Annotated in this window: 59 protein-coding genes and 1 pseudogene (2 of these 60 cut by a window edge); 39 read left to right on the top strand and 21 right to left on the bottom strand. The window is 53.6% G+C overall.

From position 1 onward, the window contains the following. The 5 genes from FD744_RS01030 to FD744_RS01010 form a co-directional block, all read left to right on the top strand. Positions 1-591, top strand: partial view of a methionine ABC transporter ATP-binding protein gene (locus FD744_RS01030; RefSeq protein WP_160866950.1) — the 3' portion only. 429 nt of this gene lie to the left of the window's left edge; 591 of the gene's 1,020 nt are visible here — the last part of the coding sequence; its start codon lies off the left edge, out of view; it ends in the stop codon at positions 589-591. Beyond that, complete coding sequence (locus FD744_RS01025) at positions 588-1,286, top strand: methionine ABC transporter permease (RefSeq protein WP_097117643.1); 699 nt, start codon at positions 588-590, stop codon at positions 1,284-1,286. Before FD744_RS01030 ends, FD744_RS01025 begins: the two co-directional genes overlap by 4 nt. Further along, the gene (locus FD744_RS01020) at positions 1,283-2,158 is read left to right on the top strand and encodes a MetQ/NlpA family ABC transporter substrate-binding protein (RefSeq protein WP_034822354.1); all 876 of its coding nucleotides are present in this window, start codon (positions 1,283-1,285) and stop codon (positions 2,156-2,158) included. Before FD744_RS01025 ends, FD744_RS01020 begins: the two co-directional genes overlap by 4 nt. Before the next feature lie 175 nt (positions 2,159-2,333). Beyond that, positions 2,334-3,767 (top strand): MFS transporter, encoded by a 1,434-nt coding sequence (locus FD744_RS01015; RefSeq protein ID WP_160866949.1) that lies wholly within the window; start codon positions 2,334-2,336, stop codon positions 3,765-3,767. Positions 3,768-3,769: 2 nt separating this feature from the next. Further along, complete coding sequence (locus FD744_RS01010) at positions 3,770-4,984, top strand: acyl-CoA dehydrogenase family protein (protein ID WP_160866948.1); 1,215 nt, start codon at positions 3,770-3,772, stop codon at positions 4,982-4,984. 35 nt (positions 4,985-5,019) lie between these two features. Here the strand turns inward: FD744_RS01010 and FD744_RS01005 are convergent, their stop codons facing one another. Further along, complete coding sequence (locus FD744_RS01005) at positions 5,020-5,874, bottom strand: LysR family transcriptional regulator (protein ID WP_160866947.1); 855 nt, start codon at positions 5,872-5,874, stop codon at positions 5,020-5,022. Between the two features lie 108 nt (positions 5,875-5,982). Here FD744_RS01005 and FD744_RS01000 point away from each other — a divergent pair, with 108 nt between their 5' ends. After that, positions 5,983-6,942: a zinc-binding alcohol dehydrogenase family protein gene (locus FD744_RS01000; RefSeq protein WP_160866946.1), complete on the top strand. Its 960-nt coding sequence runs from the start codon at positions 5,983-5,985 to the stop codon at positions 6,940-6,942. 33 nt (positions 6,943-6,975) lie between these two features. Here the strand turns inward: FD744_RS01000 and FD744_RS00995 are convergent, their stop codons facing one another. Continuing rightward, positions 6,976-7,923 carry a sulfonate ABC transporter substrate-binding protein gene (locus tag FD744_RS00995; RefSeq protein ID WP_160866945.1) on the bottom strand — a complete coding sequence of 316 codons (948 nt, stop codon included), beginning with the start codon at positions 7,921-7,923 and terminating at the stop codon, positions 6,976-6,978. Positions 7,924-8,175: 252 nt separating this feature from the next. Here FD744_RS00995 and FD744_RS00990 point away from each other — a divergent pair, with 252 nt between their 5' ends. Both FD744_RS00990 and FD744_RS00985 read left to right on the top strand, forming a co-directional pair. Beyond that, entirely contained in the window at positions 8,176-10,233 is a 2,058-nt protein-coding gene (locus FD744_RS00990; RefSeq protein ID WP_160866944.1) for an FUSC family protein, read from the top strand. Positions 10,234-10,326: 93 nt separating this feature from the next. Further along, positions 10,327-11,022 carry an aspartate/glutamate racemase family protein gene (locus FD744_RS00985; RefSeq protein WP_160866943.1) on the top strand — a complete coding sequence of 232 codons (696 nt, stop codon included), beginning with the start codon at positions 10,327-10,329 and terminating at the stop codon, positions 11,020-11,022. A gap of 122 nt (positions 11,023-11,144) precedes the next feature. Here FD744_RS00985 and FD744_RS00980 read toward each other — a convergent pair whose 3' ends face one another. The 6 genes from FD744_RS00980 to FD744_RS00955 all read right to left on the bottom strand — a co-directional run bounded on the left by FD744_RS00980 (position 11,145) and on the right by FD744_RS00955 (position 15,947). Then, a complete protein-coding gene (locus tag FD744_RS00980) occupies positions 11,145-12,416 on the bottom strand; it encodes an alanine racemase (protein ID WP_160866942.1) in 1,272 nt (423 codons plus the stop codon). An 11-nt stretch (positions 12,417-12,427) separates the two neighbouring features. Beyond that, entirely contained in the window at positions 12,428-13,165 is a 738-nt protein-coding gene (locus FD744_RS00975) for an amino acid ABC transporter ATP-binding protein (RefSeq protein ID WP_034822369.1), read from the bottom strand. After that, entirely contained in the window at positions 13,162-13,806 is a 645-nt protein-coding gene (locus FD744_RS00970) for an amino acid ABC transporter permease (protein WP_045815500.1), read from the bottom strand. Before FD744_RS00970 ends, FD744_RS00975 begins: the two co-directional genes overlap by 4 nt. Beyond that, complete coding sequence (locus tag FD744_RS00965; protein ID WP_045833600.1) at positions 13,803-14,540, bottom strand: amino acid ABC transporter permease; 738 nt, start codon at positions 14,538-14,540, stop codon at positions 13,803-13,805. Before FD744_RS00965 ends, FD744_RS00970 begins: the two co-directional genes overlap by 4 nt. Before the next feature lie 50 nt (positions 14,541-14,590). Then, a complete protein-coding gene (locus tag FD744_RS00960) occupies positions 14,591-15,415 on the bottom strand; it encodes a transporter substrate-binding domain-containing protein (protein WP_160866941.1) in 825 nt (274 codons plus the stop codon). A gap of 139 nt (positions 15,416-15,554) precedes the next feature. Further along, on the bottom strand, positions 15,555-15,947 hold the full coding sequence (locus tag FD744_RS00955) for a RidA family protein (RefSeq protein WP_058960439.1): 393 nt from the start codon (positions 15,945-15,947) through the stop codon (positions 15,555-15,557). A gap of 382 nt (positions 15,948-16,329) precedes the next feature. Between FD744_RS00955 and FD744_RS00950 the strand changes: the two genes are divergently transcribed. From FD744_RS00950 to FD744_RS00935, 4 genes are all read left to right on the top strand, one after another. Further along, positions 16,330-17,085, top strand: a complete 756-nt coding sequence (locus tag FD744_RS00950; protein ID WP_160866940.1) for an IclR family transcriptional regulator — start codon at positions 16,330-16,332, stop codon at positions 17,083-17,085. A 218-nt stretch (positions 17,086-17,303) separates the two neighbouring features. Continuing rightward, positions 17,304-18,410, top strand: coding sequence for an ABC transporter substrate-binding protein (locus tag FD744_RS00945; protein WP_160866939.1), 1,107 nt, complete (start codon positions 17,304-17,306; stop codon positions 18,408-18,410). Positions 18,411-18,567: 157 nt separating this feature from the next. Continuing rightward, complete coding sequence (gene zigA / locus FD744_RS00940) at positions 18,568-19,779, top strand: zinc metallochaperone GTPase ZigA (RefSeq protein ID WP_160866938.1); 1,212 nt, start codon at positions 18,568-18,570, stop codon at positions 19,777-19,779. 186 nt (positions 19,780-19,965) lie between these two features. Further along, on the top strand, positions 19,966-21,156 hold the full coding sequence (locus tag FD744_RS00935) for a GTP-binding protein (RefSeq protein WP_160867182.1): 1,191 nt from the start codon (positions 19,966-19,968) through the stop codon (positions 21,154-21,156). Between the two features lies 1 nt (position 21,157). On the opposite strand, the gene FD744_RS00930 is transcribed toward FD744_RS00935, so the two are convergent. Beyond that, positions 21,158-21,385 carry a hypothetical protein gene (locus tag FD744_RS00930; protein WP_034822387.1) on the bottom strand — a complete coding sequence of 76 codons (228 nt, stop codon included), beginning with the start codon at positions 21,383-21,385 and terminating at the stop codon, positions 21,158-21,160. Between the two features lie 72 nt (positions 21,386-21,457). Between FD744_RS00930 and dksA the strand changes: the two genes are divergently transcribed. Next, positions 21,458-21,877 (top strand): RNA polymerase-binding protein DksA, encoded by a 420-nt coding sequence (gene dksA / locus FD744_RS00925; RefSeq protein WP_160866937.1) that lies wholly within the window; start codon positions 21,458-21,460, stop codon positions 21,875-21,877. A gap of 32 nt (positions 21,878-21,909) precedes the next feature. On the opposite strand, the gene FD744_RS00920 is transcribed toward dksA, so the two are convergent. Continuing rightward, entirely contained in the window at positions 21,910-22,581 is a 672-nt protein-coding gene (locus FD744_RS00920; protein ID WP_160866936.1) for an O-methyltransferase, read from the bottom strand. 81 nt (positions 22,582-22,662) lie between these two features. Between FD744_RS00920 and FD744_RS00915 the strand changes: the two genes are divergently transcribed. Continuing rightward, positions 22,663-23,301, top strand: coding sequence for a TetR family transcriptional regulator (locus tag FD744_RS00915; protein WP_160866935.1), 639 nt, complete (start codon positions 22,663-22,665; stop codon positions 23,299-23,301). A 137-nt stretch (positions 23,302-23,438) separates the two neighbouring features. Next, on the top strand, positions 23,439-24,260 hold the full coding sequence (locus FD744_RS00910) for a Cof-type HAD-IIB family hydrolase (RefSeq protein WP_045815508.1): 822 nt from the start codon (positions 23,439-23,441) through the stop codon (positions 24,258-24,260). A gap of 76 nt (positions 24,261-24,336) precedes the next feature. On the opposite strand, the gene FD744_RS00905 is transcribed toward FD744_RS00910, so the two are convergent. After that, the gene (locus FD744_RS00905) at positions 24,337-25,512 is read right to left on the bottom strand and encodes an MFS transporter (protein ID WP_160866934.1); all 1,176 of its coding nucleotides are present in this window, start codon (positions 25,510-25,512) and stop codon (positions 24,337-24,339) included. A 102-nt stretch (positions 25,513-25,614) separates the two neighbouring features. Here FD744_RS00905 and FD744_RS00900 point away from each other — a divergent pair, with 102 nt between their 5' ends. Then, on the top strand, positions 25,615-26,529 hold the full coding sequence (locus FD744_RS00900) for a LysR family transcriptional regulator (protein WP_160866933.1): 915 nt from the start codon (positions 25,615-25,617) through the stop codon (positions 26,527-26,529). Here the strand turns inward: FD744_RS00900 and FD744_RS00895 are convergent. After that, on the bottom strand, positions 26,514-27,404 hold the full coding sequence (locus tag FD744_RS00895) for an SDR family oxidoreductase (protein WP_160866932.1): 891 nt from the start codon (positions 27,402-27,404) through the stop codon (positions 26,514-26,516). The two genes, FD744_RS00900 and FD744_RS00895, sit on opposite strands and share 16 nt — an antisense overlap. A gap of 103 nt (positions 27,405-27,507) precedes the next feature. Between FD744_RS00895 and FD744_RS00890 the strand changes: the two genes are divergently transcribed. After that, entirely contained in the window at positions 27,508-28,332 is an 825-nt protein-coding gene (locus tag FD744_RS00890) for a helix-turn-helix transcriptional regulator (protein WP_160866931.1), read from the top strand. Here the strand turns inward: FD744_RS00890 and FD744_RS00885 are convergent. Beyond that, the gene (locus FD744_RS00885) at positions 28,274-28,705 is read right to left on the bottom strand and encodes a helix-turn-helix domain-containing protein (RefSeq protein ID WP_160866930.1); all 432 of its coding nucleotides are present in this window, start codon (positions 28,703-28,705) and stop codon (positions 28,274-28,276) included. The two genes, FD744_RS00890 and FD744_RS00885, sit on opposite strands and share 59 nt — an antisense overlap. A gap of 109 nt (positions 28,706-28,814) precedes the next feature. On the opposite strand from FD744_RS00885, the gene FD744_RS00880 reads away from it, so the two are divergent. Then, on the top strand, positions 28,815-29,864 hold the full coding sequence (locus FD744_RS00880) for an NAD(P)-dependent alcohol dehydrogenase (RefSeq protein ID WP_160866929.1): 1,050 nt from the start codon (positions 28,815-28,817) through the stop codon (positions 29,862-29,864). Between the two features lie 34 nt (positions 29,865-29,898). Here FD744_RS00880 and FD744_RS00875 read toward each other — a convergent pair whose 3' ends face one another. After that, complete coding sequence (locus FD744_RS00875; RefSeq protein WP_160866928.1) at positions 29,899-30,822, bottom strand: formyltransferase family protein; 924 nt, start codon at positions 30,820-30,822, stop codon at positions 29,899-29,901. A 196-nt stretch (positions 30,823-31,018) separates the two neighbouring features. After that, positions 31,019-31,459, bottom strand: coding sequence for an ester cyclase (locus FD744_RS00870; protein ID WP_097117666.1), 441 nt, complete (start codon positions 31,457-31,459; stop codon positions 31,019-31,021). A gap of 111 nt (positions 31,460-31,570) precedes the next feature. Between FD744_RS00870 and FD744_RS00865 the strand changes: the two genes are divergently transcribed. The 3 genes from FD744_RS00865 to FD744_RS00855 all read left to right on the top strand — a co-directional run bounded on the left by FD744_RS00865 (position 31,571) and on the right by FD744_RS00855 (position 35,215). Beyond that, the gene (locus tag FD744_RS00865) at positions 31,571-32,482 is read left to right on the top strand and encodes a LysR family transcriptional regulator (protein WP_160866927.1); all 912 of its coding nucleotides are present in this window, start codon (positions 31,571-31,573) and stop codon (positions 32,480-32,482) included. A gap of 118 nt (positions 32,483-32,600) precedes the next feature. After that, positions 32,601-33,242, top strand: a complete 642-nt coding sequence (locus FD744_RS00860) for an aspartate/glutamate racemase family protein (protein WP_160866926.1) — start codon at positions 32,601-32,603, stop codon at positions 33,240-33,242. A 137-nt stretch (positions 33,243-33,379) separates the two neighbouring features. After that, positions 33,380-35,215 carry a methyl-accepting chemotaxis protein gene (locus FD744_RS00855; protein ID WP_160866925.1) on the top strand — a complete coding sequence of 612 codons (1,836 nt, stop codon included), beginning with the start codon at positions 33,380-33,382 and terminating at the stop codon, positions 35,213-35,215. Between the two features lie 40 nt (positions 35,216-35,255). Here the strand turns inward: FD744_RS00855 and FD744_RS00850 are convergent, their stop codons facing one another. Both FD744_RS00850 and FD744_RS00845 read right to left on the bottom strand, forming a co-directional pair. After that, entirely contained in the window at positions 35,256-36,518 is a 1,263-nt protein-coding gene (locus tag FD744_RS00850) for an MFS transporter (RefSeq protein WP_160866924.1), read from the bottom strand. Positions 36,519-36,659: 141 nt separating this feature from the next. Beyond that, entirely contained in the window at positions 36,660-37,994 is a 1,335-nt protein-coding gene (locus FD744_RS00845) for a PLP-dependent aminotransferase family protein (RefSeq protein WP_160866923.1), read from the bottom strand. A 97-nt stretch (positions 37,995-38,091) separates the two neighbouring features. On the opposite strand from FD744_RS00845, the gene FD744_RS00840 reads away from it, so the two are divergent. Further along, positions 38,092-38,991: a DMT family transporter gene (locus tag FD744_RS00840; RefSeq protein WP_160866922.1), complete on the top strand. Its 900-nt coding sequence runs from the start codon at positions 38,092-38,094 to the stop codon at positions 38,989-38,991. 126 nt (positions 38,992-39,117) lie between these two features. Continuing rightward, entirely contained in the window at positions 39,118-40,203 is a 1,086-nt protein-coding gene (locus tag FD744_RS00835; RefSeq protein WP_160866921.1) for a diguanylate cyclase, read from the top strand. On the opposite strand, the gene FD744_RS00830 is transcribed toward FD744_RS00835, so the two are convergent. Continuing rightward, the gene (locus FD744_RS00830; protein WP_034822428.1) at positions 40,204-40,662 is read right to left on the bottom strand and encodes an OsmC family protein; all 459 of its coding nucleotides are present in this window, start codon (positions 40,660-40,662) and stop codon (positions 40,204-40,206) included. 72 nt (positions 40,663-40,734) lie between these two features. After that, positions 40,735-41,394 (bottom strand): helix-turn-helix domain-containing protein, encoded by a 660-nt coding sequence (locus FD744_RS00825; RefSeq protein ID WP_160866920.1) that lies wholly within the window; start codon positions 41,392-41,394, stop codon positions 40,735-40,737. A gap of 133 nt (positions 41,395-41,527) precedes the next feature. Between FD744_RS00825 and FD744_RS00820 the strand changes: the two genes are divergently transcribed. From FD744_RS00820 to FD744_RS00780, 9 genes are all read left to right on the top strand, one after another. After that, the gene (locus FD744_RS00820; RefSeq protein WP_160866919.1) at positions 41,528-42,445 is read left to right on the top strand and encodes a carbon-nitrogen hydrolase family protein; all 918 of its coding nucleotides are present in this window, start codon (positions 41,528-41,530) and stop codon (positions 42,443-42,445) included. Then, a complete protein-coding gene (locus FD744_RS00815) occupies positions 42,438-43,220 on the top strand; it encodes an ABC transporter ATP-binding protein (RefSeq protein WP_160866918.1) in 783 nt (260 codons plus the stop codon). The genes FD744_RS00820 and FD744_RS00815 overlap by 8 nt, the downstream gene beginning before the upstream one ends. A gap of 12 nt (positions 43,221-43,232) precedes the next feature. Further along, a complete protein-coding gene (locus tag FD744_RS00810) occupies positions 43,233-44,075 on the top strand; it encodes an ABC transporter permease (RefSeq protein WP_034822437.1) in 843 nt (280 codons plus the stop codon). A 2-nt stretch (positions 44,076-44,077) separates the two neighbouring features. Further along, complete coding sequence (locus FD744_RS00805) at positions 44,078-45,085, top strand: ABC transporter substrate-binding protein (protein WP_034822438.1); 1,008 nt, start codon at positions 44,078-44,080, stop codon at positions 45,083-45,085. A 66-nt stretch (positions 45,086-45,151) separates the two neighbouring features. Next, a complete protein-coding gene (locus FD744_RS00800; protein ID WP_160866917.1) occupies positions 45,152-45,355 on the top strand; it encodes a hypothetical protein in 204 nt (67 codons plus the stop codon). Next, positions 45,348-46,718, top strand: coding sequence for an amidase (locus tag FD744_RS00795; protein ID WP_160866916.1), 1,371 nt, complete (start codon positions 45,348-45,350; stop codon positions 46,716-46,718). Before FD744_RS00800 ends, FD744_RS00795 begins: the two co-directional genes overlap by 8 nt. A gap of 5 nt (positions 46,719-46,723) precedes the next feature. Further along, entirely contained in the window at positions 46,724-47,590 is an 867-nt protein-coding gene (locus tag FD744_RS00790; protein ID WP_176505746.1) for a DMT family transporter, read from the top strand. A 446-nt stretch (positions 47,591-48,036) separates the two neighbouring features. Beyond that, positions 48,037-49,272 (top strand): polysaccharide biosynthesis C-terminal domain-containing protein, encoded by a 1,236-nt coding sequence (locus tag FD744_RS00785; protein WP_160866915.1) that lies wholly within the window; start codon positions 48,037-48,039, stop codon positions 49,270-49,272. Positions 49,273-49,277: 5 nt separating this feature from the next. Continuing rightward, positions 49,278-50,147 carry an ATP-grasp fold amidoligase family protein gene (locus FD744_RS00780; protein ID WP_160866914.1) on the top strand — a complete coding sequence of 290 codons (870 nt, stop codon included), beginning with the start codon at positions 49,278-49,280 and terminating at the stop codon, positions 50,145-50,147. A 107-nt stretch (positions 50,148-50,254) separates the two neighbouring features. Here FD744_RS00780 and FD744_RS00775 read toward each other — a convergent pair. Next, a pseudogene (locus tag FD744_RS00775) lies at positions 50,255-50,380 on the bottom strand (Fic family protein); the annotation flags it as partial. A gap of 410 nt (positions 50,381-50,790) precedes the next feature. Between FD744_RS00775 and FD744_RS00770 the strand changes: the two are divergent. From FD744_RS00770 to FD744_RS00745, 6 genes are all read left to right on the top strand, one after another. Beyond that, entirely contained in the window at positions 50,791-51,510 is a 720-nt protein-coding gene (locus FD744_RS00770; protein WP_306439516.1) for a response regulator transcription factor, read from the top strand. A 118-nt stretch (positions 51,511-51,628) separates the two neighbouring features. Continuing rightward, positions 51,629-52,204, top strand: a complete 576-nt coding sequence (locus tag FD744_RS25900; RefSeq protein WP_160866913.1) for an autotransporter outer membrane beta-barrel domain-containing protein — start codon at positions 51,629-51,631, stop codon at positions 52,202-52,204. 175 nt (positions 52,205-52,379) lie between these two features. After that, a complete protein-coding gene (locus FD744_RS00760) occupies positions 52,380-52,739 on the top strand; it encodes a hypothetical protein (protein WP_160866912.1) in 360 nt (119 codons plus the stop codon). Between the two features lie 79 nt (positions 52,740-52,818). Next, positions 52,819-52,944, top strand: coding sequence for a LuxR C-terminal-related transcriptional regulator (locus FD744_RS25935; RefSeq protein ID WP_160867180.1), 126 nt, complete (start codon positions 52,819-52,821; stop codon positions 52,942-52,944). Between the two features lie 226 nt (positions 52,945-53,170). Further along, positions 53,171-53,392, top strand: a complete 222-nt coding sequence (locus tag FD744_RS00750; RefSeq protein ID WP_097117682.1) for a hypothetical protein — start codon at positions 53,171-53,173, stop codon at positions 53,390-53,392. 95 nt (positions 53,393-53,487) lie between these two features. Then, complete coding sequence (locus FD744_RS00745; RefSeq protein ID WP_058960780.1) at positions 53,488-53,937, top strand: GNAT family N-acetyltransferase; 450 nt, start codon at positions 53,488-53,490, stop codon at positions 53,935-53,937. Between the two features lie 7 nt (positions 53,938-53,944). Here FD744_RS00745 and FD744_RS00740 read toward each other — a convergent pair whose 3' ends face one another. Next, positions 53,945-54,553, bottom strand: coding sequence for a TetR/AcrR family transcriptional regulator (locus FD744_RS00740; protein WP_160866911.1), 609 nt, complete (start codon positions 54,551-54,553; stop codon positions 53,945-53,947). Positions 54,554-54,743: 190 nt separating this feature from the next. Here FD744_RS00740 and FD744_RS00735 point away from each other — a divergent pair, with 190 nt between their 5' ends. Then, a protein-coding gene (locus FD744_RS00735) for an MFS transporter (protein WP_160866910.1) crosses the window boundary here: on the top strand, positions 54,744-55,325 show its 5' end (the start). The gene runs 624 nt beyond the window's last position; the window shows 582 of its 1,206 coding nt (coding positions 1-582); its start codon is at positions 54,744-54,746; its stop codon lies beyond the right edge, outside the window.

Raw genomic sequence — 55,325 nt, 5'->3', positions numbered from 1 at the left:
GGGGGACAGCGTCAACGGATTGGCATCGCGCGAGCCCTGGCACTAAAGCCTTCCGTGCTGCTGGCCGACGAGGCGACGTCAGGACTGGATCCTGAAGCCACGGTGGCGGTGCTGGATTTGCTAAAGAAACTGCGTGACGACTATAAGCTGGCAATCGTGCTGATCACCCACGAGATGGATGCAGTGCGTCAGGCGGCGGATGCGGTTGCCGAAATTCGCGATGGGCAGATTGTGCAGTATGGCGTGCTGAAGCAGTTACTGGCGCAGCCCGATTCGTCATTGGGGCAACGTTTGTTCCCACTGGTGGCGCAACCTGGCGTGGCGGAATTGATTCTGCAACTGAGTTATCGCACAGATGTACCGGTCATCAGCGACTGGATCTCGCGTCTAAGTGTGCAGTTCAACCTGCGCATCGATCTGCTCGGCGCGCATGTTGAGCAGGTCAATGGTATTCAGGCCGGACGCTTGCAGGTAGGCATTCATTTCCAGCAGGAGCGTGTGCCACTGGTGCGATTGCTGGCGCAGCTCGAACAGTTTGGACTGGTTGCCAGCGTCTCGGGCAGCGTACATCAGCTGCGGGAGGCGGTATGAGCGTTTCCGTGATAAGTCAGGACACGCCGTGGCTGGAAATTCCGGCATTGATGTTACCTGCGATAGGTGAGACCGCGCTGATGGTCGGCATCGTGATGCTGTTCGTGGTGAGCCTCGGCGGTATCGTTGGCGTGGTGTTGTTTAACACCTCAGCACGTGGACTGTTTCCCCATCGCGGCGTGCATCGGGTGCTGAGCTGGATAGTGAATATGGGACGCTCGTTGCCGTTTCTGGTGTTAATGGCGGCGATCATCCCGTTCACCTTCTGGCTGACCGGCACCACCATCGGCATCCCTGCGGCGGTGGTGCCGATGATTGCGGCGGGCATTCCGTTCTTTGGTCGTCTGGTGGATAACGCGTTGCGTGAACTGCCAGGCGAAGTGACCTCGGTGGGTTTGGTATGCGGCGGGTCGCGCTGGCAGATCATCCGTTCGGCGCAGCTCAGTGAAGCCTTACCTGCTGTTGTTGCCGCCATCACCCTCAACCTGATTTCCATGATCGAGTACTCCGCCATCGCCGGCACCATCGGCGCGGGCGGTATCGGCTATTTAGCCGTGGTGTACGGCTATCAGCGCTTCGACAACCACATCATGATCGCCACCATTGTGGTGCTGATCGCTTTGATACAAACCATTCAATTTATCGGTGACCGTTTAGTCGCAATTCTACGCCATCCTCAGGGGATATCACGATGACAACACAAGAATTTGAGTTACGTAAGACGCGCCGCTGGCCGTGGCTGCTACTGATTATAGTGGTCATTGCATTGGCCGCCGCCGCAGGGTTCTGGCGCAGTCAGCAACCGCAAGCGGTGGTCTTTGGCACCACGCTACAAATCCACTTTGAACCGGCAATGGCGGGAGAACAGAAGTTGATTGAGTATGTTGGCGAGCACATCGCGCCGGATTATGGTCTGAAGCTGGAAGCGGTGGGCGTGCAGGATCCGGTGCAGGCGGATCGCGCCGTGGCGCAAGGACAATATGCGGCAACCGTCTATCAGCACCAGTGGTGGTTGAAGCAGGTGGTGGATGCCAACGGTTTCCAGCTCACCTCTGCCTTACCGCTGTTCCAGTGGGCATTTGGCGTATACTCCGATCGCTATAAATCCATAGCCGACCTGCCGCAGGGTGCCACCATTGTGGTGCCGGATGATGGCGCCAACCAGGGCCAGGCCTTGTGGCTGCTGGCGCGTCAGGGTTTGATCACACTCGATCCCAACGTTGAACCGCGTACCGCCAAATTAAAAAACATTATCGGTAATCCGCATGGCTTCGTCTTCAAAGAACTCGATTTGCTAACCATGCCACGCGCGTTGAATTCGGTGGACGCGGCGATTGGCTATGTTTCTCAGTTTGATGCCGGAAAAGTGCCGCGTGATAAAGGCATTCTGTTCCCTCCGGCACCGCGTACTTTTGCCTCGCAGTTGGTGATTGGTACGCCCTATCTGGAGCAGGAGAACATCGTAAAGCTAAAACAGGCGTTCTCCGATCCTCGCGTTCAGCAGTGGCTGAAAACGACGGATGATCCGTTAGTTAAAGGCGTATTAGTGCCGGTCTCTGCAGACTAATTTCCTGGTGTTATCCTTCACCCGGGCTCGCGATGCGCGTCCGGGATTTTGTGTTTGAAAGTTTTTTATATTATTGATTTTAAACAATTTAATATCACTATTTGTTGCTTTGGACCTGAAGGGGAAGCGCTTATAACAACCTCACCTGCACAACTAAAAAACAACGTGAGGCATTATGAGTACCGTTTCTTTCGAAAACACCTTACCGGCGTCTGAGCCGGTTCGTTCGGTCAGTGATGTGGCAAGGCTGATCAACACTCGCAGTGACAAAAATAATTATGCGCGCATGATTGTGTTCCTCGCGCTCGGCGGCGTCTTCCTCGATGCCTACGATCTCACCACGCTCTCTTATGGAATTGACGATGTGGTACGCGAATTCCAGCTTTCTCCTCTTCTCACCGGATTGGTGACGTCCTCAATCATGGTCGGCACCATCGTCGGTAATCTCATTGGTGGCTGGCTGACCGACAAATATGGCCGTTACTCGGTGTTTATGGCCGATATGCTGTTCTTCGTGGTCTCGGCCATCGCAGCGGGATTAGCGCCCAATGTCTGGGTACTGATTGGCGCACGTTTCCTGATGGGGATTGGCGTGGGTATCGATTTACCCGTGGCGATGTCCTACCTGGCGGAATTTTCTAAATTCGCAGGCAAAGGCAACAAAGCCGCGCGACTCGCCGCCTGGTGCCCGATGTGGTACGCCGCGTCAACGGTGTGTTTCCTGCTGATCTTCGCGCTCTACTTCCTGTTACCGAAAGAGCATCTTGACTGGTTGTGGCGCGCATCGCTGCTGTTCGGGGCCGTTCCTGCGTTGTTGATCATCGCGGTACGCAGCAAATTTATGAACGAATCACCGCTGTGGGCAGCCAATCAGGGCGATCTGAAGTCTGCGGTGCGCATTTTGCGTGACTCTTACGGTATTCATGCGCATGAAGCGGAACCCGAAGCACCACCAGCAGAAGCGGCACCCAAAGTAAGTTTCCGCGTGCTGTTCCAGAAACCCTGGCGTGAACGCACTATCGTGGCAGGCGTGATGAACATCTGCATCTCGTTTGAATACACCGCGATCGCCTTCTTCCTGCCTTCGATCCTCGCGCAGTTCCTCGGCGCGGGCGTGTTTGAAACGATCTCCGCATCGCTCGGCCTGAACGCGCTGTTTGCTTTCACCGGCGGTCTGCTGGGCATGCGTCTGGCCTGGAAATATCCGTCTCGCCATGTGGCAATGGCCGGATTTGCACTGCAATTCTTCGCACTGATTGCATTGGCACTGATTGGCCACCCTGAAGCGATTACGGGGATTGTGTTTGCGGTGCTGATGCTTGGCTTGTGGTTGTTTGCTGAAGGCTTTGGTCCGGGTGCGCAGCTGATGGTCTATCCGGCGCTCTCTTATCCAACTTCCATTCGCGCTACTGGCGTGGGCTTCAGTCGTGCGCTGTCAGGGATTGGCAGCGCGCTGGCGCTGTTTATTCTGCCGATTCTGCAAGCGGCGCTGGGCACCAATATGTTCTGGGTGGTGTCGCTTGCCGCCATCATCCCGATCTTTTTCCTGCTCGCGGTGCGCCACGAACCGACGCGCCACGACATCGACGATCTTTCTCATCAGGAGTGATTATGAGCCAACTTTCTACAGGCACCGATTACGCTGCGCTGGCGGCGCATTTCCGTCCACTGTTTGATCGTATTGCTGAAGGCGCAGTGGAGCGCGAACGCAGCCGCACCTTGCCCCATGAAGCAATCACCTGGTTAAAAGAGGCGGGCTTCGGCACGGTACGCATCCCGAAAGAGCAGGGCGGGTGGGGCGCATCGCTACCGCAGCTGTTCCAATTGCTCACCGAACTGGCGGAAGCGGATTCCAATCTGCCGCAGGCATTACGTGCGCACTTTGCATTTGTCGAGGACCGCCTCAACCAGCCCAACAGCGCTGAGCGCGATCGCTGGTTCCGCCGTTTTATCGACGGCGAGCTGGTGGGCAGCGGCTGGACTGAAATTGGCGCGGTGAAACTCGGCGATGTGATTACCCGTCTCACGCCCGTCGCAAATGGCTGGACGCTCAACGGCGAGAAGTTTTACAGCACGGGCACTTTGTTTGCGGACTGGATTGATGTGTATGCACGACGCAACGATAACCAGGGTGATGTCATCGCTCTGGTAAGCACTCACCAACCTGGTATAACGCGTGAAGACGATTGGGATGGTTTCGGCCAGCGCTTGACCGGCAGCGGAACCACACGCTTTGACAACGCTCACGTCGAGCAGGAACACGTCTTCGATTTCGCCACGCGCTTCCGCTATCAAACCGCGTTCTATCAACATGTGCTATTGGCAACACTAGCCGGGATCGGGAGGGCAGTCGCACGCGATGGTGCAAAAGCGGTGGCCGCTCGCAATCGTATTTACAGCCACAGCAACGGCGATTCATCACGTCAGGATGTGCAGGTGCTACAGGTCATCGGTGAGATCACCAGCCTGGCGTTTGCCGTCGAAGCGACGGTGATCCGCGCCGCACATTCACTGCAATCAGCGTATGAAGCGCACTTAAGCAGCGATGAAGCGCAACTTCTGGCAGTGAATGCGCTGGCAGAAGCTGAAGCGGGTCAGGCACAGGTGATCGCCAGTGAGCTGGTACCACGCGCAGCAACTGAGTTGTTTAACGCGATCGGCGCGTCGGATACGCGTATCAGCAAAGCGCTAGACCGCCACTGGCGTAATGCGCGTACCGTCTCGTCACACAATCCGGTGATCTATAAAGCACGTGACATCGGTGGCTGGAAGGTTAACGGGACGCCGCCGACAGGGATCTGGCAAATTGGGCGCGGGGAAGGGTAAAACATTTCATGCCGGGCGGCTTGAGCCGCCCACTTCTAATACAACGTTTTTAAACTGTCCTGAATCACATTCAGCGCCGTAGTGACATTGGAATTCGGCCGCCGCGTGACAAACAAACCATATGTCACTTTTACCGGAGCCTGCGCGACATTCACCAGACGCATACTGTCATGACGAATGAGTTCCGCTGGCAGCATGGCCACACCCAATCCGCCTTCAACAGCGGGGATGATCGCACCCAGGTTGGAGCTGGTTACCGCGATCCTAAACTCCTTGCCTGCTTCAATCAGCGCATCAAACATCAAGCGTCGCCATGAACAAGGTTCACCGCAAACAATAGCATCGACTGTCAGCGCGCTATCCCAGGGGTAGTCAATTCCGCACACCCAATGCAGGTCGATCTCCCAACTGATTAACGGGTCTTCACTGAAACCGGCGGTCAGACCCAAGACCATATCAAACGCGCTCTCCTGCCAACGTCTGGCGAGGATGTGATCGCTCTCAATGGAAAGCTCGATGTGCAGACCCGGACACAATCTTCTCAGCCTGCCAAGTGCAAAGGGGAGCAAACTCGATGCCACATCTTCGGACATGCCGATGCGAAGCGTGCCGGCGGGCGTACTTTCACTCAGTTGCGCGACCGCCATTTCCCCCAACGCGAGAATTCGCACCGCAAAACTGAGCAGCACTTCTCCCTCTTTGGTGGGGACGACGCCGCGTCCTGTACGACGCAGCAAACGCTGGCCTGTATGTTCCTCTAGTCGACGAATCTGTGCACTGAGTGCGGATTGGGCGCGTCCGGCCTGTTCGGCGGCGCGTGTCAGGCTGCGGTGATGACAAACGGCAACGAAAGTACGAAGCAGCGCGGGTTCAAAATTGTCCGATATCATGATGGGGTTATGTCTGATACATGTGAATGCAGCCTACCAACATATCATCAGCTTCGCTACGCTTTATCTACCGATCATTATTTGTATTCAGCAGTGTGGAGAGCAGAGATGAAAGCAGTCACTTACCCCCAACCAGGAGGTCCAGAGGTTTTACAACTGGTGGATGTCGTTGAACCTTCGATTACTCAGGATGAGCTGCTGGTGGCGGTGGAAGCCATCAGTGTTGAGGGTGGCGATATCATTTCGCGCAATAGTCAGCACTTACAAGCGGGCGAGTCACTTGGCTATGCGGCGGCAGGAACCATTCTTGCCATCGGTTCAAACGTGACGGGATTTAAGATCGGTCAGAAAGTGGCAACGTTTAACTGGCGAGGTGCCTATGCAGAACGTCGCGCTGTCGCTGCCTATAACTGTTTTCCTGTTCCAGATGGCCTGGATGCGCGCATTGCTGCCGCCATTCCGGTGGGGCCAGGCACCGCTGCATGGGCGTTTCATTTAGGTCAGCTGCAGCCAGGCCAAACCGTACTCATTCTCGGCGCGGCGGGCGGGGTGGGCATGGCTGCCGTCCAACTGGCATCCCGCATGGGTGCCCGGGTGATCGGAACCGGTACGCGTCCCGAATCACTGGAAAAATTACGTGAATTTGGCCTCAATGACGCCATTGTGGTGGGTGACAAGCAGGCTGGCGAGCAGGTGCGGGAATTGCTGGGCGGCAATAAAGTGGATTTGCTGATCGATACCATCGGCGGCGCAGCATTGTCAGATGGCATTGAAGTATTAAAAGACGGCGGGTCGGCGGTTCTGATCGGCATTCTCGCTGGACGTAATCAGATGGTCGATGCGGAATATCTGCTGTTGCACCGTATTACGTTGATCGGATGCTTGCTGGGACCAGAATGGGCTGAAAAACAGATTGCCCGCGATTTGGTGAATGAACTGATGGTGATGGCGGCGAAAGGCGAACTGATCGTGCCTATCGATAGTACTTTCCCGCTGGAAAAGGTGGTTGAAGCGCATCAACGAGCAGAAACGCGTGGTCGTTTGGGCAGAGTGTTTATCACTGTTTAACAGTGTGCGGCCGCAAGGCCGCACACTATCTGGTCACTGCTTATCCAGTGACCAGGTCGCACTGCGCACATCCACTTTCACCGGCAACAATCCAACACGGGTGAAGGTATCCGCTAGCGCCTGCTGTTCATCGAACACCTGCGGCGTCATACGCGTAGCGCCATACGGCAGGCGTTTCAACGTCGTCTGCCAGATTGCCTTATCTAACCCGGTCGATTTGGACAGAATCGCGGCAGCCTCATCCTGATTGGCGTTCGCCCAGTCACTCAATTTGCTCAATTCATCCACCACCTGTTTCGCGGTGTCAGGATGGCCTTCGGCAAACGGACGGCTGGCGAGATAGAAGGTGTAGTGCGGCACCAAACCTTCCGCATTGCGGATTTCACGCGCATCGGCATTCGCTTCCACTTCGGCGAGGAACGGATCCCAAATCACCCACGCATCAATCGCGCCTTTCTGGAAGGCGGCGCGCGCATCAGCTGGTGGCAGGTAAACGGGTTTCACGTCCTTATAATTCAGTCCGGCATCTTCCAGCGCTTTCACCAGCAAATAATTCACGTCAGAACCCTTGTTCAATCCAACGCGCTTACCTTTCAAATCCGCCACGCTTTTGATCGGCGAATCTTTAGGTACCACGATGGCTTCGGTTTTGGGGTTAGCAGGGGAGTGACCGAGGTAAATCAAATCCGCTTTGGCAGCCTGCGCAAAAGCGGGTGGGGCATCGCCGGTGGCGGCTAAATCGATACTGCCCACGTTTAACCCTTCCAGCATTTGCGGCCCGGCCGGGAATTCCACCCAACGGACATTGATGCCTTCCTTTTTGAAGGTTTCATCCAGCGTGCCGCGATACTTTAGTAGCGCAAAAATGTTGGCTTTCTGATAGCCAATGGTCACGGTTTCTGGGTTAGCAGCAAAAGCGTGCGCAGAAAGCAGGCCAAAGCTAAGCGCCAACGCGCTCAGAACAGGAATTTTTGTTTGCATGATGAGTCTCTCGTGGATTTTTTCTCACCATAGCAAAGCGCTTATATAACCAATAAATAACTAATTTCGATCGCTTATAACTTAATTTTTTGTGATCAAGATCATTCACTGTAATCAGCATGTCATCTCAATTTGCATAGATGCCCAGATAATTAGCACGGTAATAATTTGTATAACAAATCAAAATGTCATATCGATATGCTTCTGTCAGGATAGGCACTTACGTTGCCTGCTATGGGTTTCTTTCGCTCTATGAAGTGGTTTTCACAAAGCGCAGTGCTGTTTTCTGCCAAAACTTGTCTTGCCGCCTTTCTGGCTTTTTACATTGCTCTGGAACTCAATCTCGATAAACCGGCCTGGTCACTGACTACAGTGTACGTTGCCTCCCAACTCTATTCGGGTTCGACCGTATCGAAATCGGTGTTTCGCTTTTTCGGCACCTTGCTGGGTGGGCTGTTTACGCTGCTAATCTATCCCACTACGGTAGAGTCACCGATGCTGTTCAGCCTGTGCATCTCTTTATGGGTGGCGGTATGTCTCTATCTGTCACTGCATGACCGCACGCCAAAAAGCTATGTGTTTATGCTCGCCGGTTACAGTGCGGCGATCATGGGCTTTCCCGACGTCACGTCACCCTCGGCCATCACCTACACGATGATTTCGCGTATTGAAGAGATCACGGTGGCGATCATCTGCAGCAGCCTGGTGCACCGCTTAATCATGCCGGTGTCGATGCGCAGTCTGTTGGAGCAAAGCGTCAGCCTGTGGTACCAGAATGCGCGCAAGCTGTGCAGCGAGTTAGTCACGGTGATGCCAGCTGATAAATCGGTGGAACGAGAAGATATTCTGGTGCAGATGGCGAACTATCCTCTCAACGTCGAAACCCTGATTACACACTGTGTATATGAAGGCGATGCCGCGCGACGTCTGGTGCGGTTGGTCAGCGTGCAGTATCAACATCTCTCCTATTTGATTCCAACGCTGACAGCGATTGAGTCGCGGCTTAATTTGCTGGCGCAGCAGGAAATCCGTTTTCCGAACTATGTTGCAGAGGCGTTCCAGCAGTTTTTGTTATGGCTGAACGGCGATGATCAGGTTCAGATTCACGATGTTTTGACCGTTGCACAGGCGCAGTTGAAGCAGGCCTGGCAGGAAGGGCGGCTCAACAGTGAAGAGAGTATTTTACTAATTGGATTGCTGGAGCGCCTGCTGAATTTTGTGCGTATCGCTAATGCCTATCACAGCGTCAGCGAGCGCGTGAGTGAGTGGACACCGACCGTCAAGCCGGGAAAAACCGTGCGTGCGCATAAGCATGTTGATAAAGGTTTGCTGTTGCTTTCCTGCTTTACTGCGTTTCTGGCCACTTTCGCCACCTGCTTGTTCTGGATCGGCAGCGGCTGGAAAGATGGCTCGACTGCGCCGATGATGGCGGCGGTACTCTGCTCATTCTTTGCCGGGCTGGACAGTCCTATCGCGCCGATGAAGCTATTCCTGAAGGGCGTATTGATCTCAATGGCGATCAGTCTGCTCTACGTCACCGTGTTGATACCACAAGCGGTAACGTTTGAAGCGATGATCATCTGCCTTGCGCCCGGATTATTTGCGCTGGGATTGGTGATTGCCAACCCGGCAACCAATTTGATTGGCCTGATTGTCGCCACGCAGATTCCGGGGCTGATTGGCATGAGCCACCATTTCAAGCCTGATCTTCTGCTTATAGTGAACGCCATGATTTCGACGCTGGTGGGCATTGTCATCGCCCTGGTGCTGACATTGCTTATTCGCAACAAGCGTCCATCGTGGACGGCGAAACGCGCGGTGCGTAAAGGGATTCGCGATTTGCTGCAGTTTATCGCTGCGCTGCGTCTCAACACGGTAACGATGACGGCGCGCCAGCAATTTGTGGCGCGTACGCTGGATAAGGTCAACATTATCTTGCCACGTAAGCGCGTCGATCCCTCGCCCGATCTGGTTTCCGGCGGCAATCTGATTGCCGAGGCCTGGCTTGGTGCCAACTGTTACGACTATTACACGCGGCACAAAGCGCTGCTGACCGAGAATGGCATTGAGAGTGCGGCGATGTTCCATGAGCTGAGTGTGTTCCTCAAACGCAGGCTGAAATCCCTGCAGACACAGCCCCATTCGGCGTTGTTGCATGAACTTAATCGCCTGCTGCTGGGTTTAGAAGCGCGAACATTACAGGAACAGGCGTTGTTTTCCCCGATGTTCCATCTGTTCAATATCCGCTTATCGCTGTTTCCCTCAGCGCGCTGGCCGGAAAACGCGTCACTTGAGGTTGATCGCGCATAAGTGTGCCGCAAACCCTGTATTTAAGCTGGGGGCATGCACCAGACTGACAAATCCCGTACAGTGCTGAACAGGCTTGATAAAGGAAAATCGCAGATGAAGATGATCGGTTTGATCGGTGGAATGAGTTGGGAATCGACGGCGCTCTACTACCGCATCATCAATGAACAGGTGAAGCAGCAACTTGGCGGATTGCACTCAGCTCGCAGCCTGATGTACAGCGTCGACTTTCAGGAAATTGAGAAGCTGCAAGTGGCGGGTGAATGGCAGCGAGCCGGCGAGATTCTGGCAGAAGCCGCGCGCAGTCTGGAAAAGGGCGGGGCGGATTTTATCATGCTCTGTACCAACACCATGCACAAAGTCGCAGATCAGATCACCGATGCGGTGGATATCCCGCTGCTGCATATCGCCGACGCGACTGCGCAGCGTATTCAGGCTGCGGGCGTAAAACGCGTGGGCCTTCTGGCTACGGCGTTCACCATGGAGCAGGAATTCTACAAAGGTCGCCTGGCGCAGTCTGGCATTGATGTGCTGGTGCCGGATGCGCCGGGTCGGAAAACGGTACACGACATCATTTATCAGGAGTTGTGCCTTGGCATTATTCGTGAAGAGTCGCGAGCGCGTTATCGCGAAGTGATTGCTGAACTGGTGGAACAGGGTGCCGAAGCGATTATTCTCGGCTGCACTGAAATTACCTTGTTGGTGAAGCCTGAAGACGCCAGCGTACCGCTGTTTGATACCACATTAATTCACGCAGAAGACGCGGTGCAACTGGCTTTGGCAGTAAAATAACTAGCCTGCTAATTATAATTTGTGTTATTATCTATGCATTGAAGGCACAACGTCTGACCCCACATGGTCGTACAGGGATGTGCCAGAACTGGCTGCCAATACGTTGGCAGCCTTTTTTGTGGTCAGAATGCTGTTTCCAGTGAATCTGTGACGCAATAATCGTCGTCCACCAGTGGCAGATAGCGCCATTTATCAAAAGCGGTGCAGGGATGAGAGATACCGCATCCTACCCAATCACCCGGCTGCAACGTTTCATCATCGGGCAGCAGCAGATACGCATGTTGATCGTTGACGTCACTGATACGCAGATGGGTTGCCGCGCGCGGTTCACTGCCATCTGCGTTGCGGATCCACAATGGATTGGGCAGATCCTGGTCGAACGGCACATCACGCCGACCAAAATCGACAAAAGCCAATCCTGGCTCAGGACGAGACAATACCCGCCCCCAAATCTCCAGCGCTGCATCGAAGTGATGGCTCGAACCCGGTTGCGCGAAGGGTGCAATGCGCGCATACAAGCCGCTATCATGCGCCATATAGGCACCGGATCGAATCAAGGGTGTCATCGGCAGCGGTAACGTCGCGGCAGTAAAGCATTCGGTCACCACGTCAAACCAGGCGCCACCGCCAGCGCTGAGGATGATGTGATCGCTGCTGAAGAGTTGATGATCTGCCAGCAGTGCAGCGGTGCTGATCATCATCTGACAATACGCTTTCACGCGCTGAATACCGGCTTCATCGCGACCCGCCCCCAGCGCACCTTCATAACCGGCCACGCCCACCAGCTGCAGTGAAGGGCTGTCTTTAATCGCTTCGGCAATCTTGATTGCTTCCGGTTGTGAACGGCAGCCAGTGCGACCGCCACTCACCGACATCTCCAGCAGCACAGAAATCTGTGTATCGCCGAGATGCTGCTCCAGCAATTTTACGCCCTGCAGTGAATCCACATAGCAGAGGAAACCGTGGTCGGGATGCTGCTGCTGCCATTGGCCAATCCAGCGAATGCCCGCCGGATCGACCAGCTGATTGGCGAGAAACACATTGCGGATGCCAAACTGACGCAGCGCACGCACCTGTGCAGGCGTGGCGGCACCTAATCCCCACGCGCCACCTTCGCTGATAGCGCGGCGCAAGATCGCGGGCGACATAGAGGTCTTACCGTGTGCCGCCAGCATGATGCCATTTTCCCGGCAGAAAGCGGCAAGCTGGTGGAGGTTGTTCTCCAGCGCTGACTGCTTCATCACCATCAACGGTGAGAACACTTCATCACTGGTAAACACATTGCTGCCAGGCGTTAACGGTTGATCGCCAGCTCCCGCTACCGATTTAAACCGTGGCGCAGGTTGTTGGGCATCCAGCAAACCGTCTGCCTGCAGTGGAAAACGAATCGACATAGTGGCTCCTGTTAGTGCTCAAGCACGCGCGATAAGAATTGTTGAGTGCGCGGGTTCTGCGGATTAACAAAGATTTGCTCCGGCGAACCCTGCTCAGCGATAACGCCTTGATCCATAAACACCACGCGATCGGCCGTTTTACGGGCAAAGCCCATTTCGTGCGTCACCACCACCATGGTCATGCCTTCACGTGCCAGGCTGCGCATCACTTCCATCACCTCGCCAACCAGCTCCGGGTCAAGTGCGGAGGTGGCTTCATCAAAGAACATGATCTTCGGTTCCACCGCCAGCGCGCGCGCAATGGCGACGCGCTGCTGCTGACCACCGGAAAGCTGTGCCGGATAGTGATGCGCGCGTTCCGCCAGCCCAACGCGAGTCAGCGCTGCCATACCGCGTTTGTTGGCTTCCGCTTCCGACAGTTTTTGCGCTTTAATCAGCGCCAGGGTGACGTTACCCAGCGCGGTTTTGTGCGGGAACAGGTTGAACTGCTGGAACACCATGCCGACATGGCCGCAAATTTCGCTGCTGCGCTTACGGTCGTGCAATGGCACTTTGTTGACCCATATTTCGCCGCCATCAGCGGTTTCTAAGCCGCTCATGATGCGCAGCACAGTGCTTTTTCCTGAGCCGGATGCACCAATTAACACCAGCACTTCGCCGGGTGAAACATCCAGGCTGATCTCTTTCAGCACCTGAGTGGAGCCAAAGGATTTAGTAATGCGGCTCAGCGTAATCGCAGATTGGCTCATGATATCTGGCTCCTGGTTTGATGATGTTGAACCCAACGTGAAAGCGGGAAGCAAATGGCGAAGTAGAGCAGGGCAACCAGGCCGTAAATCACCACCGGTTGGCCGATGCGATCGACAATCGCCTGGCCCTGATGCATCAGTTCGGACATGCCGATCATGCTGACGATCGAGGTGTCTTTAATCAGCGAAAGATACTGACCGGCCAGCGGCGGCAACACGATGCCACGGGTTTGGGGCAATACCACGCTCATGAAGGTTTGACGTTTGGAAAGCCCGAGAATCCAGGACACTTCCCACTGTCCTTTCGGTACCGCTTCAATCCCGGCGCGGAACACTTCGGCGATATAGGCACCTTGATAGATGCTCAAACCGAGGATCCCGGCGGCAAACAGATTGATCTCATAACCGAAGTAGGCCACGCCGAAGTAGATGAACATCAGCGTGATCAGCACCGGCGTACCGCGAAACAGCTCGGTATAGAGTACGGCGATCTGTTTGGCGACCGGCAATCGGCTGGTGCGCAACACGGCCGCCAGTAAGCCCAGTAACGTGCTGCCGATAATGGCGGCGATGGACAGCAACAGCGTGATACCCAGTCCTTTCAGCAGGATGGGGAAAGAGCTGATGATAAGCTCGCTCATAGCGCATTCTCCTGTTTCACTGGATTAGTCAGCCATTTTTTTGCCCACCACCAGGCGGACTTTTTTACCGGGGTCACCAGCGGCGGGTGGAACATGCGCCGTCCTGCCACCGTGCCCAGCCAGGAGAACAGATTGCTCAGCACCAGATAGACCAGCGCGACCACGCTAAAGGTCTGGATATACAGCAGAGTGCGGGCGTTGATCACCGTGGCGGTGCCGGTCAGTTCTGGCAGGGCAATCGCAGAAAGCAGCGAAGTACCGAGCAGCAACTGAATCAGGTTGTTGATGATCGCCGGCCATACGGCGCGTGCCGCCTGCGGCAGCACCACGCTGAGAAAGATTTGCCTACGCGGGATGCCGAGAATATAAGCGGCTTCGAGCTGACCTTTTGGCACCGATTGAATCCCGGCACGAAAGGTTTCAGACAAGTAAGCGCCAACGTTGATGCCCAGCGCCAGCACCCCGGCGGTAAAGGCACTCATGGTGATGCCCAGCGAGGGCAGGCCAAAGAAGATGATGAAAATTTGCAGCAGCACCGGCGTGTTGCGAATAAACTCGACGTAGCAGTGACTGATCCAGCGCAGGGGAGCAACAGGCGATGATTTCGCTAATGCCGACAATAAACCCAATGCTACCGCCAGCACGAAGGCCAGCAATGTCACCTGCAGTGTCAGCCATGCGGCCTCAAGAAAGGTGTCGGCATAGCGCCAGAGGGTTAGCCATTGATAACTCATGGTTTGACTCCTTCGAACGGCGCGGCATCAACTGCCGCGCCGCACATCAATCAATATTGCGGATTCAGCGGGTAACGTGGCTTGCTACCGAACCATTTCTGATACAGCTGGGCGTTTTCACCCGATGCATTAATCTCAAACAGGAATTCATTCAGATAGTTGGTCCACACCTGATCCCCCTGTTTCACACCGAAGGCGTTATATTCCAGTGGTACCAGCGCTTCGTTGGTCACGGTTAACGTCGGATCGAGCTTGGCCTGATAGGCGAGGAAGTTGTTGTCTTCGATCATCGCATCGGCCTGACCTTGCTTCACGGCGAGGATCGCGGCTTGCGATGAGTCGTATTCCTGAATTTTCACATCAATACCGAGGTTACGGACTTCATCCCCATTGGTTGAACCCTTCACCGTGGCGATGGTTTTGCCTGCCATATCATGCGCAGATTGAATGCCACTGTTTTTGCGCACCAGCATTGCCTCACTGGCCACCACATACGGGTTGGTGAAGCCGATCTCTTTGGCGCGTTCAAGATTGCGTGTGAAGTTACAGAACACCACATCGACTTTATTGGTTTGCAGGTTAGGAATACGGTTGGCGCTGGTGGTATTCACCATCTCCAGTTTCACGCCCATCTCCTTGGCCAGTGCTTTAGCCAAATCAACGTCATAACCATCCGGGTTGCCGTCTTTGTCATAAAAACCAAAGGGGGCAAAGCTCAGGCAGTCACCGACACGCAGCGTGCCGCGTTGCAGTACGTTCTGCAGGGCCGATTGCGGTGCGGCGCCAGCCTCTCTTTTTTTTTCGGTGGGTGTGCAGCCAGCTAAAACCAGTAACGCCAGCGCAGCGGCGCCGAATTTAAGCGATGTTGTGTTCATTTTATGCTCTCTATAAAATGGTTATGAGTCGGCGTAACACCGATATTTCACAGCAAAATGAAAAGCATCAATTAATAACAGGCTGTCCTGGTGTGGGCGAAGAAAATAAAAAATCGTCAGCCTGTTTTAACCGTAATGATTATTTACGATCGGCGCGGAAGCATTTCATATCCACTTCCACTTTGCAGTCGACCACTAAATCCTGCACGCTGCAAATGCGAGCCGGTGGGTTTCCACTGAATATCTCACTGAATACTTTATTAAAGGAACTGAAGTAGCGTGCGTCGGTCAGCACGGCTGTGACGTGTACCACATCTTCCACGCGATAACCTGCCTCGCGCATGATGGTCAGGCAGTTATCAAATGCTAACTGGGTCTGTTCAATGATACCGCCTTCCACCACTTCACCGTCGCGCATCGGCGTCTGGCCTGAGATATACAGCCAGCCATCGGCCTCTACCGCACGGGCGAAGGGCAACATTTGCCCACCAGTGCCGGTCCCGCCTTCAATGCCATAACGTTTTATCGTCATGCAAATTGCCTCATTTCTGGAGTTGTTAGTCTGTCCGGTATATCAGACTCAAATCTGCAATACCGGATAGGGCAAGATTTGCACAGTGGATTTGCTTTTGCAATATGTGATCGGCTATTTAATTTTTTGTGATGTAGTCGGGATCGCAAAATAAATTTACTGCGGAGTTGTTCGTTTAATAAGAATGTGACCTTCGTCGAACATTTTTAATGTCAGCAAAAAATCGTTGCGCCAAAATGAGGCCCCAAAATAGATCGCCATAATATAACGTCAGTGACTAATTTTTATTTTTACGGGGATGGGTAATTGTTGCGTTGGGGTGTATGATGCTTTTCTTTTTTCATGTATTCCAATCGCACCAATGCAACAGGGGAGTAAGCGTATGCCGGATGAAAAACCGTCACGGGCGCGCGGTGTTGACCGGGTTATTGATATTTTCCGTCAGTTGCATATTGCCCGTCAGCCGATGGCGATGCGCGATTTGATCGATGCCACTGGCGCACCCCGATCCAGCGTTTATGAGTTGGTCAGTTTGCTCAGTGAAGCCGGGCTGGTGGAATTAGATGCAGATGGTGCGGTGTTTTTCGGTCGCGAGATGCACTATTACGGTGCGGATTACATGGCGCACAACGATCTGATTCGGCGCGCGCATCAGTTGATGGTCGAGATTGTGGCGCGCCATGGCGAAACTGTGCAGCTTTGTATGCTGGAGGGCAACAAGTACACGGTGGTGCTGTCCGAGAGCAGCAACGCGCACCCCTTCAAGATCACCTCAGATATCGGCGTACGCGTGCCCATTACCTGGACCGCGACTGGCCGCTTGCTACTCAGCAACTGGTCTGATAGCGCGATCCTCGATTTGATTCCAGAAGAAGATTACCGTCTCGCCAGCGGGCAGATTCTCGATAAGCAGGCGTTTCTCGATGAAATCCACCATGCCGGTAAGCTGGGTTATTGCATGACGGAAGGGCTCTCCGAAAGCTTTACCTGCTGTATGGCCGCGCCGATTCGCTCACGCAGCGGCCAGGCGGTGGCGGCGATCTGCTTTATGGTCAGCCGTGATACGCCGCAAGAGCGTCGGCAGATGCTGTTGCAGGAGTTGATTACCTCCGGGCAGAAGCTGTCCGATTTCACCTGACGCGCATTTCCCTGCTGCGGCGGCTTGCGGGCTGCCGGCAGGGAATGGATAATCCATCTGCCATCTGCCATCTGCCATCTGCCATCTGCCATCCAACCTTCATCACTCAACATTAACACTCGGTTACAACCCATTGTCCTGGCGTTTATTTTCGGCCCTTAAGGTTGTGTTAAGGTAATTGATAATAATAACTATTCTTTTTACCACGGAGTTTTAGGATGAAAACGCGCCTGCTACTGGCAATGGGATTACTGGCTTCCACGGCGGCTTCGGCTACCACTTACCCGTTAACCGTCACCGATATGGACGGCAACACGCAAACCATCACTAAAGAACCGCAACACATTATCCTGCAGGATGGCCGCGATATTTTGACGCTGGCGCTGCTGGATCGTGATGACCCGTTCAAGCGTGTGGTGGCGTGGAATAACCTGCCGAAAAAACAAGACACCCAAACCTGGGATCTGCTGAAAGGCAAATGGCCCGAAGCGACCAAAATTGTCGATATGGGCTTCAGCGACCAGGGCCAGGTCAATCTAGAAAGCGTGCTGGCGCAAAAGCCCGACATGATGATTGCCCAACTGCGCGCGAAACCGGCGCTGCAACAGTCAGGTGTATTGAGTACGCTGAATAATCTGCATATTCCCGTGGTGTTTGTGGATTATGAACTGCACCCCGCGCAAAACACGGCACCCAGCGTCACGCTGTTAGGTAAAGTGTTGAACCGTGAGAGCCAGGCTAAGGCCTATACCGATTTCTATCAGCAGAGGTTTGATCGCATCACCAAAGGCGTCGCTGAGGTGAAGAACAAACCAACTGTGTTTATCGAGCCGATTGCCGGTAACAGCGATAACTGCTGCTTCACTCACAGTCACAATGGCTGGGGCGGATTAGTCGAAGCCGTAGGCGGTAAGAATATTGGTTCCGAGCTGTTGCCGGGCAACGTGGGCTTTATCGCGCTGGAAAAAATTATTGCGATGAAACCGGATGTTTACATCATGACCGGTTCAAAGCGTCCTAACACCAACGTGCTGCCATTCGGCTACGGCGTGCAGCCGAAAGAGGTGAATGCCACTTTCCAGACACTGTTGAAACGTACCGGTCTGGCACAGATCGAGCCGGTGAAAAATGGCCGTGTTTATGGCGTGTACCATCATTTCTATAACCACCCTTACAACATCGTGGGGATGGAAATTTTGGCAAAAGACCTTTATCCGCAACAGTTTGCCGATTTGACGCCTAACGCCGACTTCCGCACCATCGTGAAAGAATTCACTAAGTTACCGGATGAAGCGATCGATCTAAGCTATCCCGATAACAAGTAATGCATAGCGGGCCGAAACGGCCCGCTTTTTATTTGCCTTAAACAACAATCTTTCTTCGACGCAATGACAACCGAAATTGTTATGTTATAACATATCAATTATAACGTTTGGTGTGGCATGTCACCGCACCTGCACTTGTCATGTTGAAGGAGTTGCAATGTCATCATTATCCCCGAATTTTAAAAAGTTGCCGGTTACTGTCCTCTCCGGCTTTCTCGGCGCGGGCAAAACCACGCTGCTTAACCATATTCTTAACAATCGCGAAGGTCGCCGCGTGGCGGTGATCGTCAACGATATGTCGGAAGTGAATATCGATGCCGCTCTGGTGCGTGAGGGCGGGGCGGAGTTGTCGCGCACCGATGAGAAGTTAGTCGAGATGAGCAACGGCTGCATCTGCTGCACGCTGCGTGAAGATCTGCTGCTGGAGGTCGATCGCCTCGCAAAAGATGGCCGTTTCGATAACCTGGTGATCGAATCTACCGGTATTTCCGAGCCGCTTCCGGTGGCGGAGACCTTTACCTTTGCCGATGAAGACGGACAGAGTTTGTCGGAAGTCGCTGCGCTCGACACCATGGTGACCGTCGTGGACGGCTTCAATTTCCTGCGCGATTACGAATCCAACGAGAGCATCAAATCGCGTGGTGAATCGCTGGGTGAAGAAGATGAACGCACGGTGGTGGATCTGCTGGTGGATCAGATTGAGTTCTGCGACGTGCTGATTCTGAACAAAACCGATCTGATTGATGAAGCAGAAAAAGCCCGTTTGCTGGCGATATTGCATTCTCTCAACCCACGCGCACGTGTGGTGACCTCGGAGTTTGGCAAGGTTGCACTGAATGAAGTGCTGAATACCGGATTATTTGATTTTGATGCGGCCTCACAAGCCCCCGGCTGGTTGCAAGAACTGCGCGGTTCACATACGCCAGAAACCGAAGAGTATGGCATCCGCAACTTTGTGTTCCGCGCGCGTCGTCCTTTCCATCCCACCCGCTTCGCTAGCGTCATTGAAGGCGATTTCAAAGGCGTGGTGCGGTCTAAGGGCTTCTTCTGGCTCGCCAGTCGTCCTCATTATGCCGGTTCCTGGTCACAGGCCGGTGGCATGACGCGTCAGGGCTTAGCAGGCATGTGGTGGGCCAGTGCGCCGAAAGAGCGCTGGCCGGAAGATCCCGAGACGCTGGAATACATCATGCAGAACTGGGTCGAGGGCACTGGCGATGCGCGTCAGGAAATCGTTTTTATTGGTATTGAGATGGATGAAGCCCGTCTGCGCAACCAGCTGGAACATGCGCTGCTGACTGACGAAGAGATGGCGCAGGGCCCGGAAAACTGGGCCGAATATCCGGACCCGTTTGAACCCTGGTTTCACTGAGGAAGATAAACGCGAGGAACCAGGCAGATCGTTGACGGTGCAATGAACTGAGCGCCCGGCTACACATTTCTGCCTGAGCGAAGCGCAGTTCCCCTGCGGGTACTTTGGCAGAACCTGGTTTTACGGAACGGCATGACGCCATGGATGGCAAACCCACGCCGCAAAGTGCGGCAGCAAGAGGTCACGATGCAAAAAATCCCCCTCACCATTCTCAACGGTTTTCTTGGTGCAGGCAAAACAACGCTTTTAAAAAGTCTGTTGGTTCAGGCACACAAACAGCAACTTGCAGTCTGCGTCATCGTCAATGATATGAGCGAACTGGACGTTGATGGCGTGCTGATTGCCAATACTGAAATCGTCAACGCCAGTAAACATAATTTCATCACGCTCTCAGCCGACAGCATCAGCAGCCGAACGGGTATCGAAAAACTCGATGCCGCACTTGAGTCGATGCTCAACGCACATCGTCCGGATCTGATCCTGCTGGAAACCTCTGGCAGCAGCCATCCGTTGCCGCTGGTGCGTTATTTCCGCGACCATGCCGAAGTGCAACTCAATGGATTCTTATCGCTGGTCGACAGCGTGATGCTGAATGATGATTACCAGCAGGGCGAAGCGCTGATTCCTCGTTTGCAGGCCAATCTGACTCGTCACGAGCGGCGCATTGAGAATCTGCTGGCAGAACAAATTATGTTTTGCAGCCATCTGCTGCTCACCAAAAATGATCGGCTGCCGTCTTCCAGCATTACCCGCATTGCCCAGGCCATTCATCCGCTCAATCCCTATGTGGCAGTGATGGCGGTATCGCGGGGAAACCTCTCTCTGAGTGAACTCATGGCGATGCAGCCCTACGATTTCGGGCGAGTCGCGCAGTTAATTGAAGAATTAGCGGATGAGGTGGATGCCATTGAACCCGGTGCGTGGCAAATGACTTCCGAAGTGATTCACGACGATCGTCCATTCCATCCGCAGCGATTGTGGGATACCTGCCACCACTTTATGGGCGCGGGCATCTATCGCAGTAAAGGCTTTTTCTGGTTGCCGACGCGCGATGATCTAGCGCTGTTGTGGAATCAGGCCACGGGCAGCATCAGTCTGGAATTTATCAGTTACTGGAAAGCGGGAATTCTGAATCATCGTGATAGTCCGCTGACGGCAGAGGAGCGTGCGGCGGTCGAACAGGCAGTGGCAAAAATGCCGGGGCGATTTGGCGATCGGCGCTGCAGTTTAACGGTGATTGGTGAACCGGATGAAGTGAAAGCCTTTACCGTCGCCCTGAAACGCTGCTTTCTCAATGAAGAGGAGCTTGCATGGTGGCAAAGTGGCGGCGAATTTGCCGATCCCTGGCCGCAGCGAGTTGCGCGTGTATCGGCCTGAATTAGCCAGCTAACGCGCGCATTTGCGTACAGAACGGACACTGGCAGCCGGATACGGGCTTTAACAGCGCCGCATGCACTTCCGCCGTCGCCAGAGGCTGCGTCAAATCGACGTTGGCCACTGCGGTATCCGGTTTTTGCGCCAGTTTTAACGTATCAATCTTTGCCTGAAAGGCACCCGCTTTAGCCGATGCTATGGCGATAAGCAACAGAGGAACAGTGGTCTTCATCGCAGCAACCTCAATGAATGATTTGAAATGTGACGATATAACATTAACACGAAGCTGTTAAGGAATTTCAATATGACCAAACCCACAGCAGCCGAGCAGCAAAACCTTCTCAGTATGCCGCCAGAAGAGTATATGAATCCTCACCAGAGTGAGTATTTTTTGCGCTTATTGCGTTTTGAGCGGCAGGAACTGCTCGAACATATCGACTACCTGAAAACGCAGCTGCAACGCAGTGAACAGCAAGGGGATGAAGCGGACAAAGCGATACGCGAAGAGGAGTTACGCTTATTGTTTCGTCAGATTGATCGCGAAAGCCGCCTGCTGCCAAAAATTGATGCCGCCATGCAGCGTATTCATCATGGTGAATATGGCTATTGTCGTGAGACGGGCGATCCGATAGGCCTGGCGCGTTTGCTGCTGCGACCCACGGCGGAACTCTCCATTGATGCGAAGATTAAGCAGGAGCGGGCTGAAGCGCAGTACCGAAAATGACAGCCACCCAGAGCGCAGGCTCTGGGTGCTGATTACTGTGAACGTCCTAGCCACATTGACACTTCAACGCCGTCGTTAAACGGCAGCGACAGATAGCCACGCCCGCTGTGCACATGTTCGAGATATTCGGGGCTGAAATCGGCATCATCGGCGACGATCAGCGCACCAGGGCGCAAATGTGGTTCAACCAGCGCCAGTATCTCAGGGTAAATTGCCTTGGCGCCATCCAGCACCAGCATATCGATGGCAGCAGGCAGGTCGCGGCTCAACGTATGCAGCGCGTCACCCACGCGCACTTCAATCAAATCACTTACGCCCGCATCGGCAAAATGATTGCGCGCCAGCGCCACCTTTCCCGGCTCAAATTCACTGGTGATGATCTTTCCGCCGCCGTTATCACGCACCGCTGCGGCCAGATGCAGTGTCGAGATCCCAAAGGAGGTGCCAAACTCCACTATCGACTGCGCCTTGCTGCTGCGTGCCAGCATGTACAGCAACTTGCCGGTCTCACGCGACACCGCCAGTGGCACATTTTTCAGATGACCATAGAGTTCGAGATAATCTGTTTTGCTCTGCAACAGGCGATTTTGCTCTTCATCGGACATCACGCGGAAGGCTTCATTGGTCGGATGCGCCATATTGTCGGCCAGTTCGAACAGGTAGTTAAGCAGCGGCGCCAATGGCGCGGAAGTTAAGGTCGTCATGATGATTCTCCGTAGATTAATCTGTGCGAACAGAATACGATGAATCATTCGCATTTCACTATTCGTGTTCAGGAGCATCAGATGGCTGAACGCCGTAACGCTAAGATTTCAGAGAGAAAAAAGCCGCAACAAGCGCGATCCAGCGAGCTGGTTTCCGCAATATTGCAAGCGGCTACTCAGGTTTTAGAGCAGGAAGGCGCCACGCGGTTTACCACCGCACGCGTGGCGGAACGGGCGGGTGTCAGTATTGGATCGCTGTATCAATACTTTCCCAATAAAGCGGCTATCCTCTTTCGATTACAGAGCGAGGAGTGGCAACGCACCGGCGATCTGTTGGGATCAATCCTGCGCAATCGAGATGTGCCTGCGGGTGAACGTCTGCACCAACTCACGCTCGCTTTCTTGCACTCAGAGTGTGAAGAAGCGGCAATGCGTACCGCACTTAACGATGCAGCGCCGTTATACCGTGATGCACCGGAAGTGGCAGCCGCGCGCGCGGCGGGTGAAAACGTGATGAGTGACTTCCTGTATGAGTTATTGCCCCAGTTGGAAGAGAAACAACGTCTGCGCGCTGCGGACCTGATCAACAGCACATTGGGTAACGTGGGCAAGCATTTTTCCGAAACGCCGCGCACTGAGGCGGAGATTCTCGACTACGCAAAGGACATGGCAGAGATGTTCTGTGTCTGGATCAGGGAAAAAGGGGCGGATTTGCAGTAAAAGATGGCACTGGAAATCTCTGAAAGCGGTTAACAATCTCATTATTACCATTCTCATTAATCCACACCGCGAGTAAGCTCTATGAAAACCTTTTCACAGCTGGATGGAATGCTGGTCAAACGATACGGGAGAGTAAGATGGCAGTAAAAATGATTGCGGTGGATATGGATGGGACTTTTCTCGATGACAACAAACAGTACAACGCTCAACGATTCGCGCGCCAGTACGCCTTGTTGAAAGAGAAAGGCGTTCGTTTTGTGGTCGCCAGTGGCAATCAATATTACCAGTTACAACGCTACTTCCCGGATATCAAAGATGAAATCGCCTTTGTCGCCGAGAACGGTGCCTGGGTGTCAGACAGCAATGAAGAGATCTTCTGCGGCGAACTGGCACCAGAACGCGTCCATCAAATTTTGGATATTCTGGCTAAAGAGCCGGATATCAGCACCGTGGTGTGCGGTCGCAATGGCGCTTATGTGCACACCTCAATGCCGGAGGAAGTGATTGCGATGCTGGCGAATCACTATCATCGGCTGGAAAAGCGCGACAACCTCTACGATATCGATGACACCATCTTTAAGTTTTCGTTGAATCTGGCCCACGAAGGGGTGGATGCCCTGATGGATCGTCTGCACAAAGAACTGGGCGCGATTGAAAACATTATGCATCCGGTCTCCAGCGGCTTTGGTTTTGTCGATCTGATCATTCCTGGCTGCCACAAAGCGCACGGCATTGCGCTGCTGCAGGAAAAATGGGGCATCGACGATTGCGAAGTGCTGGCCATTGGCGACAGCGCCAACGACCTCGAAATGCTGCGTCAGGCGTGTTACAGCTTTTCGATGGCCAATGCAGCCGCGCCCGTGGCCGCTGTTGCGCGTTATAAAACCGACAGCAATAACGACGAAGGTGCGCTTAACGTGATAGCACGCTTGCTGGCACGCGAAGAGCCGTTTGGCTAATCCCTCGCGGCAGAGTTTATCGAACCAGATCTAAACTTTTAGCTGGGCGATCGATTCTGCCGCTACCTTTATCACCTCAGGCCTCACGTCTCGCTAACCTTTTTTCCATCCTCTTAATCAGCGGTGGCAAGAGTAATGCGCTGCCGGCAACCAGCACCCAGAATAGGATCGGCAGTGGCGCTGCTATCTCAAAAGTCATGGCCGAAACAAAAAAGGCGAGGGTGGTACTCAATGACATCAGCGCCGTTTGCAGGGACAGGAAACCAGCCCGACTGGTCTCATTTGGAAACCTCGTCGTCACACACGACACCACCACCAATCGTCCGTAAGCCCCGCTCAGAAACAGCCCCATAAATAATGCGCTGGCATGCAAACCTGTCACGGGAAGCAGCATGCTGACCAGTAATATCAGCGTTGAGACAACGGCTAAGGTGTAGCTGGACCAGTGAGCCAATAGTTTTCCGGTAAGCTTTGTCGCCATCAACCCAGCGATGCCACCGATGAAGAACAGCATTGGCAGCGAGGCGCTCACAGCCTGCATGTGTTGGGTCAATAAAGGCACTAAAGCAGGAATGATGAGCATAGGAGTGAATTGCGCGATGGCGTTCCCGCTGGCGAAAAACAGCCATTCTGGCGTCATTGTTATCGATGATTTAGGGGCGATTTTGCGCGGGGCATCAGGAATAAACCCGGCAATAAGAAGCAAACCTATCAGACACAGCAAACCAATGAGTCTCGTTGCGCTATACCAGCCGAAATGTGTGCTCAAAAACAGCATGGTCGGCATCCCTGCAATGCTGACCACAGAGAAAGCGGCAATGACGGTGGCAATCATCCGTGCTCGTAAGGCCGCTGGCGCGAGGCTGATTAATAAACTCATCCCCACACCCATGGTTGTTCCTCCCACTAAGCCCGCCATAAATCGTAGAACCAGCAGCAGGGTATAATCGCTCGTGAAGGTGATCAGCACCGTCAGAGCGCCTAAAAGCGCCATATTCCACAGTAAAAACCGTTTGGCGTTAACGCGGTCAATCCATTTCCAAATACATAACCCGGATAGCACTGAACCCAGGGTGTAAGTCCCCGTGACATAACCTGCATAAGTGACAGGCACTGAAAATTGAGACGCCATGTAGGCAAACAGCGGATTAAACATCATGTATTCGAGGGCATTCGTGAATTGAACAAAAGCGATAATCACAGCGATGCGGATCACAGCGAATGAACCTGATTGCGGGGTGAGGGCAGGCATAGTTTGCTCCATTAAGTTACAGGAGGCCTAGTCTATTGCCCGTGCATCATTATGATTAGAGCGATAAAGTGAGAGGATTAATTATCAAAAATGGGATAATCGATGCGCAGTATAATCGATTTAAATGTTTTGCGGGTATTCGTCACCGTTGCAGAGAAGGGCAGTTTTATCGGCGGCGCGCGTGCCTTGAATATACCTGCATCGAATGTGAGTCGCCAGATTTCGCAGCTGGAAGAACGATTAGGGATGCGACTCATACAGCGAAGTACGCGTCAAATGAAGCTTACTGAAGCAGGGCAGATGTTTTTTGACAGCATGCGACCACTGCTGGACTCGGTGAATGAGACGGAAGCCAGATTAAGCCACGCACAAACTGAGCCGGAAGGGCTGCTACGCGTATGTTTACCAAATGGAGTCGGGCCGGTGATTTTCGGCAATCTTTTGGCTGACTTTGCACTGCGATATCCCAGAATTGAACTCTATTGTACTACCAGCCTGCAGGGAGCAGAGGCACTGTGGGATGACTGCGATGTTGTCATTGATATCAGTCGCGGCACGCGCGCCAGCAGTGATGCCATAGCTCGACCGCTGGCTTCATTACCCTGCCACATTGTTGCGGCGCCGACTTTACTGCAAAAATACGCCAGACCAACGCAAACAGAACAATTGCTGGCTCTGCCCTGCATCACCACCGTAAGTGCACTTCAGGGGCAAGCGTGGCAATTTATAACCACTGGCAAAGGATTTCGACACATCAATGTGCTGAGTCCTTTCCGTGTCGACAGTGGTGAGATGGCGATGCAAGCTGCACTGAAAGGCATCGGGTTTGCCATCCTTTCAGCGCAGGCTTGTGAGCCTTATATTCGTAATGGGCAGTTAGAAGTGATTGAACTTGAACTCGCTCCCGCGCCCCTTGAGATTGCGCTGCTCTATCAGGAACGGAGTTTTCTTCCTGCAAGAAGCCGCGCGTTTATTGATTTCCTGCAAGAAGCGGTGCGAAATCAACGAGAAAAATAACCCGCCTCACGCATATCCTGCAGCAATCCAGGCCCGGTAGGCTGCCAGTTAAAGGTCTGGCGCGTCCATTCACTGGAAGCTGGGTTATCGATTGAAGCAAAGAACGCCATCCAGCCCAGCCACTCTTTCGCTTCTTCCATGCTCAGGCTTTTCACCGGCAGAGACAAACCTGCTCCAATGGTTTCGGCGATCTGACGAAATGGGATGCCTTCTTCCTGAATCGCATGCAAAATCGTGCCGGCTTCGGCGTGCTCGGCGGCGAGGCAGAACAACTCCGCCGCATCATCACGATGCACCGCAGGCCAGCGATTCGCGCCATCCCCGACATACACCGCCGCGCCTTTCTCTTTCGCCATATTAATGATCATCGGCACAAAGCCGTGGTCGCCTGCGCCGTGTACCGTGGGCGGAAGACGCACCAGCGAGACGCGCACCCCTTTATCCGCCAGCGCGAGCGCGGCGATGTTGGAGTCGGAACGAGGATGACCGCCGGAAACCGGTTGAGTCTGTTCAACCGCGAGACGTCCTGGCGAGACCAATGCAGTACCGGTGGTCACCACTAGCGGACGGTTTGACCCGGCAAGTACTTCACCCATCGCCAGAATCGCCTGCTGATCGATAGCCGCTGCGTGATCCATGCGGCTGAAATCATGAATGTATCCGGCATGGATCACACCGTCACTCTGTTCAACGGCGCTACGCAGGCTGGCAATATCTTCTAAATCGCCGCGCATCACCTGGACTCCCTGCTGGTGCAGCTTCTCTGCTGACGCGTCACTGCGTGCCAGTCCAAGCACGTCCACGCCGCGTGCCTGCAGATTTTTCACAATCGCCGAACCGATAAAGCCGCTTGCGCCGGTCACAAAAAGTCGCATATTCGTACTCCTATTTCTGGCTGTTGAAGCACTATGATAAAAGTCTGCGGCGCGGCGAAAAGTCGTGAGCTTATACAGGTATAGGCACTAACAGGATAACGCCATGACCCAACAAGACGACAATCTGCTCGGCAACTATCTGCGTGAACGACGTCAGCGACTGGATGCCGGCAAACTCGGCTATCCGTTGCTGCGGCGTCGTACGCCCGGATTGCGTCGGGAAGAGGTGGCGGTGCGCGCCTGCGTCAGCACCACCTGGTACACCTGGCTGGAGCAGGGCAGAGGCGGTGCGCCCTCCGAAGAGGTATTGGAACGGTTATCCAAAGCGTTGGAGCTAAGCGCCGCCGAGCGCGACCACCTTTTTCTGCTGGCGCAGAATCGTTTGCCGGGCGTCACCTGGCAGGCGGGCGTGGATGTTTCACCGTCGTTGCAACGCGTCCTGGATAGCATGACGCACACGCCCGCGCTGGTGAAAACCGCTGAATGGCAGGTGGTAGCGTGGAACCATGCGGCGACCAAAGTGTTTGTGGATTACGCGCAGCTGCCGCCGGAACAGCGCAATATCCTGTTGATGATGTTCAGCAACGAAGATATGAAAAAACGCCTGCCGGATTGGCATCAGGTCACGCGTAACATGGTGGCGAATTTCCGTGCCGACGTAGCACGCACCGGTGCCAGCGAACATGTGCGCGCGCTGGTGGAAGAACTTAGCGCGATGAGCGAAACCTTCCGTCTGCTGTGGCAATCGCAGGAAGTGAGCCAGCATGGCGAAGGGATAAAGCAACTGTGGCTACCGGACGAAGGCGTGCTGGAACTCGAATACAGCACCTTCGCGGTCGAGGGCAAGCCCGGCCTGAGCCTGGTGGTGTTTAATCCTCGCTTGCCGAGAGATCGTGAGACGGTGGAACGTCTGATGGCACGTCCGTAGCCGCGCGCAGGTTGGCGTCCATTGCATCCAGCGCCGCCTGATTCTCCAGTCCCCACTGGTACATCTGTTCGATTGGGGCTGCAAAGGTCTGTCCCAGCGGCGTCAAACGGTAATCCACTTTAGGTGGAATCACGTCATACACATGGCGGGCAATCAATCCGCGCTGCTCCAGCTCTTTTAATGTTTGAAACAGCATCTTCTTCGAAATTCCCTGCAGGCTGCGCTGCAACTCGCCAGTGCGCGCACGCTGTCCCGGCCAGTGATAAAGCGCGTGCAGCACCATGCTGCTCCACTTCAGCGAGAACAGGTCCATCAAGCGACGCGGCGGTGAGTCCGCATAAAAAACCAGTTTACCGTCAACCCAGGCTGGCATCGGCGTCCCTCCTTATGGTCACCAAATGGTGACTACTATCATTTTTGCACCACGTTGACTATAGTCTGCCGCCTTCAACTCAATAACGCCAGCACCTTGCGGAGGCACCATGAAAATCAACGCATTAGTCGCACACGACGCGGCAAAACCTTTAGTATCCAGCCAGATCGCGCTGCGTCCACTGCAACCGCAGGACGTGAAAATCGATATCCTGTACTGCGGCGTGTGCCACTCCGATCTGCATATGGCACGTAACGAATGGGCGGTGAGTCGTTATCCGCTGGTGCCGGGCCACGAAATCATCGGTCGCGTGCGGGAAACCGGCGCAGCGGTCACAAACATCAAGGTCGGTGATGTGGTGGGTGTCGGCGTGATGGTCGATTCCTGTCGTGAATGCCATTTCTGCCAGCAGCAGGAAGAGCAGTACTGCGAAGCCGGATTTACCGCGACCTATAACGGTATCGACAAACACACAGGCGACAGCACCTGGGGCGGCTATGCACAGAATGTGGTGGTCGATCAGCATTTTGTGGTGTCAGTGCCGCAGAACCTGCCGCTGGCAGGCGTTGCGCCGTTGCTGTGTGCGGGCGTCACCGTTTGGTCACCGCTGCGTCACTTCAAGGTGCAGGCCGGCGACAAAGTCGGCGTAGTGGGCTTAGGCGGGCTTGGGCATATGGCGGTAAAACTGGCGAGTGCGATGGGTGCGGAAGTGACGCTGTTCACTACCTCTCCGGAAAAAGGTGCCGATGCGCGACGCCTGGGGGCCAGCCGCGTGGTGGTCTCACGCGATGCGGAACAGATGGCAGCGGCGCGAACCTCTCTCGATTTCATTATCGACTGCGTGTCCGCGCCTCACGATCTCGATCCTTACCTCGCCACGCTCAAAACCAATGGTCGTTTGGTGCTGGTAGGCATTCCGGAACAACCGCATCAGGCACCTGACGTCACGCCGATGGTCTTCCGTCGCCTGAGCATCAGCGGCTCATCCATCGGCAGCATCAAAGAGACGCAGGAGATGCTGGATTTCTGCGGCGAACACAACATCACGGCAGATATCGAATTGATTGCGGGTGAAGCAGTCGAAGATGCATTCGCGCGCATGCTGAAAGGTGACGTGAAATATCGCTTTGTGATTGATATGGCAGCGACCCGCTGGTGATAAAGGTTGGCGATTTCAGCCTGAAATCGCCAGCTCAACATGACTTCAGTTGCATCCCCACGCACAGTGAGAAGTGCTGCACTAGCTGCGCCGCACTAAGATTGTCGTGATGCGATAACCCCGTCGCGACAATTTCCAGCACATTTTCGCCACAGGCGATATACAGCGGATCGATGGAAATAATGCTGCCCGCTGCGTGCTGATGCGACTGGGTAATCACGCGGCTTTTCCACACGATAAAACGCTCTTCTCCCATCAGGCTATACGCACCAGGCCACGGATAAGCAACGCCGCGAATCAGAGCATGAATCTCATCGGCAGACTGATGCCAGTGAATCTGCCCATCCTCAGGCTTTCGTTGTCCCGGTTCGCTGGCGAGATTTTCATCCTGCACGCGTTCAATCAAACTACCCGCCCGCAGAGCGCGCAGCCAGTTTGGCAACTGTTCACGCGTGGTGCGTACCAGTTTGCGATGTAATGAAAGCGCCTCATCTTCATCAGTGATAGCGACACGGCTTTGCGCCAGAATTGGCCCGCCGTCTGGCACGTCATTAATGCGATGAAGCGTCACCCCGGTTTCACGCTCATTGCGGATAATCACCCAGTTGAGATGCGCACGTCCGCGATAGGCGGGCAGCAGCGAAGCATGCACATTGAATGCGCCTTTTTTGGCGGTGGCAATCATGGCAGGAGAGAGCGCTTGTCGATAAGACAGGGTCAAAATCGCATCGGGTTGCAGCGACGCCACTTTGGCAATCCATTCCGGCGTGTTGATATCGTTCGGACAAAACACCGGGATCTGTTGCTGCAGCGCCATGGCCTCAACCGAGTCAAAGAAGCTGTTTTCCTGATGGGCGCCCGCGTGGGTGAACACGCAGACCACTTCAAATCCCACTTCCTGCAAACTCTCCAGCGCCGCGCATCCCATCTCATGATACGCACATAACACGACTTTCATTCTTCCGCCTGTGAACACTGATTAACGTCTGGTGCTTAGCATAGCAGGGGAAGATTATGCCTGGCTTAAACCATGCAGTTGATCGCTGTTAATTCGTCAAAGGCTTGTTTATGTCCTTAACTCTCCGCTGCGTCATTAGTGACTAACAATGCCGCAGACTTCTGCCATGAGTTATACGCTATCTGCAGTGCTTCTTTTAGGGAGTTGGGAACTGGCCAATCTGCTGGAACATGGCAAACCAATCTTCCATATGCCAGGTGGTGGTCACGCGCTCGCCGTTGAGCAAGTGGAATTCGTGCAGGCGCACGCTAATGCGACGACCGGTTGGCGCAATGCCCATAAACTCACCCTGGTGCGTACCGGTAATTTCTGCACGCACAGCAATCTTTCCAGGCTCCTGAAGCATGTCGTGCACGGTGATGTTGATATCCGGGAACGCGGCGATAAAACCTGCCAGCAGTGGCTTAAATCCTTCTGGTCCCGGCCCCTGACCTGGCGCCAGTGGGATGTCATCCCAGTCTTGTGTGACCGCCAGATCCAGCAGATCGGGATTTTTGTCACTAAAAGCGCGATAGAGGTTTTCTACCGCAGTACGTTCAGCTTGCAGGCGTTGGTTCAGTGGTTGTGTCGCAGACATGTTGGAAACCTTATTGGATTAGTTAGCGGTGCATCTCACCGGCTTGTGCAGTATTCCTGAATCTGACACTATCCATCCAACAAATGATTGGTATAGAGCATTATTCAAAATATGAATTTTGAAGGGTTCGATCTCAATTTGCTGGTGGCATTTAATGCCTTAATGCTGGAGCGCAACGTCACTAAAGCGGCGGCACTGGCTGGCGTAAGCCAACCGGCGATGAGTGCCGCGCTTTCTCGCCTGCGCCGTGTTTTTGACGATCCTTTGTTTATCCGCAGCGCAGAAGGCTTGTTACCCACGGCGAAAGCGCAGGAGATTGCGATACCGGTGGCCGATGCGTTAGGGCAGGTGCGTCATTTAATGAAGCCCGCAGAGGTCTTTGATCCCACAGCCAAACAGCGCAGTTTTACCCTGGGATTGACGGAGTATCCGATGCATGTGCTGCTGCCTGCGCTAACCAAAAAGCTCGCGGCGGTGGCACCTCATTGCACGATTCATGTGCGTTATTTTATTGATCGCGATGAGGTTGTTGCGCTACTCGATGCGGGCAAGATTGATATTGCCGTAGGCGTACCGCCAACCAAAGCAGAGAACCGAATTCTTTCCCAGCCATTGCTACGTGATGACTTTGTCACCTTAGTCGGGCGCGACCACGAAGCCGCGCGTAAAGGCATGAACCTGCAAGCGTTTCTCTCAATGCGCCACATCCTGGTGTCACCGGAAGGCAACCATTACGGCTTGGTGGACCAACAATTGCGAGAGCAAGGTTTAGCGCGCACCATTAGTCTGACGTTGCCCACCATGTTTACCGTGCCCGCGCTCTTGCCGGGAACGGATTATGTGGCAACGGTACTGCGCCGCGTGGGCACCACTTCATCCCGCCAGGGCGACATCATCATGTTTGAACCGCCGTTGGCGCTGCCCTCGATTCCATTTGATCTGCTTTGGCATCGCAGGACGCAGGACAGTGCGGCGCATCAGTGGTTGCGCGGTGTGATCGCGGAAGTCGGAGCAGCATTGTAGATCAAACCAGCGGCGGGTACGTGTTGCCGCTTTTGCATAAACCTGCCATGTTACTCGACACAATAAAAAACCAGTCCGCTTTGCAAACCCATTTAACATCAGACCAGGAGTAACAGCCATGCTGGGGATAATCCGCGTATTAACCCATCCAGATCAGCACTTTGTCGAAGAACATGGTCGGCTGATTCATCAGGAGTACGCTATCAACTCAATTAGCCGGGCGATCCCCGATCAGCACAAAGGCATTTTTGATGATGCCAGTGAAGCGCTGGCGGTGCCTAAGATCGTTACGCTCGGGCGGCAATTAGAGTCCGACGGCTGCAATGCGCTGTTTCTCAGCTGCGCCGCCGATCCCGGCCTTGCGGCATTGCGCGATGCCGTATCGATTCCCGTCATCAGCGCCGGTTCGGCATCGGCAAGTATTGCGCGTATGCTCAAGCGTCCTGTCGCGGTGATGGGGATTGGCGCGGCGGCCCCGGCGCCTTTCCGTCAGTTGCTGGGTGAATCCGTGCGCTACGCGCGTCCGGAAGGGGTGCTGAACACTACGGACTTGCTGAGCGCAGAAGGTCGCGCCAGCGCCCTGGCCTGTGCGGATAGTCTTTACCGCGATGGCATTGAAGTCATCGCCTTCTCATGCACCGGTTTTTCCACCATCGCGCTAGGCGACAGCATTCGCCAGCAGTTAGGGAAAGTGGCGGTGGATGCGGTGAGTGCGGCAGGCCTGTTTATCAGCCAGTTAGCCCCGCAATCCGCGCGATAACCTGCTCGCGCCGCTGCCCGGCGGCGCATAACATCCTGTAATCGTTTTTTTGTGATCTCCGCGATAAACAAATCCCGCCTCGCTCCGATAACTCCCTTACCAGAATTTACAAAAACAACATTCGCAGGAGAGGGAACATGGGGCTGGTATCCCGTTTACGTAATGTACGCATCACCCGAAAATTGTCAGCAGGATTTGGCATCGTGTTGCTGTTAGTGGCATTAGCCACCGGCATCAGCGTGCAGCGTTTCAATGCGATTCATGACATCTATCAGAAAACCAATCTGATCTACGACATCAACATTGAGGTGTTCCAGGCCAAAATTAACCGCCTCAAATACCTTTATGGTGATGATAAATCCGGCAAGGTGATGGCCGACTACGTCGCTCATGCACAGCAACTGAATCGCGAGGCTAAACAACTCTCCTGGACAGACAATGCCCGCGCGCTGGTGGATGAACTGGATACTCATCTCGCCAGCTTCCAAAACAGTATTGGCGCGATGACGCAAGCCACGCAGCAGCTAAATAGCCAGCGAGCACAGCTCGATTCCCTGAGCCAGCAAGACATGACCTCGCGCTATATGCAGTTGATCCGCACGCCAGTGACCAATCCAGAACTGACCAATCAGATCTATGAACAGCTCTTTGCCATTAGCAACGTGCGTGAAGAAGCCTGGGCGCTGCGCTTCAATGTCTCCGATACCCTGCGCAATACCTTGCAAACCCATTTCCAGCAGGCCGATCAGGGTATGAAAGCCTTGTTGGCTCAGCTGCCACCGGAACAGCAGGGCGGATTTACCGCGCTGTGGCAGGATACCGAACGCTTTAAAGATCTCAGCCTGCAAGCGGCGGACAGCTATGGTCAGCTGCGTGCTTCAGAAGACACGGTAAAAGTCGCGGGTGATAAGAGCAGTGCGGCGATCAAAAAGATCATTGCCATCGTCAAGGAGCGCAATGATGAACTGGCGAACGGTTCAGCAACGCTATCCCTGTTGATTGGGGGGCTGGCGATTCTGTTTGGCGTACTGGTAGCGTGGTACATCATCCGTCAGATTACGCGTCCGGTATTCCATAATCTTGAGCTGGCGGAGCGCATTGCCAGCGGCGATTTAAGCTCGCAGTTTACCACCGATCGTCATGACGAACTCGGCAAGCTGACCTCGGCGATGGGGCGGATGAACGACCGTCTGCGCAGTATGATTGGCGATGTGTTGCATAGCGTCAGCAGCGTGTCGCAAGCCGCTAGCGAGATCAATCAGGGCAACCTCGATTTGTCATCACGTACCGAGCAGCAGGCGGCGGCGGTGGTGGAAACGGCTGCCAGCATGGAGCAGTTAACGGCTACCGTTAAAAATAACGCCGAGAACGCGCGGCAGGCCAGCCAGATTGCCGCAGAAGCTTCACACAATGCGAATCAGGGCGGTAAAGCGGTGCGCGATGTGGTCAGCACCATGGGGGAAATCTCCGACAGCTCGAAGAAAATTGCGGATATCACCGCTGTGATCAACAGCATCGCTTTCCAGACCAATATTCTCGCATTGAACGCGGCGGTCGAAGCGGCCCGAGCCGGTGAGCAGGGGCGTGGTTTCGCCGTGGTCGCCAGTGAAGTGCGCAACCTGGCACAGCGTAGCGCCGGTGCAGCGAAAGACATCGAACAGTTGATCAGTGAGTCGGTGAGCCGCATCAGCAACGGGCATCAGCAGGTAGCGCGTGCTGGCGAAACCATGGATCAGATTCTCGGCAGCATTGCGCGCGTGAATGAGATCATGGAGGAAATTTCTGCTGCTTCCGATGAGCAGAGCCGTGGCATTGAGCAAATTGCCCGCGCGGTAGGTGAACTTGATACCACTACCCAGCAAAACGCCACGCTGGTTAGCGCATCCTCGCATTCGGCAAACTCGCTGGAAGAACAAGCGATGATGTTAGAGCGGTTGGTCGCGCAGTTCCGCTTGCAGGGGGCGGGGCGTTAAGTTTGTTCAAGGATGGGGCGGCCTGATAGCCGCCTTCTTTTTATAACGGCCTGCGGTGATCGTCTTTATTCAACGTCCACAGCGCGGCAAAGCTCACCAGCGCTGTGCCCATCACATACCAGGCCGGAATATCCGCATTACCGGTCTGTTTCATCAAACCGGTAATAATCAGCCCCGCACAGCCAGAAAACAGCGCATTCGACAGCGAGTAGGCTAACCCAAGCCCGGTGTAGCGCACGCGCGTCGGGAACATCTCCGCCAACATCGCGGGCCCCGGCCCTGCAAGCATGCCGACCAATGCCCCGGCCACAAACACCATCGCCGCTTTGATCAGCAAGCCGTTTAGTGGGTCCTGCAATACTTTCAGCAGCGGGAATGCCAGCACCAGCAACAAGAAGGTCGCCAATAACATCACTGTGCGTCGTCCTACGCGATCGCTCAGGATACCCGCAGGCAGGATAGTCGCCGCAAAGCCGAGATTCGAGATCACCGCAATCAGCAGCGCCTGATTGAAGCCGGTATGCAGCGCTGCCTGCAAATAGGTGGGCATGATCACCAGATAGGTATAGCCCGCTGCGGACCATACCATCAGTCGTCCGATCCCCAGCACAATGGCGCGTACAGTGGCACTGACCGATGCGCTTTCTGCATTGGTTGCTTGCTCAAACTGTGGAGACTCTTCTAAGCCCGACCGTAGCCAAAGTGCAATCGCGCCAAGAGGCAGTGCGAGCAGAAACGGGATGCGCCACCCCCAGGCCATCATCGCTGCGTCTCCGATGAGCAACGGCAAAACCGCCACCACGGCCACGCCCGCCAGTAATCCAAACGCCACGGTCAGAGACTGCCATGCTCCGTAAAAGCCGCGTTTGCCCGGGGGCGCAAATTCCGTCATCAGTGAAACTGCGCCGCCGTACTCTCCGCCAGCAAACAACCCTTGCAGGATGCGTAACACGGTAATCAGCAGCGGTGCAGCAACGCCAATGGAGGCATAAACCGGCACCAGACCGATCGCAGCGGTCGCGAGCGTCATCAATATCAACACAGCGATCAATACCGGCTTGCGTCCATAACGATCGCCCAACCTGCCGAACACTACCGCGCCTAAAGGACGAAAAAAGAAGGCCACGGCAAATGCCGCATAGGTCAGGATGAGACTGGTGAGGGCACTTTCGCCCTCAAGCTGGAAGAAGTTTTTAGCCATAAGCGTGGCCATAAAACCGTAAACGGCGAATTCATACCACTCAATAAAATTGCCGACGGATCCGGCAATGAGCACGCGCTTGTGTGCCGCAGAAAGAGACATGACGTTTTCCTATCAACAGGGGGCAGTGAACATCCTGCGTTCAAGCTACTGATGTGACAACCGCTGGCGCTAATCAGCTGCTGAAAATCGCTTTGGGTTCAAAGTTTTCACTGATTAAGTGGCTGACAAACAGGCTTCGTCTTACAAACCTTTTTCGTAATCAATCGCTTCCTTTATTTTTATCAAAGCCGATTGCAAATCATGCAAGCTTACAGAACCCAGCGCCAGCCGGATAGCCTGCGGCACGGTCGCCGAGGTACTAAAAGGTTCTGCAGTTGATACGGAAATTCGACTCTGCAGCAGGCGTTTTACCACGCGCTCCGCCCGAGCCTCTTCAGGTAACACAATCCAGATAAAATAGGCATTCGGATGTCCATAGCAGGTAAAATCCTGCAAGATTGTTCGCGCCAGGGTTTGACGTTGCCCGGCATCTCTTCGCTTCTCTTCCTCAAGTTGTGCGACGTATCCCTCTCGCAACCAGTCGCAGACGATGGAGGTCATTAATGCGGGCGTGTTCCAGCTAGTGGCGCGAATCGCGCGTTCCAGTGCATCATGATGTTCCGCAGGAGACACTACGGCACCGACTCTCAACCCCGTCGCTACGTTCTTAGAAAAACCAGTGACATATAACGTCCTTTCAGGGGCGTAATAGGCCAGGGGTGCTGGAGGTCGCGGCTCAAGATAGGCGTAAGCCGCATCCTCAATGATCAGTAAATTATATTTTCGGGCAATTGAACCGATAGTTTCTCTCTGATCGCTACTGAGCACCCAGCCCAGCGGATTATGCAATGTAGGCATGGAGTAAATGGCGCGAACCCGCCTGCTTTGGCAAACGGTTTCCAAAGCCATAAGATCAGGGCCAGAAGGATTGACGGGGATAGGGACGAGTTCCAGATGGTACAGGCTGGCCAACACTTTAAAGCCCGGATAAGTCAGAGCATCAACCGCGACAACATCACCCGGTCTCAATAAACCCATTACGGTTATCGCCAAACCCTGTTGCGCGCCATTGACCATCAAAACGTTTTCGGCTTGCGTAACAACTCCCATATTGCTCAGGTAAGAGGCAACCGCTTCACGGTCGTTCAAACGCCCGGCATAAGGCTGATAGCGCAATAACGATTCGATGTCACCGCGTGTCGCAAGTTGTCGCAGCGCACTGCGTAGACGGTCAGCTTGCTCTGGCAGGGAAGGGGTGTTGAAATTCAGATCTACTACATCTGGTGCAACTCGCTGTTGATCATCACCTGATCCCAGCGGGCGCAAAATTTCCCTGACAAAGGTTCCCCGACCAGTTTCACCCCTCACCAATCCCATGGCTTCCAGCTCACTGTAAATACGCGTTGCGGTGGCTAATGAGATAGCACGCTCGCTGGCGAGTGCTCTGTGCGTGGGCAATCGTGTCCCTGCGGGCAAATGGCCGAGTTGAATCGCGCTGGCTAATTCATCAACGATAACTTTATAGCGAGCCTTCATCCAATGTATCCATGACAATTTTTTGATTGTCATTAATGCTGTCATTTACGCTCTAAAGCGTCAACGGTGAGTAAGTTAACGAATCAAGGTGGCATTTATGGCAAGCAGCAGTAATACGAGGGTGTGTCACGCTAACCATTCTGGATTACAAGGATGGATGAGTGGATTTATTGGGATGATTATTTTTAGTGGGTCATTACCGGCTACGCGCGTGGCGGTACAAAGTTTTGATCCCTTTTTCCTGACTTTTATACGCGCTTCAATTGCAGGAGTGCTGGCGGTCCTGATCATTTTAGCCCTTCGACAACGCCGACCTGCGCCCGGACAGCTTTTTTCATTGCTGATTGTCGCGCTGGGTGTCGTGATAGGTTTTCCTTTGTTCACTGCACTGGCGTTACAGCATGTCAGCTCAGCACATTCGATCGTTTTTATTGGATTGCTTCCAATGTCTACCGCGCTTTTTGCCGTGATTCGTGGAGGCGAACGACCACGAAGAGCATTTTGGTTGTTTTCCACTCTCGGTTGTCTATTGGTGATGGGGTTTGCGCTGGTGCAGAGCGCAGCGGCATCACTGACCGGTGACCTCTTGATGTTAGCGGCGACGTTAGTGTGCGGCCTGGGTTATGCAGAAGGCGCAATGCTTTCTCGACACCTGGGTGGCTGGCAGGTTATATGCTGGTCACTGATCCTTTCACTGCCGATCATGTTGCTGGCAACAGTGATGACGGCTCCTCTCAGTTTTGAACCTGTTCAGGCGTCTGCATGGTGGGCTTTAGGATATGTATCGCTGTTCAGCATGCTGATTGGTTTCATCTTTTGGTACAGGGGGCTGGCAACCGGCGGTATCGCCAGCGTAGGACAACTGCAGCTGTTACAGCCTTTCTTTGGCCTGATTTTCTCAGCCTGGTTACTTCATGAATCCATTCATCCATCCATGCTGGTGGTGACGGCAGCCGTTGTATGTTGTTTGGCCGCTGCACGTAAATTTGGGCGGTAGCTTTACAAAATCCTAACGAACCTTGCGCAGTTGTTAAGCGCAAGGTAAATATTCTTAAAATAAACCGCTCCGCTCGCGGTTTTTCCCGTTAAACTGCTTTTCTTGTCGATCAGATTTTTCCAGTGAATGAATTATTACTCACCTGATGATAGCCATCTGAAGCGGCGTTCACAGCGCTTCGTTCGTCGTATGTTTATCATGCGCCAGCTTGGCACAATTTTATGTTTCTTCCCGATTCTCTCGGTATTGATGGAGAGGGACCGCGGTCTGGCGTTCAGCGCCCTGTTATTTATCAATGCATTTATCTGGCCGTGGGTGGCTTATCGCCGGGCATTGCGTGCCGAAGACTCCACCGGCACCGAACGGCATAACTTAACGCTGGACGCGGCATTTGGCGGTATTTGGGTAGCGCTGATGGCGCTTAGCCCATTGCCGTCATTTATCATTATGGCGGTGCTGGCCTCGGATCGTTATGCGGCAGGAGGCGCAGCGCAGTTAATCGCTGCCATGCAGGCTTTCCTCTGCGCTTTCGTGATGGTCTGGCTGGTGGATGGCGCGGGTGTCAATCTAACATTCAGTCCGCAAACCGTCTGGCTGACGTTACCGCTGGCAACCTGCTACATGCTGGTATTGAGCGTGACCTCTTACAACCTCACCTGGCAACTGCGTAAACGCAACCGGGAACTGGAGCGTATTGCGCTGATGGACCCCGGTCTGGAGATCCCTAACCGCCGGCTGTTTGAACGTCGTCTGGAGAGTGAATTTCTAAGCACGCGTCGTGGCGACAGTGCGGGGTATCTGCTGCTGATGGATCTTGATTACTTCAAGTCGGTGAATGATACCTGGGGCCATGAAGCCGGGGATTTTTTGCTGGCTGAAATATCAGCGCTGTTACGCAATCACGTGGGATTGCAGGATATTCCCGCGCGGTTCGGCGGTGATGAACTGGGCGTGATCGTGCACCATGCAACCGATGAGTCAGTGGTCGCATTGGCAAATCGCTTAAAGGAAAAAATCGCCCAGGTGCGCCTGCCAGCATCGGCGGAGTTTCGCTGCTCGGTGAGTATCGGCATTGCTTCAGCCGCCAACGCCGAGTCCTTGCGCCATTGGTTACGCCATGCAGATGAAGCGTTATACGAGGTAAAACGCGCCGGACGAAATGGTGTGCGGCTGTGGGTCCCGCCGCAACCACCGTTGGCCGGCGCCGCCTGATCAGGCAAACGTCGGTTCACAATTCACCGGGAAATTGAGTGAATTGGCCACATAACAGGCCTCATGTGCCTGATGATGTAACTCACGCGCGCGATCCGCATCTGCCGGATCGCGCAGCGTAATGCGCGGTTTCAGCGTGATTTGCGTAAAACGACCCCGAGCGCCTTCCACCATGGTGCCTTCCGCGGCATCCTCATAAGCTTCCACCACAATTCCCGCGTCCGCGCACAGGTGCAAATACCACAGTTTGTGACAGGCGGAGGCCGAAGCCAGCAATAACTCTTCAGGATTCCAGCGCGTGGCATCGCCACGAAATGCCGGATCGGCGCTCAAAGGCATCATGGGTTTGCCGTCTGCCAGCATCTCACTGTTACGATCGTAAGCGGTGTAAGAGGAGGTGCCGGTGCCGCGATTGCCGGTCCAGCGGACCGTGACCTGATAGTGGTGTTCCCGTGCCATAGCTGAAGTTCCTTTTGTGGGGTAATCGGCGGTCAGTTTACTGTGTTTGCTGGCGTGGCGGGAAGGCTCTGATCAGCCACCGCGCGTTAAATCCTCAATATCCAGCGTTTCAGTCTGACAAATAGAGATCAGGCTGGCGGCTTCATCACTTAGCCGTACAAAGGTATGGCGCATCGTACTGTCGATGTAAGCGCTGTCACCTTGTGCCAGCCGCAGCGGTGCATAGAGCTGCGTATGCAACATCACTTCGCCTGACAAAACATAAATGAACTCTTCACCGGCATGCTGAGACCAGGCTTCCGGCGGCGGCAACTCGCGCGTCTCAATTTCCATCACCACCGGAATCATCCCTTTCACCAGCAGTTCGGCAGCATGCACTTCATAACGAAAATAGGGGTTGGTAAAGGCCAATCCTTTACCGGCCAGTGTGTAAGTGCGGCGGCCCTGAATGGCGGTGCTCGCCACCGAAGGCAGGGGCAACTCTTCGGCGAACAGTTCGGCCAGAGAGTAATCAAACGCGCTGGCAATCTTGGCAATGGTATCGAATGAAGCGGATACCTGACCTTTTTCAATCTTCGAAAGTGTCGAAATCGACACGCCACTCAACTCGGCGACCTGCTCCAGCGTCAATTCTCGCGCCTGACGTATCGTTTTGATTCGCAGTCCAAAATCTTGTTCGCCGGTTAAGGCGGCGCCCAGCCCGGAGGCTTCATGCTGTCGGGTGGTTTTCATTGGCAATGATTCTTCTGCTAAGTGAACTGGACAGTTAATTTCTCACATATGATAAAAATTATCACATAAGAAAATTGTATTGGTCTAAATGTGAGCAGAGTAGCAGTTTAAAAGAAAACTTCTGGGAGCTGCTATGAACATAACCACCATCGCCAGCATTACGCTGCCCGCGTTTTACGATAAAGCCTGCAACCTCAACAACCTGCTGAGTTGGATGGAACAGGCAGCACAGGAAGGTGCCGACCTGGTGGTGTTTCCGGAGCAAGTTTTACAAGGCTATCTGCCGGATACGCTCAACTGGAACGGTGAAGCGGTGGCGTGGCAAATGGCGCAAGCCGAAGTGGTGACCGAAGGTGAAAGCGTGCAGGCCATGCAAAAGCTCGCTGCGCAACTGGGCTTGCATGTGGTTTTTGGCATGACCGAGCGCCATCCTGAACGTGCCGAAGTACTGTTTAACAGTGCGGTGCTATTGGGGCCAGACGGTTTGCTCGGCGTGTATCGCAAAGTGCATCAGCCGGGCGATGAGAAGCACGTCTACTATCCTGGCAGCGATTTTCCGGTGTTCAGCACGCCAATTGGCCGCATTGGTATGTTGATTTGCTACGACAAAGTGTTCCCGGAAAGCACTCGCGAGCTGGCGCTGAAAGGTGCGGACATCATGATCATGCCCACCGCATGGGGCTATGCCGGAGACGGCAGTGCAGGCGATGCCGATCCGATGGTGGATAGCTACACGCTGTTTGGCCGTGTGCGCGCACTGGAAAATCAATGCTGGATGATCGAATCCAATCTGTGCGGCCAGCACGGCAATCTTCACTATCACGGCCACAGCCGCATTATCGATCCGCTGGGAAATATCGTGGCCGACAGTGGCACCATGGAAGGCATGGCGATTGCCCGCGTCGAGGTGCAATCCGCCATTCTGCGCGCCCGCAGCAGCGACTATCTCGGCTATCACTTCCTGAAAGATTACGTTCCGGTGCAGGCCCCGCCTTCGCCGTTGACGGTTCACAATCGCCACGCGCGACCTTTGGGGGAAAACCATGAGTAAAGTTCTGGAAGCCGCTGGCATCCACAAAAGCTATCCCACGCCGGAGGGTGAGTTGACGGTGCTGCGCAACCTCAACTTCCATGCCAATCGCAATGAATTCGTCTCTTTTGTCGGGCCCAGCGGCTGCGGCAAATCGACACTGTTCAACATCATCACCGGGCTGCTGATGCCCGACAGCGGCAGCATTTTGCTGAAGAATCGCGAAACCACCGGCACGCCGTCACCGGAACTCGGTTATGTGCTGCAAAAAGACCTGCTGTTCCCGTGGCGTACGGTGATCGACAACGTGATCCTCGGTCTGGAAGTGCGCGGCATGCCCAAAGCACAGGCGCGAGCCAAAGCGCGTGAACTGTTCGAACTCTACAAAATGACCGGTTACGAGCAGAAGTATCCGTCGCAGCTTTCCGGCGGCATGAAACAGCGTGTGGCATTGATGCGCACCATGGTCACCAACCCGGAAATCATCCTGATGGATGAGGCTTATAAGGCGCTGGACTACCCGCTCAAAATCTCGCTGGAAAGTGAATTGCTGAGTGTGGTGAAAGAGCAGCACAAGACGGTGATCTTCATTACGCATGATATCGAAGAGGCGGTCACGCTGTCGGATCGTGTTTACGTGATGAAAGCGCGCCCCGGTGAAATTGTGCAGGAGATTGAGGTCGATCTCGGCACGGAGAGCCTGTCGATACCCGAACGCCGCCTGTCGCCGCGTTTCAATGAGTATTACGAGCATATCTGGCGCAGCATCGGCATTCAGCCTGAGCCGGTTAACTAACGAGAGGACGACATGACAATGAACTCAGTGTCTACACGCCCTACGGTTGCGGCGACGGCAAATCGCAGTTCGCGAGAAACCTTTTTCCGCTCAGCTAACGCACGTCGCTACACGCTGCTGTTCTTACAGGTGGCGATTGTGGTGCTGCTGTTGGGAGGGTGGGAGCTCGGTGTGCGCAGTGGCAACATCAACGCCTTCCTGTTCTCCAGCCCCTCGCAGGTATGGGAGGTGCTGGTCCAGCGCTTTCAGTCCGGTGAAATGGTGACTGATGTGCGCGTCACCGCCGTTGAAACCCTGGTGGGGTTTGCCGTGGGCGCGATTGGCGGCTCTATCCTGGGGTTGCTGCTGTGGTACTCGCGCTTCATCTCTGACCTTGCCGCGCCATTTATCGCCGCGATCGGCTCAATACCGGTGCTGGCGATTGCGCCGATGACCATCATCTGGTTCGGCACGGAGATGCTTTCCAAAGTAGTGATTGTGGCGTTTTCCTGCGTGGTGGTGTCGCTGACCACCTCTTATAAAGGCGCGATGCGCACCGATCCCGATCTCATCAACCTCCTGCGATCCTTCAACGCCGGACGCGGCACCATCTTCTTCAAGCTGGTGGTGCCATCCGCGATGTTGTGGGTGCTGTCAGGCTTACGCCTCAACGTGGGCTTCGCGCTGGTCGGTGCCATCGTCGGCGAGTACATCTCTTCAGATAGCGGTGTGGGTCACATGATCCTGCTGGGCAGTTCTAATTTCGGTATGAACATTGTGCTGGCTGGCATCGTGCTGGTCATGCTGATGATGCTGTGTTTCAACGCGCTGGTGGCATTTATTGAACGCCTCATTCTCTCCTGGGACAGGAAATAATCATGAAAAAATTCCGTTTAGCTACGATCTCTGCCGCAGTTTGTCTGGCTTCTCTGGTGAGTGCGCACGCGGCTGACACGCCAGTGCGCATCAACCAGGCGTTTCAATCGCTGCTCTATCTGCCGTTGTATGTGGCACAAGAGCAGGGCTTTTTTAAACAGCAGGGCGTTGATGTGAAAATCAGCACCGGTGGCGGCGGGGCGCAATCCTGGGCGGCGGTGATTGGCGGCTCGGCAGATTTCTCGATTCAGGATCCGGTGTTTGTGCCGAAAACCCGTGAAAACGGCGGCAAAGGGGTGGTGGTGGCCGGGGTACAGAACGCGCCAACCATCTTCATCTTCGGCAAAGAAGCGGCTTCTTTGCAGGACAATTTGTCACTGCTCGCGGGCAAACGTGTGGTGACCAGCCCGCAACCGGATACCACCTGGGCGTTTATGAGTTATCTGATCAAACAGAACAACCTCAAAGACGTCAAGCTGGTGCATGTGGCGATTGGCAATGAGATCCCGGCGGTGGCGGCAGGTCGTGCAGATTACGCGTTAGCGGCGGAGCCACAGGTCACCATGGCCGAAAAGCAGAACGGCTTGCATGTGGCTTACTCGTTCTCAGCCGCGCAATCCTGGTATCCGTTTGCCTTCTCTAGCCTGACGACCACACAACAATATATTGATAAGAATCCACAGGCCGCGCAGGCCGTCGTGACCGCCTTTGAACAGGCCTCACGCTTTATCTACAAGCATCCGGCTGAGTCGGTGACCATTGCACGTAAATACTTCCCGGCGTTGCCCGAGGAGGTGGTTAAAACCGCAGTGCAGCGTGAAATCGATGCCAAAGGCTATCCGGAGAACGTGCTGGTGTCGCAGAAGGCCTGGGATAACAACATGAACATCGCGCTGTATGCCAAAAACATCAAAGCCTATCCCTCTGAAGCCACGTCATATCAGAACAACGTGAACACGACGCTGGCGACTAAGGCCAAAGAAGCGGTCGATGCGATGGGCGATAAATAAGCCATCACCGACTGTCGCCAGGTTACGGGCGTACCACTGTGCGCCCGCATTAAAAGAGGAATGATTATGGATGCACTGACACTTCGACTGGCATTGATACAGCGCCATTGCGCGGCTGATGCGGTTGAGCTGGAACACCTGCTCTCCGATTGTGAAGTGCGTGCGGCGGGCGTTAGCGCCTTTGCTGCGCAACATTTCGCGCCAACGCTGCTGCCGGCAAACGCCTGGGTTTCCGCTTTGCAGCCGCCGCTGGAGTTGCCCCATGAGTGAGTTGATCGATGCCTCGATGCTGACGCTGGCACAGCAGTTGCGCACACGGCAGACCAGCGTGCCAGAGCTGGTCGAAGCCTGTCTGGCGCGTGAGGAAATCACACGCGATCTCAATGCTTTCAATGAGGTCTATGTGTCTCAGGTCCGTCAGACGGCCAAAGCCAGCCAACGTTTACTGGAACAGGGTTACGATCTGGGCCCGCTGCATGGCATGCCGATTGCCATTAAAGCCAATATCGATTTGGCCGGTGAGGAGATGCACGCGGGCAGTCAGATACTCAGCGGCAATATCGCCCAGCGTGATGCGGTGGTGGTGCAGCGTCTGAAGCAGGCGGGCGCGTTAATCATCGGCAGCACCAACATGCATGAATTCGCATGGGGCGGCACCACCAACAATCCGCACTACGGTGCCAGCAGCAATCCCTGGGATGATGCCCGCATTCCTGCCGGTTCCAGCGGGGGTTCGGGTGTCGCCGCCTCGGTGCGCAGTGCGCTGGCAACGTTGGGCACCGATACCGGGGGATCGATTCGTTTACCGGCTTCGATGAACGGGATCACCGGTCTGCGCCCGGGCGTGGGGCGACTCTCCACGGAGGGCATTTTTCCTCTCGCCACCAGTCTTGATACCGTTGGGCCGCTGGCTCGTTATGCCGAAGAGTGTGAAGTGCTGTTTAATGTGCTCGACGGCAAAACACAGCCGCTGACAGCATTACCGGAACTGGCCGGATTGCGTATTGGCTTACTGCCGGATGTGCAACAGCAGGTGCAGCCTGATGTCGCGACTGCCTATGATCAAATGGTGCAGTGGTTGAGTGCGGCGGGCGCGCGTTGCCAGACGCTGAGTTTGACCGGGCTTGAGCAGGCGGTGAATGCGCTGGTGCTAATCAACCTTGCGGAACCGGCTTCATTGCATGCCGCCTGGCTTGCTGACCGTCCGCAAGAATACGGTGCGGATGTGCGAAAGCTGCTGCAAGCGGGACTCGCCATTAGCGCAGTGGAGTATCTGCAGGCACAACGTTTCCGCACCGGGTTACGCCAGCAGTTGTTGCAGCATTTGAATCAGGTGGATGTGATTCTGGTGCCGACGCTGCCATTTACCGCACCGCATAAAGGACTGGAAGCGATTCAAATGAGAGACCGCGAAGAGAGCGTGTTGACCGGCAACATGCGTTACAACGCGCTGGCAAGTCTTTCAGCACTGCCCGCTATCAGTCTGCCTGCCGGGTTTGATCATGCAGGGATGCCCATTGGCATGCAGCTCATTGGACGTGATGGCGCTGAGCGCAAACTGCTCGCTTTTGCGCGTCGATTCCAGCAGGAGCACGATTATCATCTGCAAACGCCAACCCGGCTACGTGCGTGAAACCCATTCCGCTGCGCGACCTGTTAATCCTGCTGCTAGTGGTCAACGGCTGGGCTTTTAACGTTATCGCCATGAAGTTTGGCCTGATGGAACTGCCGCCGCTGTTCATGCTGACGCTGCGTTTTGTGCTAGTGGCGGCGCTGTTGCTGCCGTTTCATCGCCTGACGTGGCGTCAGCTACCTGGCATGATGCTGCTGGGATTCACCTTTGGCTTTGTGCATTTCGGGTTAATGGTGATTGGCATGCAAACCACCGATGCGGGCACCACCGCCGTGTTTATCCAGATGGGCACGCCGATCGCCATGCTGCTGGCAGCATTCTGGCTCAAAGAGCGGCTGCGCTATCAGCAAATCGGCGGCGTAGTGGTGGCGTTTTTGGGCGTGATGATTCTTGCGGGCAGTCCGGCGCTGTCGCACTGGCAAAGCATTATGTGGTTATTGATGAGCGCCTGTGGTTGGGCATGCAGCACGGTGCTGATCAAGCGTTTGCCGCCGATTGCACCGCTGGCGATGACGGGATGGCTGTCACTGTTTGCCATTCCATTGGTGGGGGTGAGTTCGCTACTCACCGAGCAGCACCAGTTCACTTTGCTACTCGCAGCGGGTTGGCGCGGTTGGCTCGGGGTCATCTACAGCGCGCTGGGTTCGTCCATCCTCGCTTATTCATTGTGGTACGGCCTGCTGAAACGCTATCCCGCCAGCCAGATTCTGCCCTGGTCACTGCTCAGCCCGGCGCTGGCATTACTGATGGGCGTGGCAATTCTGCATGAATCGCTGGATCACAGCAAAGTGATCGGCACGCTGCTGATTGTAGGAGGGATATTGCTGGCAGTGGTACGAGGCACAGTCATGAAGAAGAGGGTGGTCGTGTAATTGGGATTTTTCAGCCGGAATGCTGAGAACTCGTTATGTAAGAGGGTTATATCGGCATATCACTCAAACCTGCTATGCGGCGTGCAAGGCGCGCACGTTAGCTCAAAATCGCGAGTTAATCCCCTATCTTCCTGATTATTACTCTCCTATTTAATTAATTCCTTCAATACAACACTTCATTAATGTCTGGCACTAATTTTAATAAATGACTGCTATTAATCTGATTCGAACAGAAAACCCTTCACTATTTTTGTGTAAACAGTCACAGTATCGACCAATTAAAATGAAAGCGAAAAGTAAAGAAGTAATGTGAAGGTTATTTGACTATATAACCTTTTGACAAATAAATATACCAGCAATGCATATAAACCCCGTTGCTTTTGAGCGTAGAACATCAATCAAGCATAAACAACTGCAACTCAACATAAGTGTATGTGAGACGTGACATGTATTCTAACGCGATATGGATCATGCTGGAGAAGTCAGTCAATATTATCGGACTGATATATATCAATTCGTTAATGGCTAAATACATTGGCCCGGATAACTTTGGCAAGATAAACATCGCCACCTCGCTGTTTATCTTTGTACAGACGTTGTCATGGTTTGGTGGTCAGAATATTATTTTTAAACGCATGAGTGAGAGAGCCCGTTCAGGTATCTCTTTGGCGATGCACACGCAGAATCAGAGGCGTTTTTTCTTTCTCATCTCCTCAAGTGCAGTACTCACGTATCTCTACTTCTTTACGGATCTCACGGTATTTATCTTTGGCGTTGCCAACTGCATCGCGACGTATTACATCGTGATGGACTTCTTTTCGATCTATAACAACACTCAATTAAAATCGAAGATAAATACGATTACCAATGTCATCGGATTGTCTTTGGCACTGATGGCCAGATTCTACATATCTCACTTTGAACTGCCGATTTACTATTTCACGATACCTATCATCATTATCCCTCTGGTCCCTTACGTCATGCGCCTTGTGTACTTTAGGCAGACCACAGCAGTCAATGAAAGTAGTAAAGGTGCTGTGATGTATAACCGTCATATGTTGTATACCGGCGGGGCCTTAATTCTGTCGAGCATATCAGCGGATATCTACACGCAGATTTCGAGTATTTTTCTGGCTAAAATGATCTCTTACTCAAATCTGGGAATCTATAGCGTTGCGTTAACCATAGGAGGCGCCTGGTCATTTATCGTATTGGCATTAATAACGAGTTTCTTCTCAAAGATTTACAATGAAAAGAATCAACCTGCTGTAGATGAATTACTAAGTAAAATCAACAGGATTGTTATCCTGCTGTCTCTTGTTGTGTTAGGTGGGTTCTATCTGATTGGTGATGACTTTATCCATTTGCTTTATGGCAATAAGTATATGGAATCTGCCGAAATTATACCCATCATCATTATTGGCACGATGTTCTCGTCACTGGGAACGATCTGCTACCGGTATATGATCAAAGAGTCCGGATACAACTACCTGGCTAAGAAGATGTTTTTATGTTGTGTATTAACCGTGCCATTTTCCTGGGTCATGATCCGTTCCTTCGGAATTAATGGCGCTGCATACTGTTTTTTGATTGTTGAAATTTTGTCTTGCACGTTACTGAATTACTTTTTCAAGAATAGAACAATCATCAAAATGCACCTCAACATTTTTAAAATGAGATAATTTCAATGAGAATGATAAAACACACAGTTAAGTCAGCTCTGAAAATTAGCGCTAATATTTCACCAGAATTCTGTGCTAAAGCCCACTACTACATAAAATTTAAGAAGAAACTTAATTTAACTAATCCTACCAATTTTAATGAAAAGATTCAGTGGCTCAAGTTCAATGAGCTGAACAATGATATCTACACTCGCTGCGCGGATAAGTATAAAGTCAGAGAATATATTTCATCCAAAGGCTGCGGTGAAATTCTGAATGAGCTTTATGGCGTCTACGATAGTCCTCAAGATATTGACTATGCTGCACTGCCTGAAAGGTTTGCGCTCAAGTGCAATCATGGTGCAGGCTACAACATCATTTGTAGTGATAAATCCTCATTAGATGTTGATAAAACCAACCGGCAATTGAGCAAGTGGTTAAGTGAGGATTTCTCATCACATTTTATTGAGCCACAGTACCGAAAGATTGAGAGAAAGATTCTCTGCGAGAAATTTATCGAGAATGAACGCGGTGGTTTTCCAGACGACTATAAGTTTTACTGCTTTAACGGTAAACCCTACGCCGTCATGGTTTGTGTCGGCCGTGAAAAAGGCACACCTAAATTCTATTACTTTGACATGAACTGGAATCCGCTACCCTTTGAGGATACGGTGAAGTTGATTAATAAGTATGACCTGCCAGAGATGCCTGATGGCTTTGTGAAAATGAAGCAGTATGCAATGAAACTGGCGAGCGATTTTAAATTCGTGCGCGCTGATTTCTATCTTCTCAATGGCGAAGTCATTTTTGGCGAACTGACATTTACGCCTTCAGCAGGACTGGATGTCTCCCTTCAGGAAGCGGATGTCATTTTGGGCGGGCAGCTGAGGTTGTGATGGGTGTGCATGGAGCGCCCCAGACAGAGTAGAGTTAACTCTGGCAGTTGATGGATAGTGGTTCGGGGATTGAGGGCGGCATAATGAAGCACTCAATCCCTTTTCATTTATTGATTCAGTTCCTGCAACAGGCGTGTATTCATGTACAGCTTCTCGCGCCCATAACTTTTCTCTTCTAATACGCCGATTCCCACAAGCTGTTTCAAATAAGCGGATGCCGTTTGACGTTTAGCGGTAGCCAGTCGCTGTACTGCATGGTAACAATCCAAAAAACTATTTGGTGAGGCACCATAGGGGTCCCATTGATGCTGTTTGTCCTGCATTAACGCCAATAACCCGTTCTCAATTTCCGTTTCATGAAGTAGAGGCTGATCGGAATGTAACACCACGGCCTGACCGTGCAGCTAGGGCAAGGAGGCGGCAACGGTACGGTTGTTCTCCAGAGCGGGACGCCAGATGGCCAGCATGTCGATGTCACCCTGATGTAACGCCTGTCAGAGAAGTTTGATGGCACTACTATTTGCCATGGCTGTGTAAGTAAATCCCTACCGTTTAATCAGTAACTGTTGACTCAGAATGGTCTCACCTTGCGTTTCGATCAGCACGCAATAAAACGTATTTTGTTGTTTATTCTGGCTGACTGATGAGGTTGACTTTGATGATTCGTTACGCGGGTGAAAAAATAACGGTAGTATTACTGGATGACCACCCGATGATTCGATTATCACTGGAAATGGCAGCCAGCCACTATCCCGATATGCAGATCACCGGCAGCTTTTCCCATAGCCACGAACTCTTATCATGGTTGCAAAAGAACGCTGCTGATGTGCTGGTGCTGGTGCTGGATTATATTTTGGGTGGCGATGAGCTTGATGGTTTGTCGTTAATAAAACAGATCTTATCACGCCATCCAACATTAAAGATTTTACTCTCGTCCTCCATGGAAAGCCTGGCGGTAATACGTGCCGCCTTTATGAGTGGAATCAAAGGCTATATTTCTAAACGTGAAGAAGCGCAGACGTATTTTGAAGCCATCCGTGTGATTGACAGAGGGCTGCGCTTTATTCCAGATAACATTGAAAGTGAATTAAGCAAAATACCGGTGCGAAAGCGCGATGGCGCGGTATTAGATGGGCCGCTGTATCACGCCAACGGCGAGAAGCTTTCGCGACTGGATACGCTGTTATCGCCGCGTGAAGCGGAAGTGATCCGTTGTTTCCTTGATGGCATGCAGGTAATTGAGATCGCAGAAAAATTAAAACGCAGCCGTAAAACCATCAGCGGGCACAAGCAATCGGGGATGAAAAAACTGGGGCTGACCACCGATTTAGAATTGTTTAAATACCGCGATCATCTTTTCTAACATTCAATTTTTTATTCCATTCAGCAGAGACTGGATGGTTTTACGTCAATCAGGAAGTATACACCTTATCAACACCTTGGGCGCGTCACCTTTAAAGGTGTACCGCCGCAAAACAAAGGTGAGAATCAAGTGCGTATGTCAAAGCAGTGGCAATGTATTACAGGGCAACAGCAATGCCTTAGCCGCAGTCACCGCCAGCCATGACTCGGTACTCACCGGTAACAACCGCACTGACACCACCAGCCGCATCGCACTGGCATTGAACAGTGGTTCCTCGCTTGCAGGTACGATGACCGGTTTAGACAGCTTCAGTATTGATGGCAGCGGTGGCGGGTTCGTTGAGGCGTCGGCACAGTTGAGCACGCTGTGGGCGAAGAGTGATAGTTTCCGCTTTGATAATGGCCTGGCTGCCCGTAGCGGTTCGGTACGCTCGCAACAAGTTGCGCTGCACGGCGTCGTGGGCAAGTCACTGACCTTATCCCAGGGGGCGCAGTCAACGCCGTGGGTACGGTTATCAGCGATTCAGGAGCTGGAAAACAACAATCGCATGACCCTTAACGATCAGCGTTTCAGCAATGATCTGGCCGGTACGCGCGCAGAGATGACATGGCGGATGCCTGCTCAGCTTCAACCTGATCTACAGCTTTATACCGAAGCAGCGACCAGCAAAGCACGGCATATGAACAGCCCTTAGAATGCGGCTTTCGGTGTGCGCTGGAGCTGGTAATCACAGATATCTGGCGGCATCTTGTCGCCGGAATTTTGCTCAACAGATAAGTACTCTCCTACAGCCGGTACAGTGTTCGCGGGCTAAGGTGATAAGCATGCAAGGACGTTTATTCACCCTCTGAAAGGAACATCAGTACGCCATGAAAACCGCCATTATGATCGATGACCACCCAGACCACTGCCGCGAACGCGTGATGGCGTTGGAATACAGCGGCATCGCCGTCTTAGCTGAATGCTTGCCTGTGGTTGAAGGGCTGGATCAGGTTCAACGACTGTGTCCGGACTTGCTGGTGGTCAATCTCATCAACAACCTTGAAGGATTAACGCTGCTGTCCGCATTTCGCGCAGCGTTGTCTGGAAGCGGGCGCCGATGGTTATGTCATCGCCTCGGATCAACTCAGCGAATTCAAAGAGGCGGTGCGCATGGTGATGCGTGGTTACAGTTTCGCCCCAGCGCAGGATTTTCCGCCGGCAGCCCATCGTCGCCATGGGGCCAGTGATGAGCAACGCTTACGCATGCTCTCCGCGCGCGAAATGACGGTGTTGATTTTGCTGGCAAAAGGCATGGGCAATAAATAGATTGGTGCGCAACTGTCGCTCAGTGAAAAAACCGTCAGCACCTATAAACATCGCCTCAAAATAAAGCTGAACATCACCTCATTAGTGGAACTCATTGACTTCGCGCGGCGCTATCATCTGCTGTAGCAGCACTCACAGTCTTAATCAGAACTCTTCCAGGCAACGAACAGCATGACGGTGTGCCGTGTGTGATTGATGAATGGGTGATGGACGAAACCCCATTACAGCAGCCAATCAACAACCATTCATCAACAGCCCGCAATCAGTGGTGCGCCTCAGCGAATAGTGCACGAATTCAAACAAATTTATCGGTAACGTACTCAGCTTCATCCCTTTTCGGAACCACAGTTGTATGAAAACTCTGTCAAAGCTAGTTATCACTTTAGGCCTGTTTTTAGCCGTCAGCGCTCAGGCTGAAGCACAAGGATGCCTGAAAGGCGCGATGATTGGTGCCGCAGCGGGGCATGTTGCGCACCATGCCGTGATGGGCGCGGTAGGGGGCTGTGTCGTGGGTCATCACATGGCCAGTAAGAAGCAAAAGGAAGCTGAAGCAAAACAGCAGCAACAAAAGTAATTGGCAGATAAGCGCTTCCGGTTTAACGTGCTGACTGCAGATTAATCCGGAGGCGATGAGCATCATCGCCGCACATCAGGAATAGATCCCCCATTATGATCACTATCGAGTCCGCTGACCCCCTCGCCCCTGAATCCCAACGTCTGATTGAACAACTCTCCACAGAGTTGGCGGCCATCACCGGGAACAACGGAAAGAGCCACTTTAATGCTGAAGCCTTGAATGAAAGACGCTCCATCTGGGTGTTAGCAAAAGATCAGCAGGGGAGAGCGGTAGGATGTGCTTCACTGCGGCCGCTATCGCATGACATCGCAGAACTAAAACGCATGTATTCGGATCGCAGCGTATACGGCGTGGGGGCGGCGCTGTTAGAACATTTGCAGCGGTGGGCCGTGAGTGTAGGCTTCGAAGAAATTCAGCTTTCAACACGCGCCATCAACACTCGCGCCGTGGATTTTTATCTTAAACACGGCTTTAAGCAGATTGAAAACTACGGCCCGTATGTTGGTCGCACCGAATCCGTTTGTTTAAGCAGAACACTCTGATCTCACCTTATCTATTCGCATCCCACGTCCACATCATCTGCGAAATCGCCTGGTTAAGTTCCTCAATGCTGGCGCCGTCGCGTGCCTGAATCGATAAACCAAACATAAAAGTGCTGAAAGATGCCGCCAGCGCGCTGACATCAACATCCGGCCGCAACTCGCCCGCGGCAACGGCACGCGCGATCGCGGCGGTGATTCCGGCTCGGGTACGCTTGCGCGAGCGTGTCAGCGGTTCGGTCACGGCGGCATGTTCGGCGGAGGTGGCGCTCATGGCACCGAGGCCAACCATACATCCGGTTGGATGGCCTGGCTCGCACTGCATCTGCGCTGAGCGTCGCAACGAGGTTTCCACGGCTTCACGTCCCGTCAGATTCGCATCCCACAGGAATTCCGTTACCTGACCAAAGGTCGCGAGATAGCGCTGCACACACTCACGAAATAATGCCTCTTTCGAACCAAACGCGGCATAAAAACTGGGTGCGGAAATGCCGTTGTTGATGCTGGCTTTGAGCTGGGTAAGCGAAGTCGATTCGTAGCCCTGTTGCCAAAATAGATACATCGCCTGTTCAACCGCCTGATCGCGATCAAATGTTCTCGGGCGTCCCATCGTCGCCATCGCTTCCTCCTGTCTAATGCGTGCAGCGGATTACTATACTAAACGATACATAACTCGTTGACAAAGCGAACCTGCCTGATTAGTGTATCGATCGTTACATAAATCCAGATCGCTCTCATTAACTTTAACAAGGCGACATTGCACGCCTAAATATATACCAGTCGATACATAAATGATTTCAGAAGGAATTATGGAAAAAGAACTCGCACTCACTGAGCAAGATGCAGCAACAGAACGTCTGCCGATATCGGCTCTGCTGGCGCTGGCGATGACAGGCTTTATTTGCATCATCACTGAAACCTTGCCCGCCGGGCTGTTGCCGCAAATGGCGGCGGGACTGAGCATCTCTAATGCGCTGGCGGGGCAGACGGTCACGGCTTATGCGCTGGGCTCGCTGATCGCCGCGATCCCATTGACCATCGCGACACAGAGTTGGCGGCGCAGAAATGTATTGCTGCTGGCTATCGCCGGGTTCCTGATTTTCAATTCTATTACGGCGCTGTCCGCAAACTACTGGCTCACGCTAACGGCACGCTTTTTTGCTGGCGTAGCCGCGGGATTGTCATGGAGTCTGCTGGCGGGCTATGCCCGCAGGATGGTGGCGATTCACCAGCAGGGCAAAGCGATGGCGATCGCCATGGTGGGCACGCCCATTGCCTTGTCACTGGGCTTGCCGCTCGGCACCTGGCTGGGTGGCGTGATGGGCTGGCGCAGCGCCTTTGCGGTTATCTCTGCCTTAACCCTTGTGCTGGTGGTGTGGGTGCTGGCCAAA

The sequence above is a fragment of the Pantoea sp. Taur genome (assembly GCF_009830025.1).
Classification (GTDB): Bacteria; Pseudomonadota; Gammaproteobacteria; order Enterobacterales; family Enterobacteriaceae; genus Pantoea; species Pantoea communis.
The sequence above is the reverse complement of the archived record's forward strand: the minus strand, read 5'-3'. Positions and strand labels throughout refer to the sequence as shown.

What these genes read in the sequence shown, in the direction of transcription:
- FD744_RS01025 (WP_097117643.1), top strand. Translation starts at nt 588, where the DNA reads ATGAGCGTTTCCGTGATAAGTCAGGACACGCCGTGGCTGGAAATTCCG.
- FD744_RS01020 (WP_034822354.1), top strand. Translation starts at nt 1,283, where the DNA reads ATGACAACACAAGAATTTGAGTTACGTAAGACGCGCCGCTGGCCGTGG.
- FD744_RS01015 (WP_160866949.1), top strand. Translation starts at nt 2,334, where the DNA reads ATGAGTACCGTTTCTTTCGAAAACACCTTACCGGCGTCTGAGCCGGTT.
- FD744_RS01010 (WP_160866948.1), top strand. Translation starts at nt 3,770, where the DNA reads ATGAGCCAACTTTCTACAGGCACCGATTACGCTGCGCTGGCGGCGCAT.
- FD744_RS01005 (WP_160866947.1), bottom strand. Translation starts at nt 5,874, where the DNA reads ATGATATCGGACAATTTTGAACCCGCGCTGCTTCGTACTTTCGTTGCC.
- FD744_RS01000 (WP_160866946.1), top strand. Translation starts at nt 5,983, where the DNA reads ATGAAAGCAGTCACTTACCCCCAACCAGGAGGTCCAGAGGTTTTACAA.
- FD744_RS00995 (WP_160866945.1), bottom strand. Translation starts at nt 7,923, where the DNA reads ATGCAAACAAAAATTCCTGTTCTGAGCGCGTTGGCGCTTAGCTTTGGC.
- FD744_RS00990 (WP_160866944.1), top strand. Translation starts at nt 8,176, where the DNA reads ATGAAGTGGTTTTCACAAAGCGCAGTGCTGTTTTCTGCCAAAACTTGT.
- FD744_RS00985 (WP_160866943.1), top strand. Translation starts at nt 10,327, where the DNA reads ATGAAGATGATCGGTTTGATCGGTGGAATGAGTTGGGAATCGACGGCG.
- FD744_RS00980 (WP_160866942.1), bottom strand. Translation starts at nt 12,416, where the DNA reads ATGTCGATTCGTTTTCCACTGCAGGCAGACGGTTTGCTGGATGCCCAA.
- FD744_RS00975 (WP_034822369.1), bottom strand. Translation starts at nt 13,165, where the DNA reads ATGAGCCAATCTGCGATTACGCTGAGCCGCATTACTAAATCCTTTGGC.
- FD744_RS00970 (WP_045815500.1), bottom strand. Translation starts at nt 13,806, where the DNA reads ATGAGCGAGCTTATCATCAGCTCTTTCCCCATCCTGCTGAAAGGACTG.
- FD744_RS00965 (WP_045833600.1), bottom strand. Translation starts at nt 14,540, where the DNA reads ATGAGTTATCAATGGCTAACCCTCTGGCGCTATGCCGACACCTTTCTT.
- FD744_RS00960 (WP_160866941.1), bottom strand. Translation starts at nt 15,415, where the DNA reads ATGAACACAACATCGCTTAAATTCGGCGCCGCTGCGCTGGCGTTACTG.
- FD744_RS00955 (WP_058960439.1), bottom strand. Translation starts at nt 15,947, where the DNA reads ATGACGATAAAACGTTATGGCATTGAAGGCGGGACCGGCACTGGTGGG.
- FD744_RS00950 (WP_160866940.1), top strand. Translation starts at nt 16,330, where the DNA reads ATGCCGGATGAAAAACCGTCACGGGCGCGCGGTGTTGACCGGGTTATT.
- FD744_RS00945 (WP_160866939.1), top strand. Translation starts at nt 17,304, where the DNA reads ATGAAAACGCGCCTGCTACTGGCAATGGGATTACTGGCTTCCACGGCG.
- zigA (WP_160866938.1), top strand. Translation starts at nt 18,568, where the DNA reads ATGTCATCATTATCCCCGAATTTTAAAAAGTTGCCGGTTACTGTCCTC.
- FD744_RS00935 (WP_160867182.1), top strand. Translation starts at nt 19,966, where the DNA reads ATGCAAAAAATCCCCCTCACCATTCTCAACGGTTTTCTTGGTGCAGGC.
- FD744_RS00930 (WP_034822387.1), bottom strand. Translation starts at nt 21,385, where the DNA reads ATGAAGACCACTGTTCCTCTGTTGCTTATCGCCATAGCATCGGCTAAA.
- dksA (WP_160866937.1), top strand. Translation starts at nt 21,458, where the DNA reads ATGACCAAACCCACAGCAGCCGAGCAGCAAAACCTTCTCAGTATGCCG.
- FD744_RS00920 (WP_160866936.1), bottom strand. Translation starts at nt 22,581, where the DNA reads ATGACGACCTTAACTTCCGCGCCATTGGCGCCGCTGCTTAACTACCTG.
- FD744_RS00915 (WP_160866935.1), top strand. Translation starts at nt 22,663, where the DNA reads ATGGCTGAACGCCGTAACGCTAAGATTTCAGAGAGAAAAAAGCCGCAA.
- FD744_RS00910 (WP_045815508.1), top strand. Translation starts at nt 23,439, where the DNA reads ATGGCAGTAAAAATGATTGCGGTGGATATGGATGGGACTTTTCTCGAT.
- FD744_RS00905 (WP_160866934.1), bottom strand. Translation starts at nt 25,512, where the DNA reads ATGCCTGCCCTCACCCCGCAATCAGGTTCATTCGCTGTGATCCGCATC.
- FD744_RS00900 (WP_160866933.1), top strand. Translation starts at nt 25,615, where the DNA reads ATGCGCAGTATAATCGATTTAAATGTTTTGCGGGTATTCGTCACCGTT.
- FD744_RS00895 (WP_160866932.1), bottom strand. Translation starts at nt 27,404, where the DNA reads ATGCGACTTTTTGTGACCGGCGCAAGCGGCTTTATCGGTTCGGCGATT.
- FD744_RS00890 (WP_160866931.1), top strand. Translation starts at nt 27,508, where the DNA reads ATGACCCAACAAGACGACAATCTGCTCGGCAACTATCTGCGTGAACGA.
- FD744_RS00885 (WP_160866930.1), bottom strand. Translation starts at nt 28,705, where the DNA reads ATGCCAGCCTGGGTTGACGGTAAACTGGTTTTTTATGCGGACTCACCG.
- FD744_RS00880 (WP_160866929.1), top strand. Translation starts at nt 28,815, where the DNA reads ATGAAAATCAACGCATTAGTCGCACACGACGCGGCAAAACCTTTAGTA.
- FD744_RS00875 (WP_160866928.1), bottom strand. Translation starts at nt 30,822, where the DNA reads ATGAAAGTCGTGTTATGTGCGTATCATGAGATGGGATGCGCGGCGCTG.
- FD744_RS00870 (WP_097117666.1), bottom strand. Translation starts at nt 31,459, where the DNA reads ATGTCTGCGACACAACCACTGAACCAACGCCTGCAAGCTGAACGTACT.
- FD744_RS00865 (WP_160866927.1), top strand. Translation starts at nt 31,571, where the DNA reads ATGAATTTTGAAGGGTTCGATCTCAATTTGCTGGTGGCATTTAATGCC.
- FD744_RS00860 (WP_160866926.1), top strand. Translation starts at nt 32,601, where the DNA reads ATGCTGGGGATAATCCGCGTATTAACCCATCCAGATCAGCACTTTGTC.
- FD744_RS00855 (WP_160866925.1), top strand. Translation starts at nt 33,380, where the DNA reads ATGGGGCTGGTATCCCGTTTACGTAATGTACGCATCACCCGAAAATTG.
- FD744_RS00850 (WP_160866924.1), bottom strand. Translation starts at nt 36,518, where the DNA reads ATGTCTCTTTCTGCGGCACACAAGCGCGTGCTCATTGCCGGATCCGTC.
- FD744_RS00845 (WP_160866923.1), bottom strand. Translation starts at nt 37,994, where the DNA reads ATGAAGGCTCGCTATAAAGTTATCGTTGATGAATTAGCCAGCGCGATT.
- FD744_RS00840 (WP_160866922.1), top strand. Translation starts at nt 38,092, where the DNA reads ATGGCAAGCAGCAGTAATACGAGGGTGTGTCACGCTAACCATTCTGGA.
- FD744_RS00835 (WP_160866921.1), top strand. Translation starts at nt 39,118, where the DNA reads ATGAATTATTACTCACCTGATGATAGCCATCTGAAGCGGCGTTCACAG.
- FD744_RS00830 (WP_034822428.1), bottom strand. Translation starts at nt 40,662, where the DNA reads ATGGCACGGGAACACCACTATCAGGTCACGGTCCGCTGGACCGGCAAT.
- FD744_RS00825 (WP_160866920.1), bottom strand. Translation starts at nt 41,394, where the DNA reads ATGAAAACCACCCGACAGCATGAAGCCTCCGGGCTGGGCGCCGCCTTA.
- FD744_RS00820 (WP_160866919.1), top strand. Translation starts at nt 41,528, where the DNA reads ATGAACATAACCACCATCGCCAGCATTACGCTGCCCGCGTTTTACGAT.
- FD744_RS00815 (WP_160866918.1), top strand. Translation starts at nt 42,438, where the DNA reads ATGAGTAAAGTTCTGGAAGCCGCTGGCATCCACAAAAGCTATCCCACG.
- FD744_RS00810 (WP_034822437.1), top strand. Translation starts at nt 43,233, where the DNA reads ATGACAATGAACTCAGTGTCTACACGCCCTACGGTTGCGGCGACGGCA.
- FD744_RS00805 (WP_034822438.1), top strand. Translation starts at nt 44,078, where the DNA reads ATGAAAAAATTCCGTTTAGCTACGATCTCTGCCGCAGTTTGTCTGGCT.
- FD744_RS00800 (WP_160866917.1), top strand. Translation starts at nt 45,152, where the DNA reads ATGGATGCACTGACACTTCGACTGGCATTGATACAGCGCCATTGCGCG.
- FD744_RS00795 (WP_160866916.1), top strand. Translation starts at nt 45,348, where the DNA reads ATGAGTGAGTTGATCGATGCCTCGATGCTGACGCTGGCACAGCAGTTG.
- FD744_RS00785 (WP_160866915.1), top strand. Translation starts at nt 48,037, where the DNA reads ATGTATTCTAACGCGATATGGATCATGCTGGAGAAGTCAGTCAATATT.
- FD744_RS00780 (WP_160866914.1), top strand. Translation starts at nt 49,278, where the DNA reads ATGAGAATGATAAAACACACAGTTAAGTCAGCTCTGAAAATTAGCGCT.
- FD744_RS00770 (WP_306439516.1), top strand. Translation starts at nt 50,791, where the DNA reads ATGAGGTTGACTTTGATGATTCGTTACGCGGGTGAAAAAATAACGGTA.
- FD744_RS00760 (WP_160866912.1), top strand. Translation starts at nt 52,380, where the DNA reads ATGAAAACCGCCATTATGATCGATGACCACCCAGACCACTGCCGCGAA.
- FD744_RS00750 (WP_097117682.1), top strand. Translation starts at nt 53,171, where the DNA reads ATGAAAACTCTGTCAAAGCTAGTTATCACTTTAGGCCTGTTTTTAGCC.
- FD744_RS00745 (WP_058960780.1), top strand. Translation starts at nt 53,488, where the DNA reads ATGATCACTATCGAGTCCGCTGACCCCCTCGCCCCTGAATCCCAACGT.
- FD744_RS00740 (WP_160866911.1), bottom strand. Translation starts at nt 54,553, where the DNA reads ATGGCGACGATGGGACGCCCGAGAACATTTGATCGCGATCAGGCGGTT.